Source organism: Chromobacterium aquaticum (assembly GCF_021129195.1).
GTDB classification, from domain to species: domain Bacteria; phylum Pseudomonadota; class Gammaproteobacteria; order Burkholderiales; family Chromobacteriaceae; genus Chromobacterium; species Chromobacterium aquaticum.
This window is the reverse complement of sequence record NZ_JAJOHW010000057.1, coordinates 1-42,447: the sequence shown is the minus strand read 5'-3', so window position 1 is coordinate 42,447 and position 42,447 is coordinate 1. Positions and strand designations below refer to the sequence as shown.

General features: G+C 64.1%; 41 protein-coding genes and 1 pseudogene. 13 read left to right on the top strand and 29 right to left on the bottom strand.

Annotation, left to right across the window (positions count from 1 at the left end; translation table 11 throughout):
- A partial coding sequence (locus LQT98_RS09400; RefSeq protein WP_231462098.1) for a hypothetical protein occupies positions 1-191 on the top strand: 191 nt, incomplete at its 5' end.
- 47 nt (positions 192-238) lie between these two features.
- Here LQT98_RS09400 and LQT98_RS09395 read toward each other — a convergent pair.
- The 5 genes from LQT98_RS09395 to LQT98_RS09375 form a co-directional block, all read right to left on the bottom strand.
- Positions 239-1,939 carry an ABC transporter ATP-binding protein gene (locus tag LQT98_RS09395; protein ID WP_048411277.1) on the bottom strand — a complete coding sequence of 567 codons (1,701 nt, stop codon included), beginning with the start codon at positions 1,937-1,939 and terminating at the stop codon, positions 239-241.
- A 17-nt stretch (positions 1,940-1,956) separates the two neighbouring features.
- Positions 1,957-3,021: an ABC transporter permease gene (locus LQT98_RS09390; protein ID WP_231462095.1), complete on the bottom strand. Its 1,065-nt coding sequence runs from the start codon at positions 3,019-3,021 to the stop codon at positions 1,957-1,959.
- A 16-nt stretch (positions 3,022-3,037) separates the two neighbouring features.
- Positions 3,038-3,979 carry an ABC transporter permease gene (locus LQT98_RS09385; RefSeq protein ID WP_231462093.1) on the bottom strand — a complete coding sequence of 314 codons (942 nt, stop codon included), beginning with the start codon at positions 3,977-3,979 and terminating at the stop codon, positions 3,038-3,040.
- A gap of 48 nt (positions 3,980-4,027) precedes the next feature.
- The gene (locus LQT98_RS09380; RefSeq protein ID WP_231462091.1) at positions 4,028-5,833 is read right to left on the bottom strand and encodes an ABC transporter substrate-binding protein; all 1,806 of its coding nucleotides are present in this window, start codon (positions 5,831-5,833) and stop codon (positions 4,028-4,030) included.
- Between the two features lie 211 nt (positions 5,834-6,044).
- The gene (locus tag LQT98_RS09375; protein ID WP_231462090.1) at positions 6,045-6,878 is read right to left on the bottom strand and encodes an SDR family NAD(P)-dependent oxidoreductase; all 834 of its coding nucleotides are present in this window, start codon (positions 6,876-6,878) and stop codon (positions 6,045-6,047) included.
- A 240-nt stretch (positions 6,879-7,118) separates the two neighbouring features.
- Between LQT98_RS09375 and LQT98_RS09370 the strand changes: the two are divergent.
- From LQT98_RS09370 to LQT98_RS09355, 4 genes and pseudogenes are all read left to right on the top strand, one after another.
- Positions 7,119-7,367, top strand: a pseudogene (locus LQT98_RS09370) (exodeoxyribonuclease VII small subunit); the annotation flags it as partial.
- Entirely contained in the window at positions 7,357-8,253 is an 897-nt protein-coding gene (locus LQT98_RS09365; RefSeq protein ID WP_048411271.1) for a polyprenyl synthetase family protein, read from the top strand. The pseudogene LQT98_RS09370 and the gene LQT98_RS09365, both read left to right, overlap by 11 nt.
- Positions 8,254-8,267: 14 nt before the next feature.
- The gene (gene dxs / locus LQT98_RS09360; protein ID WP_231462087.1) at positions 8,268-10,118 is read left to right on the top strand and encodes a 1-deoxy-D-xylulose-5-phosphate synthase; all 1,851 of its coding nucleotides are present in this window, start codon (positions 8,268-8,270) and stop codon (positions 10,116-10,118) included.
- Between the two features lie 213 nt (positions 10,119-10,331).
- Entirely contained in the window at positions 10,332-11,141 is an 810-nt protein-coding gene (locus tag LQT98_RS09355) for a hypothetical protein (protein WP_231462086.1), read from the top strand.
- 95 nt (positions 11,142-11,236) lie between these two features.
- Here the strand turns inward: LQT98_RS09355 and LQT98_RS09350 are convergent, their stop codons facing one another.
- Positions 11,237-12,019, bottom strand: coding sequence for an alpha/beta fold hydrolase (locus LQT98_RS09350; protein ID WP_231462084.1), 783 nt, complete (start codon positions 12,017-12,019; stop codon positions 11,237-11,239).
- A 209-nt stretch (positions 12,020-12,228) separates the two neighbouring features.
- On the opposite strand from LQT98_RS09350, the gene dsbD reads away from it, so the two are divergent.
- The 3 genes from dsbD to LQT98_RS09335 all read left to right on the top strand — a co-directional run bounded on the left by dsbD (position 12,229) and on the right by LQT98_RS09335 (position 15,922).
- The gene (gene dsbD, locus LQT98_RS09345) at positions 12,229-14,025 is read left to right on the top strand and encodes a protein-disulfide reductase DsbD (RefSeq protein WP_231462083.1); all 1,797 of its coding nucleotides are present in this window, start codon (positions 12,229-12,231) and stop codon (positions 14,023-14,025) included.
- Between the two features lie 89 nt (positions 14,026-14,114).
- The gene (locus LQT98_RS09340; RefSeq protein WP_231462081.1) at positions 14,115-15,221 is read left to right on the top strand and encodes an AI-2E family transporter; all 1,107 of its coding nucleotides are present in this window, start codon (positions 14,115-14,117) and stop codon (positions 15,219-15,221) included.
- Between the two features lie 77 nt (positions 15,222-15,298).
- Positions 15,299-15,922 (top strand): LysE family translocator, encoded by a 624-nt coding sequence (locus tag LQT98_RS09335; protein WP_231462079.1) that lies wholly within the window; start codon positions 15,299-15,301, stop codon positions 15,920-15,922.
- A gap of 50 nt (positions 15,923-15,972) precedes the next feature.
- Here LQT98_RS09335 and LQT98_RS09330 read toward each other — a convergent pair whose 3' ends face one another.
- From LQT98_RS09330 to LQT98_RS09230, 21 genes are all read right to left on the bottom strand, one after another.
- On the bottom strand, positions 15,973-16,308 hold the full coding sequence (locus tag LQT98_RS09330; protein ID WP_231462077.1) for a 2Fe-2S iron-sulfur cluster-binding protein: 336 nt from the start codon (positions 16,306-16,308) through the stop codon (positions 15,973-15,975).
- Positions 16,309-16,311: 3 nt separating this feature from the next.
- Complete coding sequence (locus LQT98_RS09325) at positions 16,312-17,505, bottom strand: molybdopterin molybdotransferase MoeA (protein ID WP_231462075.1); 1,194 nt, start codon at positions 17,503-17,505, stop codon at positions 16,312-16,314.
- A complete protein-coding gene (gene mobB, locus LQT98_RS09320) occupies positions 17,492-18,013 on the bottom strand; it encodes a molybdopterin-guanine dinucleotide biosynthesis protein B (RefSeq protein ID WP_231462073.1) in 522 nt (173 codons plus the stop codon). The genes LQT98_RS09325 and mobB overlap by 14 nt, the downstream gene beginning before the upstream one ends.
- A gap of 66 nt (positions 18,014-18,079) precedes the next feature.
- On the bottom strand, positions 18,080-18,292 hold the full coding sequence (locus tag LQT98_RS09315) for a hypothetical protein (protein ID WP_048411263.1): 213 nt from the start codon (positions 18,290-18,292) through the stop codon (positions 18,080-18,082).
- 55 nt (positions 18,293-18,347) lie between these two features.
- Positions 18,348-18,839 (bottom strand): DNA-deoxyinosine glycosylase, encoded by a 492-nt coding sequence (locus LQT98_RS09310; RefSeq protein ID WP_231462072.1) that lies wholly within the window; start codon positions 18,837-18,839, stop codon positions 18,348-18,350.
- A complete protein-coding gene (gene rnhB / locus LQT98_RS09305) occupies positions 18,836-19,438 on the bottom strand; it encodes a ribonuclease HII (RefSeq protein ID WP_231462070.1) in 603 nt (200 codons plus the stop codon). The genes LQT98_RS09310 and rnhB overlap by 4 nt, the downstream gene beginning before the upstream one ends.
- A complete protein-coding gene (gene lpxB, locus LQT98_RS09300) occupies positions 19,435-20,607 on the bottom strand; it encodes a lipid-A-disaccharide synthase (RefSeq protein WP_048411261.1) in 1,173 nt (390 codons plus the stop codon). The genes rnhB and lpxB overlap by 4 nt, the downstream gene beginning before the upstream one ends.
- A 5-nt stretch (positions 20,608-20,612) precedes the next feature.
- A complete protein-coding gene (lpxA, locus tag LQT98_RS09295) occupies positions 20,613-21,389 on the bottom strand; it encodes an acyl-ACP--UDP-N-acetylglucosamine O-acyltransferase (protein WP_048411260.1) in 777 nt (258 codons plus the stop codon).
- A 2-nt stretch (positions 21,390-21,391) separates the two neighbouring features.
- Positions 21,392-21,844 (bottom strand): 3-hydroxyacyl-ACP dehydratase FabZ, encoded by a 453-nt coding sequence (gene fabZ, locus LQT98_RS09290; RefSeq protein ID WP_043639907.1) that lies wholly within the window; start codon positions 21,842-21,844, stop codon positions 21,392-21,394.
- Entirely contained in the window at positions 21,837-22,901 is a 1,065-nt protein-coding gene (gene lpxD / locus LQT98_RS09285) for a UDP-3-O-(3-hydroxymyristoyl)glucosamine N-acyltransferase (protein WP_231462068.1), read from the bottom strand. Before lpxD ends, fabZ begins: the two co-directional genes overlap by 8 nt.
- 106 nt (positions 22,902-23,007) lie before the next feature.
- Positions 23,008-23,493 carry an OmpH family outer membrane protein gene (locus LQT98_RS09280; RefSeq protein ID WP_048411258.1) on the bottom strand — a complete coding sequence of 162 codons (486 nt, stop codon included), beginning with the start codon at positions 23,491-23,493 and terminating at the stop codon, positions 23,008-23,010.
- Positions 23,494-23,511: 18 nt separating this feature from the next.
- On the bottom strand, positions 23,512-25,800 hold the full coding sequence (gene bamA / locus LQT98_RS09275) for an outer membrane protein assembly factor BamA (protein WP_231462066.1): 2,289 nt from the start codon (positions 25,798-25,800) through the stop codon (positions 23,512-23,514).
- Between the two features lie 9 nt (positions 25,801-25,809).
- Entirely contained in the window at positions 25,810-27,153 is a 1,344-nt protein-coding gene (gene rseP / locus LQT98_RS09270) for an RIP metalloprotease RseP (protein ID WP_231462065.1), read from the bottom strand.
- Positions 27,147-28,331 (bottom strand): 1-deoxy-D-xylulose-5-phosphate reductoisomerase, encoded by a 1,185-nt coding sequence (ispC, locus tag LQT98_RS09265; protein ID WP_231462064.1) that lies wholly within the window; start codon positions 28,329-28,331, stop codon positions 27,147-27,149. Before ispC ends, rseP begins: the two co-directional genes overlap by 7 nt.
- Positions 28,332-28,346: 15 nt before the next feature.
- Entirely contained in the window at positions 28,347-29,153 is an 807-nt protein-coding gene (locus LQT98_RS09260) for a phosphatidate cytidylyltransferase (RefSeq protein WP_231462063.1), read from the bottom strand.
- Positions 29,154-29,156: 3 nt separating this feature from the next.
- The gene (locus LQT98_RS09255) at positions 29,157-29,912 is read right to left on the bottom strand and encodes an isoprenyl transferase (RefSeq protein WP_269325988.1); all 756 of its coding nucleotides are present in this window, start codon (positions 29,910-29,912) and stop codon (positions 29,157-29,159) included.
- 13 nt (positions 29,913-29,925) lie between these two features.
- Complete coding sequence (frr, locus tag LQT98_RS09250) at positions 29,926-30,483, bottom strand: ribosome recycling factor (RefSeq protein ID WP_048411252.1); 558 nt, start codon at positions 30,481-30,483, stop codon at positions 29,926-29,928.
- Positions 30,484-30,559: 76 nt separating this feature from the next.
- The gene (pyrH, locus tag LQT98_RS09245) at positions 30,560-31,279 is read right to left on the bottom strand and encodes a UMP kinase (protein WP_231462062.1); all 720 of its coding nucleotides are present in this window, start codon (positions 31,277-31,279) and stop codon (positions 30,560-30,562) included.
- A 93-nt stretch (positions 31,280-31,372) separates the two neighbouring features.
- Complete coding sequence (gene tsf, locus LQT98_RS09240) at positions 31,373-32,239, bottom strand: translation elongation factor Ts (protein ID WP_048411250.1); 867 nt, start codon at positions 32,237-32,239, stop codon at positions 31,373-31,375.
- A gap of 71 nt (positions 32,240-32,310) precedes the next feature.
- Positions 32,311-33,039, bottom strand: a complete 729-nt coding sequence (rpsB, locus tag LQT98_RS09235; protein WP_048411249.1) for a 30S ribosomal protein S2 — start codon at positions 33,037-33,039, stop codon at positions 32,311-32,313.
- Between the two features lie 145 nt (positions 33,040-33,184).
- A complete protein-coding gene (locus LQT98_RS09230) occupies positions 33,185-33,376 on the bottom strand; it encodes a hypothetical protein (RefSeq protein WP_053074513.1) in 192 nt (63 codons plus the stop codon).
- Positions 33,377-33,491: 115 nt separating this feature from the next.
- On the opposite strand from LQT98_RS09230, the gene LQT98_RS09225 reads away from it, so the two are divergent.
- Positions 33,492-34,529, top strand: a complete 1,038-nt coding sequence (locus LQT98_RS09225; protein ID WP_231462061.1) for an NAD(P)H-dependent flavin oxidoreductase — start codon at positions 33,492-33,494, stop codon at positions 34,527-34,529.
- 106 nt (positions 34,530-34,635) lie between these two features.
- Here the strand turns inward: LQT98_RS09225 and typA are convergent, their stop codons facing one another.
- Positions 34,636-36,456: a translational GTPase TypA gene (typA, locus tag LQT98_RS09220; RefSeq protein WP_231462060.1), complete on the bottom strand. Its 1,821-nt coding sequence runs from the start codon at positions 36,454-36,456 to the stop codon at positions 34,636-34,638.
- Between the two features lie 142 nt (positions 36,457-36,598).
- Here typA and LQT98_RS09215 point away from each other — a divergent pair, with 142 nt between their 5' ends.
- Both LQT98_RS09215 and LQT98_RS09210 read left to right on the top strand, forming a co-directional pair.
- A complete protein-coding gene (locus tag LQT98_RS09215) occupies positions 36,599-37,474 on the top strand; it encodes a hypothetical protein (RefSeq protein WP_048411246.1) in 876 nt (291 codons plus the stop codon).
- Positions 37,475-37,594: 120 nt separating this feature from the next.
- Positions 37,595-38,902, top strand: a complete 1,308-nt coding sequence (locus LQT98_RS09210) for an enoyl ACP reductase FabMG family protein (RefSeq protein WP_048411245.1) — start codon at positions 37,595-37,597, stop codon at positions 38,900-38,902.
- Between the two features lie 62 nt (positions 38,903-38,964).
- Here LQT98_RS09210 and LQT98_RS09205 read toward each other — a convergent pair whose 3' ends face one another.
- A complete protein-coding gene (locus LQT98_RS09205) occupies positions 38,965-39,951 on the bottom strand; it encodes an NAD(P)H-quinone oxidoreductase (protein ID WP_231462059.1) in 987 nt (328 codons plus the stop codon).
- A 166-nt stretch (positions 39,952-40,117) separates the two neighbouring features.
- Between LQT98_RS09205 and LQT98_RS09200 the strand changes: the two genes are divergently transcribed.
- Together LQT98_RS09200 and LQT98_RS09195 are read left to right on the top strand one after the other, a co-directional pair.
- A complete protein-coding gene (locus tag LQT98_RS09200; protein ID WP_048411243.1) occupies positions 40,118-40,783 on the top strand; it encodes a 7-cyano-7-deazaguanine/7-aminomethyl-7-deazaguanine transporter in 666 nt (221 codons plus the stop codon).
- A 108-nt stretch (positions 40,784-40,891) separates the two neighbouring features.
- A partial coding sequence (locus LQT98_RS09195) for a heavy metal translocating P-type ATPase (RefSeq protein WP_231462058.1) occupies positions 40,892-42,447 on the top strand: 1,556 nt, incomplete at its 3' end.

Below are 42,447 nucleotides of genomic sequence, written 5' to 3'. Positions count from 1 at the left end.
GGCCGTGGCTGAGCCCGGCGGCGGCCGGCCTGGGCTTTCTGGCGGCGCAGTGCTGGGACGGCTGCCTGCCCAGCAGCACGGACTTAAGCCACGCCGGACGCTCCGCGCTGGCTTACGGCGCGCTGCTCTGTGCGCTGTTTGGCGCTTACGCGCTGCTGCACTACGGTTTCCGCGCGCTGGTGGGGCAATAAAAAAACCGCCGGGAGACCGGCGGTTCTTAACGGAAGAAAACGCGGACTCAAGCCGGCGCCATCCCCATCCAGCCCTGCGGGATGGACTCCAACAGCTTGCGGGTATAGCTCTGCTGCGGTTCGCGGTAGATCTGGTCCGCGTCCGCCTGCTCCACCACTTCGCCCTTGTTCATCACCATCACCTGGTCGGAGATGTGTTTCACCACCGCCAGATCGTGCGAGATGAACAGATAGGACAGGCCGTATTCGTCCTGCAGGTCTTGCAGCAGGTTCAGCACTTGCGCTTGCACCGACACGTCCAGCGCCGACACCGATTCGTCGCAGATCAGCACTTCCGGCTTCAAGGTCAGGCAGCGCGCAATCGCGATGCGCTGACGCTGGCCGCCGGAAAATTCGTGCGGGTATTTCTGCAGCGCTCCGGCCGGCATCCCTACTTTGTCCAGCAGCTCCTGCGCCAGCTTGCGCCGCTCGCCGCCGTCGCGGCCGATGCCGTGTAGCTGCATCGGTTCGCTCAGGATCTGTTCCACGGTGAAGCGCGGGTTCAGCGAGGCATAGGGGTTCTGGAAGATGATCTGAATGCGGCGCTTGTAGGCGTGGAAGGCCTTGGCGTCCATGCCCAGCAGGTCCTGGCCGTGGAACAGCGCCTGACCGCCGCTGGCCTGGTGCAGCCGCACCAGGGTCAGCCCTACGGTGGTCTTGCCGGAGCCGGATTCGCCAACGATGCCCAGGGTTTTACCCTTGGCCAGCTTGAAGGACACGTCCTTGACCGCGTGAAACTGGCGCTTGCCGAACAAGCCTTCGCGCACGTCGAAGGATTTGCTGAGCCCGCGCACGTCCAGGATGATTTCGTCGTCGTCGCGGTAGCCGCGCTCGCGCTGCGGCGGCTCCACATAGCCGCCCGGCCGCAGGAAGTCGTCGATCACTGCCAGCCGCTGCGGCCGCCGGTCCAGGTGCGGGCGGCAGGCCAGCAGCGCCTTGGTGTAGGCGTCCTGCGGCGCGTCGAAGATTTGCTGCACGCTGCCCTGTTCGCGGATTTCACCGTGACGCATCACGATGACTTCGTCGGCGAACTCGCCCACCACGCCCAGGTCGTGGGTGATGAACAGCACCGCCATATCGTGCTTCTTCTGCAGATCGGCGATCAGTTGCAGGATCTGCTTCTGAATGGTCACGTCCAGCGCGGTGGTGGGTTCGTCGGCAATCAGCAGCTTGGGTTCGCAAGCGATGGCCATCGCGATCATCACCCGCTGCTGCTGGCCGCCGGACAGTTGGTGCGGGTAGCTGTCCACCTTGCTTTCCGGTTCCGGCAGGCCCACTTCGCGCAATAGTTCGATCGCGCGCCGGCGCGCGGCGCGGCGGCCCAGCTTGGCGTGCAGCATCAAGGCTTCCATGATCTGCTCGCCGACGCTGAACACCGGGTTCAGCGAGCTCATCGGCTCCTGGAAGATCATCGCGATGTCCTTGCCGCGCAGCGCGCGCATCTCGGCGCCGCTGGCGCGCAGCAGGTCGCGCCCGTGCAGCAGGATCTGGCTGTCCGGGTGGATTTGGGCGTGCTGCGGCGACAGCAGGCGCATGATGGCCATCGAGGTCACCGATTTGCCGGAGCCGGATTCGCCCACCAAGGCGACGGTGCGCTTGGCCGGGATGTCGAAGCTGACGCCCTTGAGCGCCTGGAATTCGCCGCCGTTCTCCTGGCGGAACGCCACTTTGAGATTGCGTACCGACAGCAGGGTCTGGTTCTGGGTCATGGTCTGTTCTCCCCCTCTCACTTCACGGCCGCGCGCGGGTCCAGCGCGTCGCGCAGCGCATCGGTCAACATGCTGAAAGCGGTGACCAGGGTGGACATGAACAGCACCACCATGGCCAGTTGCCACCAGAAGCCTTGCAGCAGTTCTTCCGGCACTTCCGCCAGCATCGAGCCCCAGCTCACCTGGCGCACATCCACGCCGAAGCCGAGGAAGGACAGGATCACTTCATACTTGATCAGGCCCACCATCAGCAGGGAGAACTGCACCAGCAGCAGATGGGAGATATTGGGCAGGATGTGGATGAACATGCGCCGGCTGTGGCTGGCGCCGATCGCATCCGCCGCCTGCACGTACTCGCGCGAGCGGTTCTTGATGAACTCGGCGCGCACCAGGCGGAAGGTGCCGGTCCAGCTGGTCAGCGACAGCACCAGGATGACGGTGGCGATGCCGCGGCCGGCCACGGCGGCGAAGGCGAGCAGCAGCAGCATGTCCGGCACCGAGGTGAACACACTGTAGAACCACATCAGGAAATCGTCCACCTTGCGGCCGAAATAGCCGGCCATCGCGCCCAGCGTGCTGCCGATCAGGATGGACAGCAAGGCGCCGAAGAAGCCGACCAGCAGCGAGGTGGCGGTACCCTTGATCACTTTGTCCAGAATGTTGCGGCCGCGCTGGTCCGCGCCGAAGGGCAGCGATTCCACTTTCTTCACTTCCGGCTGGGCATACTCGGCGGCATGCGGGCGCGCGGCTTCCATCCAGTCGTGGATGGGGTCTTCCGACGGTTTCAAGCGCTCGGTGGGCACGATGGCGGTGGAGGCCGCGCCGCCGGCAGCCGGGGTTTCCTGCTGGCGGTATTTCTCCAGCAGCAAGGTCGGCGGCGCGTAGGAGGCGGCGATTTCGTCGTTCCAGCCGCGGCCGGCCAGATTGAGCCAGCCGGCGGCGGCCAGCAGCATGAAAGCCACCACCACCCACAGCGAGACGAAGCCGATGCGATCGCGCTTCAGGCGTTGCCAGCCCAGCGCCCACAGGCTGCGCGAGGGGGCGGCCGGCGCGGCGCCGGCGGTATTTTGCAATGTCGTCATGTCTTGTGCTCCGCGCTCACTTGAGTTGCACGCGTGGATCGATCCACTTGTAGATGATGTCGGCCAGCAGGTTGAACACCATGGCGGCGCCGGCGATGGTCACGGTAATGGCCTTGATCACCGGAAAATCGCTCTTGTCCACCGCCATCAGCAGTTCATTGCCCATGCCGGGAATGCCGAAGAAGCGCTCCAGCAGCATCGAGCCCAGCACCAGGAAGGGCAAGGACATCATCACCGCGGTGACCACCGGGATCAGCGCGTTGCGCAGCACATGCTTGAACAGCACGGTTTTTTCCGACAGACCCTTGGCGCGCGCGGTGCGCACATAGTCGTGGCTAAGCTCCTCCACCACGAAGCTGCGGTAGAAACGCACATTGGGCGCCAGCGACACCAGCATGCCCAGGATCAGCGGCAGCGGCACGTAGATCAGCAGGCTGCACAGCAGGCTGTCGTCGTCCCAGCCCATCACCGGGAACCAGTCCAGTTTGAAGGCCAGCAGGTATTGGCCGACGATGATGTAGGCCAGCGAGCTGACGGACATCGCCACGGTGCAGATCAGCGTCACCATGCGGTCGGTCAGCGTGCCGCGGTAGTAAGCCACGGCGATGGCGATGGGCAGCGCGGTCAGCAGTTCGAACACCAGCAAGGTGCCGGTCAGCGTCAGCGAGGGACCGATGCGCGAGGCCAGCGTGGCGGTAACCGATTGCTGGGTGGACCAGGAGGTGCCGAAGTCGAAGGTGGCCACTTGCTTGACGAAGAGCCAGAACTGCTGCGGCAGGCTCAGGTCCAGGCCCAGCTGGGCGCGGATATTGGCCATGACTTCCGGCGTCAGGCGTTTGCCGGCCAGGATATAGGTGGGGTCTCCGCCCACCCAGTTGAATAGCACGAACACCAGCAGCATGACGCCGAACATCGTCGGCACCATCTGCCAGATCCGGCGGATGATGAAATTGAACATCTGCTTCTCCAGAATATAGCGGCGCGGCTGCGCCCCGGATCAAGATAGTTAGCGGCGCTTGCTCAGGTCGATGTCGACATAACGCCAGGACGCCCCTATCGTGGCCAGCGGATGCGGTTTGTAACCCTTGAGATAGTCGTGGCTGACGACGTTTTCGAAGCGGGTCACGCCCAGCACATAGGGCTGATAGGCGGCGGCCACCCGATTCATGCGGTCGAACAGCGCGTCGCGCTCAGGGCCGTTGGGCAGCACTTGCGATGCTTCATAAGCCTTGTCGAACTCCGGCCGGCTGAAGAACGGCAGGTTGGCGATGCCAATCTGCTTGCTCCACAAGCCGGTGACGAAGTCGTCGCCATCCGGAATGGCGGCGGAACCGCCCAAGGACCACATCTGCACCTTGCCGGCGTAGGCGGCCTTGAGGTTTTCATTCCACTTGGCCACTTTGAAGGTGACGCGCAGCTTGATGCTGTCGAAAGCCTTCTGCCAGATCTGGTTGAACTGCTTGTCGAATGCGCTGCCCTGGGTGGCCTGGGTGATCAGCAGCGGCTGGCCGTTGGGCTGGCGGCGGTAGCCGTCCGGACCGATCTTGTAGCCGGCCTGATCCAGCAAGGCATTGGCCAGCGCCGGATCGAAGTCCGGCGCGCCGTGAAAGCGCGGATCGTTGCCCACCATGTTCAGGGGCACCAGGTTCTGCAACTGGATGGCCTGGCCGCTGTACAGCAGCTTGATCACTTCCTGGCTGGGGTAAGCCATGGCGATGGCGCGGCGCAGCGCGATCTTTTGCTTGCTATAACCGCCCACCACAGGATCGCGCATATTGAAGAAGGCGTAAGTCAGGTCCATGCCCAGATTGTGGTGCAGGCGGATGCCGCGCTGCGCCAGCGTCGGGTTGAGGCTGGCCTGGAAGGGGTTGGCCTCGCTGCTGTGCACGGTGGACGGAATCGCGGACTTGGGCACGCCGATGTAGTCGATCTGCTTGTTGAGGAAGGACAGCCAGCGCGGCTGTTCTTCTTCTATCACCTTGATATCGATGCGGCCGATGACCGGCAGGGTCTTGCCGCGCAGCTGATCTGCAATTTCGCGGTCCAACGGCGGCGCGTCGGCGGCCGGCTCGTCGGCGAACACTTCCTTGCGGTAGCCGGGGTTGGCTTCCAGGATGATGCGGTTGCCCGGCTTCCATTCCTTCAGCACAAACGGCCCAGTGCCCACCGGGTGGGCGTTGGTGTTGCTGTCGTAGGTTTCAATCACCTCGCGCGCCACCGCGCCGCTGAATTTGGCGGCCACGGTGTAGAGGAAGTTGTAATTGGGCTTTTTCAGCGTCAGCTGCAGGGTGTAGCGGTCCAGCGCCTTGATGCCTTCGATGGGCTTGTCGTAATCGAAGCGGCCTTTCTTGCTGGCGGCGCTGCCCGCCTCCGCCAGCCCCAGCACGTAGTCGGTATAAGAGGTGGCGTTGGGCGAACTGACCTTGGGATCGGCGAAGCGCTTGATGCTGTAGGCGTAGTCCGCCGCGGTCAGCTCACGCTTCTTGCCCTTGAAGGCCGGATCGTCGGCAAAATAGATGCCGGGCCGGATTTTGAAAGTGAAGACCTTGCCGTCCGCCGATATTTCCGGCAGCGCCTGGGCGGTGCCGGGTTTGAGCTTGAGCGGCCGCGCCAGATAGTCGTACCTGAGCAGGTTGTCGAAGATGTTCTCGATCACGCCCAGCGAATAGATGTCACTCATCTTGGCCGGGTCGAAGCCGGTCTCGGGCGCCAGGAAGGACACCTTCAGCGTCTTGGTCATATCGGCCGCCTGCGCGGACGCGAACAGGCCCGCCCCCGCCAGCAGCAGGGGCAGCCATTTCCAGCGATTCATCTCGCTTACTCCTTTGTGTCACGGAGCCGGGAATCCCGGCATCTCAATATTTGTTATGCCTGCTCCGGCATGAGCAAATACCATGAGCAAGTGCCGTGACTGTAAAGCGAATCGCCAGACTAGATCAACAAGAAACTATCAAAATGTCATCTAAGAAAAAACATGACTATGCATAGAAAAACTCATGCTAAGCCAAAGACTTGGCCGTGCATCAGGTAGCCGCGCGCAAGGCCCAGTCAAAACAACGGGTTGGCAACAGACGCCGCAGCCACCAGTACAGCTTGGTGGGGAAAGTCACCCGATAGCGCGCCGCCGGCTTGGCCGCGGTGATGGCGCGGTATACCGCCTCCGCCACCGCGCTGGCCGGCAGGGTGAACGGCGCGGCGTGGCCCTCTTTCTTCAGCCGCGCCAGCTGCTGCTGATAGGCCTCGCGGTGACAGCTGGCGTCGATGTCCACGTTCTTCAGGAAACGCGCCAGCGCATTGGGGCGGAAGCGGCTTTCTATCGGCCCCGGCTCCACCAGCGACACATGGATGTCGCTGCCGTGCAATTCGTGGCGCAGGGTGTCGCACAAGCCTTCCATCGCGAACTTGCTGGCGTTGTAAGCGCCGCGCCAGCGCATGGCGGCGAAGCCGAGGATGGAGCTATTGAACACGATGCGGCCATGACCCTGGGCGCGCATCACCTTGAGCGCGGCGTTGCTCAGTTCCCAGGGGCCGAACAAATTGGTCTCGAACTGCTCGCGCATCGCGGCGCGGCTGATGTCCTCCACCGCGCCGGGCTGGCCGAAACCGGCATTATTGAACAAGGCGTCCAGGCGGCCGCCGGCCAGCTCCAGCGCCTGGGCCAAACCGGTGTGTATGGAACCGGTATCGTTCACATCCAGCTGGATGCAAGTCATGCCCTCGCTGCGCAGGCGCTCCACGTCAGCGGCGGCGCGGCAGCTGGCGATCACGCGCCAGCCGCGCTGGGCCAGGATGATGGCGGTGTGATAGCCGATGCCGCTGGAGCAGCCGGTGATGAGTATCGATGGTTGAGATTGCATGCTGGCCCCTGTCGTTTTCTATTGGCGACACCCTACCGCAAATGCGGACGACGGGGAATTGTCCGCTAGGCGCGTTCCCTTCCTGGACGATTACCATTCCAACCGCGTCCCGACTTGCCAAAAGCGCTCAATCGCCTCTGTCGCCACACCGGGAAATTGGACTAGAATGACGGCCTTAAAGAGCCGCCCGCGCCCACGCGACACCAATAGAAAACGCACGGCCCGGCCACCACAAAGCACAATAAGGAAAACGCCATGGCTAAAGCCAGCAAAGCGCCGGCCAGTTTCGAAACCGCACTGGCCCAACTGGAAGACATCATCCAGGCGATGGAAAGCGGCGACATGCCGCTGGAAACGGCGCTCGGCTCCTACAAGCAGGGCATAGAATTGATCAAGTTCTGCCAGGGCAAATTGGCCGACGCGGAACAGCAGCTGAAAATACTGGAAAACAACGAACTCAAAGCACTGGAATTGTCCAATGGCCAATAAACCGTTCATGGCCTGGATGACCGAGATCCAGCAGCAAGTGGAAGGCGCGCTGGAACGCCTGCTGCCCTCCGGCCAGCACACGCCGCAAAAGCTGCACGAGGCGATGCGCTATGTCAGCCTGGGCGGCGGCAAGCGGGTGCGGCCACTGCTAGCCTTCGCCGCCGGCGAACTGGTGGGCGCCAGCGCCGACAATCTGGCCCGCGTGGCCGCGGCGGTGGAAATGGTCCACGTCTATTCCCTGGTGCACGACGACATGCCCTGCATGGACGACGATGTGCTGCGCCGCGGCAAGCCCACCTGCCACGTGGCTTACGACGAGGCCACCGCGCTCCTGGTGGGCGACGCGTTGCAAACCCTGGCTTTCGACGTGCTCTCCACGCCGATGGCCGGGGTGGAAGCCCGCGCGCAGCTGGCGATGACGCACACGCTGGCGCGCGCCGCCGGCCACGCCGGCATGGCCGGCGGCCAGGCCATAGACCTGGCCAGCGTGGGCAAGGCGCTGAACCAGCCGGAACTGGAATACATGCATTTGCTGAAGACCGGCGCGCTGATACGCGCGTCGGTGCTGCTGGGCGCCATGGCCGGCCGGCCGCTGAGCGAGAACGAAACCGCCCGCCTGGACGTGTTCGCCAAGCGCATGGGCCTGGCCTTCCAGGTGGTGGACGATGTGCTGGACTGCGAGGCGGATACCGCCACGCTGGGCAAGACCGCCGGCAAGGACGCCGCCCACGACAAGCCCACCTATGTCAGCCTGATGGGGCTGGCCGAAGCCAAGCAGTTTGCCCGCGACTTGCGCGACGAGGCTTTTGCCGCGCTGGAAGGATTTGGCGATTCCGCCCAACGATTGAAAGAACTGGCCGACTACATCGTCGCGCGCTCGTTCTGAAGAAGCTGAAAACTATGTACCCCTTGCTCGAGACCATTCAAAGCCCTGCCGACCTGCGCAAGCTGTCGCGCCAGCAGCTCACGCCGCTGGCCACGGAACTGCGCGACTTCCTGGTGGAAAGCGTCAGCAAGACCGGCGGCCACTTCGCCTCCAACCTGGGCAGCATCGAGCTGACCATCGCGCTGCACTATGTGTTCAACACCCCGGACGACCGCCTGGTGTGGGACGTGGGCCACCAGACCTACCCGCACAAAATCCTGACCGGCCGCCGCGAGCGCATGGGCAGCATGCGCCAGAAAGGCGGCCTGGCCGGCTTTCCCAAGCGCGACGAATCGGAATACGACACCTTCGGCGTCGGCCATTCCTCCACCTCCATAGGCGCGGCGCTGGGCATGGCGGTGGCGGCCAAGACCCAGGGCATAGAGCGCAAATGCGTGGCCATCATCGGCGACGGTTCGATGACCGCCGGTCAGGCCTTCGAGGCGCTCAACAACGCCGGCGCGATGGACACCGATCTATTGGTGGTGCTCAACGACAACGAGATGTCGATCTCCCCCAATGTCGGCGCGCTGAACAACTACCTGGCCAAGCTGATGTCCGGCCGCTTCTACGCGGCGATGCGCGAAGGCTCCAGCAAGGTGCTGGGCATCGCCCCGCCGTTGAAGGAGATCGCCAGCAAGGTGGAAGAGCACGTCAAGGGCTTCTTCACCCCGGGCACCTTGTTCGAGGAATTCGGCTTCAACTACATCGGCCCGATCGACGGCCACGATGTGGACGTGCTGGTGGACACCCTGAGCAATATCCGCAGCCTCAAGGGCCCGCAGTTCCTGCACATCGTCACCAAGAAGGGCCACGGCTACAAGCTGGCGGAAAGCGACCCGGTCAAATACCACGGCGTCACCAAGTTCGACCCCAGCAACGGCCTGGCCAGCGGCAAGGGCGGCGGCAAGCCGCAATACACCCAGGTGTTCGGCGACTGGATCTGCGACATGGCCAAGCGCGACCCGCGCCTGATCGGCATCACCCCGGCGATGCGCGAGGGCTCCGGCCTGGTGCGCTTCGAGCAGGAGCACCCGGACCGTTATCACGATGTGGCCATCGCCGAGCAGCACGCGGTCACCTTCGCCGCCGGCCTGGCCTGTGACGGCGCCAAACCGGTGGTGGCGATCTACTCCACCTTCCTGCAGCGCGCATACGATCAACTGATCCACGATGTGGCGCTGCAGAACCTGCCGGTGCTGTTCGCCATCGACCGCGCCGGCCTGGTGGGCGCGGACGGCCCCACCCACGCGGGCGCCTTCGATCTGTCCTTCCTGCGCTGCATCCCCAATCTGACGGTGATGGCGCCATCGGACGAGGACGAATGCCGCCAGATGCTGTACACCGGCTTCATGCTGAACAGCCCAGCCGCGGTGCGCTACCCTCGCGGCACCGGCCCCGGCGCCGAGATCCAGGCCGAGATGACGGCGTTGCCGCTGGGCAAGGGCCGGCTGCGCCGCGAAGGCGAAAAGGTGGCCATCCTCGCCTTCGGCAGCATGGTGACCCCGGCCCTGGCCGCCGCCGAGGCGCTGAACGCCACCGTGGCCGACATGCGCTTCGTCAAGCCGCTGGACGCGGAACTGGTATGCCGGCTGGCGGAAAGCCACGATCTGATCATCACCGTGGAGGAAAACGTGGTGATGGGCGGCGCCGGCTCGGCTTGCCTGGAAGCAATGCAGGCGATGGGCATCCTCAAGCCGGTATTGCAGCTGGGCCTGCCGGATGATTACGTCGAGCACGGCGATCCGGCCGGCATGCTGGCCGATTGCGGCCTGGACGCCGCCGGCATCGAGCGTAGCGTGCGCCAGCGGCTGGCGATGCTGTAAGAAGGTTTGTCGTCCAACTTCAACGCCCGGCTCCGCCGGGCGTTTTGCTTTGACGACGCGAGCCCACCCACCTAACGCCACGAACGGCCTGCCGCCCCCCCCCTGCCCTACACGACATGCTCAGCATTTGTCAGCTGCGCCAATTTGCCAATGACATAGAATTGATTCGGTGCGCGACACCGCCGCGTCATTCAACTTCCATGGAGTCATTCAATGTCAAATAATTGGGATTATATTGCCGAGTTTAAGCATGATATCGATGAACTGCTGGAGAAGATCAGACAGCGCACCGATGAATTATCGCGGGCCAATCATCACATCATCGCCGCCGTAGCCGACGAGAGAGAAAATCCGGCCAAGGGCGTGGTGTTTTATGCGCCGGCCAACCAGGGCAATATCCAGAAGAACAATGCCGGCTGGCAAAAATTCTATATCGAGGCCAAGCCCAAAGGCGACGATCAGGCCGCCTACAACGCAGAACTATTCGACAAGATTCGCAACAAACTGAACAACTTGTCGCCGTCCGAGGCTTTCGGCGCCAAGCTCTTGCTGTCGGATAGCAAGGAGGGCAAGGCCACCATCACCCTGTTCTATCCCACCACCTACATCAAACCACTCATTTCGCGGACTCCCTGGCTATACACCTGCGACTTCGAGCGCTATATCGAAAACGTGGCCGACAAGCTGAACTTCGCCCTGAATCACATCGACCCCAGCTTCTCCCTGCTCGCTTACTCCGACGAGGATGGCTCCGACGCCAAAGGCGTCATTTATCACAAACTGGGACTAGCCAACCCCGAGCTAGCTCATGTCGGCCATGCTTGGGCACTGAAAACCTACTCCACCGAGGCCGACGGCAAGTCCCAAGCCACCTACAAGGCCGAGCTGTTCGACAAGATCAAGACCGACCTGAACTCCCTGCCGGAACAGCATCTGCTGTTGGCACAGCTGTTCTTGACCGACCGCTCCGGAGGCAGGGCCCATATCGCCCTGCTTTACCCGCAAGAGATCCGTCCCATCTAGCCTGCCTGGAAGCAGCGCTTCGCCGCTCAAACGCAAGCAGCAGTCAAAACGGAAGCCCGCGGGCTTCCGTTTATTTTTGACCGTCAGGTCCCGGCTCAGGCCTCCAGCAGGTCCAGTATCCTCCGCGCCGTTTCCACCGGCCGTTCCAGCGGAAACAGATGGCTGCCCTGCTGCATCTGCACCTCGATATTGAAGTGCTTGCGCATGAAGCGCAGATCCGCCGGCTTCAATACATCCGAACCGGTGCCGGCGATAAAAGTCGCCGGCACTTTCAATTGACCGCGATAACGCGGAAAATCATGCGGCAGCGCGCAGTAGATTTCATGCTCGATCTGCGGACGGAACTTGAGCTTGCGTCCGCCCTGGCCGTCGTCCACCGTGCCATGCTCGGCGTAGTCGGCCAGGCAGTCCGGGTCGAAGCGGGCGAACATGGACTTGCGGGCGAAGTAGTCGTGAACCATGGCCACCGACGCCCAGTTGTCGCGCCGCTTCAGGGTATTGCCGCCCGGGGTGACGCGATCAATGAAGCCCAGCTTCTTGGCCAGCCAGATGCCGCGCGAGCGGAACGGCCCCATCAGCGGCGAATCCAGGATCACGATGCGTTTGAACAGCTCCGGCCGGCGCAAGGCGGCGTAGAACATCAGGAAGCCGCCCAGCGAATGGCCGACGCCAACCACCGGCCCCTGGCTGTGGGCTTCGATATGGGCGATGGTTTCCTCCACCAGGTGCGGCCAGCAATCGGTGACCGGATAGCGGGGATCGTGGCCGATGGCGTCGAGGAAACCCACCTGGTGGCGTTCGCCCAGCGTGGCCAGGAACTTGCGGTAAACCGAGGCTGGAAAACTGTTGGCATGAGCAAAGTGAATCGTTTCTCGCATGATGTCTGGTGTCGCACCCTAGTTTTTATATAAATATTCTATCTTACCGTTTGCCCGTGAATTGAATTTAATGCATATTGTTTTCGCATAGCAAGATGCGGTCGCGACCAAAACCGCCGCCTTCCGCGCCCCGCCCGGCCGCCACGGAACCAATGCCTGTGCGCGCCGGTCATTCAAACGCTAACGACCATAAACCATAGAGTCATCCCGTGCCAATCAACTTATCGCTACTCTCATCCCGAATCGTGGGCTTGCTCGCGATCTCGCTGGCCTGCCTGGGCTTGAGCCTGCCCGCGCACGCCATCAACCAGGACGACCTGCTGCCGGCCGAGCAAGCCTTCGCCGCCAAGGTGGAACGCGTCGGCGACCAGCTCAAGCTGACGCTGGACGTGGCCCCCGGCTACTACCTGTACCGCGACCGCACCCAGATCAGCAGCCAGCCGGCCAATCTGGTGGGCGCGCCGCAATTCCCGGCCGGCAAGGAAAAGAACGACCAGTACTTCGGCAAGCAGACCGTGTTTCTCGGCAAGAACGTGGTGACCGTGCCCCTGCAGCCCAACGCGCCGGCCGAGTTCGAGCTGCAGGTCAAGCTGCAGGGCTGCGCCGACGCCGGCGTCTGCTACCCGCCCTACACCCACAAGCTCAAGGTGGGCGGCACGCCGGCCGCCGGCGGCAAGCTGGGCGAATGGCTGTCGGAGGCCTCCCCGCAGGGAAAGTCCCCGGCCGGCAACAATGAGCTGGCAGCCCAGGGTTGGCTGACCACATTGGGCACCTTTCTGCTGGCGGGCATAGGCATGGCCTTCACCGCCTGCATGTATCCGCTGCTGCCCATCGTTTCCTCATTGATTGCCGGCCAGGGCGCAACACTGACCCGCCGCCGCGGTTTCCTGCTGTCCTTCACCTATGTGCAAGGCCTGGCGCTGACTTACACCGTGGTCGGCGTCATCGCCGGCCTCACCGGCTCGCTGCTGACGGTATGGCTGCAACAGCCGGCGGTGGTGCTGAGCGCCAGCGCGCTGATGGTGGTGTTCGCGCTGTCCATGTTCGATCTGTTCACCATCCAGCTGCCGTCGGCGCTGCAATCTCGGCTGGCCGACACCTCCAATCATCTGTCCGGCGGCAAGTTCGCCACCGTATTCGCGATGGGCGCGCTGTCCGCGCTGATCATCGGCCCCTGTGTCGCGCCGCCGCTGGCGCTGGCGCTGGGCTATATCGGCAGCACCGGCGACGCCGCGCTGGGCGGCGCGGCGCTGTACGCGATGGCGCTGGGCCTGGGCCTGCCGCTGATCCTGATCGGCACTTTCGGCGGCCATGTATTGCCGCGCGCCGGCGGCTGGATGAAAACCGTCAAGGCCGGCTTCGGCGTGGTGATGCTGGGCCTGGCCATCTGGCTGGCCGCGCCCTTCCTGCCGGGCGCGCTGGTGATGCTGCTGTGGGCCTTGCTGCTGATCGGCAGCGCGGTGTCGCTGGGCGCGCTGGAAGCGCTGCCTGGCAACGCCGGCGCGCCGCGACGGCTGGGCAAGGCCGCCGGCGTGGCGCTGCTGTTGATAGGCGCGGCGCAATTGGCCGGCCTGCTGGCCGGCGCCGACAATCCGCGCTATCCGCTGCGCTGGCTGGGTCAAGGCCAGGCGGAGGCCCGCGCCGAGGCCGTGTTCCAGCCCGCCGCCAACAACGCGCAGCTGGACGCCTTGCTGGCCAAGGCCAAGACCGAGGGCAAGCCGCTGCTGCTGGACTTCTACGCGGACTGGTGCGTGTCCTGCAAGGAGATGGAGGCGGAAACCTTCCCGGACCCGGCGGTCAGCCGCCAGATGCAGGGCTATGTGCTGGTCAAGGCCGATGTCACCGCCAATAACGCCGAGCACCAGGCGCTGCTCAAGCGCTTCGGTCTGTTCGGCCCGCCCGGCATCATCCTGTTCGACAAGCTGGGCCAGGAGGCGGACCGCGTGGTCGGCTTCACTCCGCCCGCCGCCTTCGCCAAGACCCTGGCCGCGGCGAACCCGCAATAGCCGCAAGCGCCAATTGCATTCAGCTCCATTGCATTGCAGAATCAGCGGGCCGATCCAGATCGGCCCGTTTTTCATTTTCCGAGAGCCCCATGGCCATCAATAAAGCATTCCCCAATGTCAGCATTCTGGCGGTGTTCCAGATCGCCATCATCGCCCTGCTGGTGATGTCCTGCCTGCGCGTGATCCAACCGTTCCTGGGCGCCCTGACCTGGGCCTCCATCATCGCCATTTCCGCCTGGCCGCTGCATTGCCGGCTGCGGCAAAAACTGGGGGAACGCCACAAGCTGGCCGCCCTGCTCATCGTACTGGCGCTGGCCCTGGCGCTGGCGATTCCCATCGGCCTGATGGCGCTGACCCTGGCGGACACCCTGCCCCATCTGTCCGGCCTCACTCACGACCTGACCCAGCTGACCCTGCCCAACGCGCCGGCCTGGCTGGCCAATATCCCGGTGGTGGGTGAAAGCCTGCAAAAGCTGTGGGGCAGCGTGCAGGCCGACCTGCCCGGCTTCTTCGAAAAAATCCGCCCGGCGGTGAACCAGGGCGCGCTGTGGCTATTGTCCGGCGGCGCCAATCTCAGCCTGAGCCTGCTGGAAATCGTCTTGGCCATCATCGTGTCCGGCCTGCTGCTGATCAACGGCGACCGGCTGTGGGACATGGTGGAGCTGGTCGTGATCAAGCTGGGCGGCGCGCCGGCCGGCGAGCTGCCGGACGTGATCGCCCGCACCATACGCAGCGTCACCACCGGGGTGGTGGGCACCGCGCTGGCGCAGACCATTCTGTGCGTGATCGGCCTCTTGATCGCCGGCGTGCCCGGCGCGCTGGTGCTGGGTTTCCTCTGCTTCATCGTCGCGGTGGCGCAGATGCCGACGCTGATCGTCTGGCTGCCGGCCGCCGCCTGGGTGTTTTACACCGGTAACACCGGCCTGGGCATCTTTCTGCTGGTCTGGGGCTTTTTGCTGATCAACACCATAGACAACATCCTGAAGCCCTTGCTGATCAGCCAGGGCGCGCAGATGCCGCTGTCGCTGATCTTCCTCGGCGTGATCGGCGGCCTGATCGCCTGGGGGGTGATAGGCCTGTTCATCGGCCCCACCCTGCTGGCGGTGGCGCTGACCATGCTGCGCCACTGGCTGCGGCCGGAGTGCCCGGAGCCCAAGAACGCAGATGAAGACTGCGCGGAACAGACCGCCGATTAAGCCCGTGCTTACCATCCCGCGAGCAAGAGCGAGACCTTGAACAGGCTCAAAGCCACTGCAATAGGAGAATCCCGACCATGACCCTCGCCACCCTGCTCGCCTTCGCCTTCATCATGGCCGTGGGCATTCTCACGCCGGGGCCCACGGTCTTGCTGGCGCTGAGCAATGGTTCCCGCTTCGGCCTGCGCTATGCGCTGTACGGCATGCTGGGCGCGGTCTTGGCCGACTTGCTGCTGGTGCTGTTGGTAGGCCTGGGTTTCGGCGCGCTGCTGGCGGCGTCCGAAACGCTATTTCTGATCGTCAAATGGCTGGGCGTGGCCTTTCTCGCCTATGTCGGCCTGCAGATGCTGCGCGCCAAAGGCGGGCTAGCCTCGGTTGATGATGCCGCGCGCCAGCCTTCGCGCTGGGCCGCCGTCGCCAAGAGCTTCTCCGTGGCCATGGGCAACCCCAAGTATTATTTCTTCATGTCCGCGCTGCTGCCGCAGTTCGTCGCGCCAGCCGAGGCCCAACTGCCCCAGTACCTGGCGCTGGCCGCGGTGATCGTGGCGATAGACGTGCTGGCGATGAGCGGCTACGCGCTGCTGGGCGCGAAATCGCTGCAACTGTGGCGGGAGAACGGCGTGAAGTGGCTGAACCGCGTCAGCGGCGGCGCCTTGCTGGCCTTGGCGGGGTCGATCGCGCTGTACCGCAGAAGCGCTTGAGCGCCTAATGCAATAGAACAAGGGCCCCTACGGGCCCTTTTTGTTGGCGCTCAAAACGCCGGACACTCCACTTCCCAGTCGTCATCGCTCAGATGCAGGTGGCAGGCCAGCCGCCACGGCCGCGCCTCGGTCCAGCATTCGCTGGCGGCCTGGGCGGCGTCGATGGCGCCGGCGCGCAGCAGCACATTGCGCTCCTTGCGGCTGGGCCGCTGCTCCGCCTCCGGCGTCGCCAGCCTCACCTTGCAAGTACCGCAAGTGCCCTGGCCGCAACGCCAGTGCAAGGGCACGTCCGCCAGCCGCGCCAGGTCCAGCAGATTGTCGCCGGGCGCCGCCTGCTGTTCGCCGAGCAGCGCGCCGTTTTCATCGACGAAGCGGATGGTGGGCACGGCTCACTGCACCAGCGGCAGATAGGCCAGCATGTCGCCGCGCGCCACCGCCTGACCCGGCTCCAAGCGCACCAGGCCGTCGGCCCAGGCGCAGGACATCAATACCCCTGAGCCTTGCTGCGGGTACAGTTCCAACTGCCAGCGGCCGTCGACGCACACGCGACGCACGCGGATGAATTCGCTGCGGCGCGCATCCGGCCGGGTCCAGTCAAAAGCCGCCGGGTACGGACCTTCCGGCGCCAGCGCCGATACCGGCAGGCCGGCGCGCCGTTCCAGGAAGGCGCGCGCCAGCACCTGGAAAGTGACGAAGCCGGATACCGGATTGCCCGGCAGGCCGATGAAGTCCGCCAGCCCGATCTTGCCGTAAGCCAGCGGCTTGCCCGGCTTGATCGCCAGTTTCCACAGGTCCAGCGAGCCCTCGGCCTCGACCGCGGCCTTGACGTGGTCTTCCTCGCCCACCGACACCCCGCCGCAGGTCATGATCACGTCGGCGGCGTCGGCGGCGTCGCGCAGCGCCTCGCGGGTGGCGCCCAGGGAATCGCGGACGATGCCCAGGTCTATCACCTCGCAGCCCAGACGCATCAGCGCCGGCGCCAGCCAGTAGCGGTTGGAGTTGTAGATCTGACCGGCGGCCAGCGGCCGGCCCGGCTCCACCAGCTCGTCGCCAGTGAAGAACACCGCCACTCGCAGCGGGCGGCGCACCGTCAGCGTTTCCACACCAATGGACGCGGCCAGGCCGATGTCGGCCGGGTTCAGCACTTTGCCGGCCGGCAGGATTTCCTGGCCAACGCGGATGTCTTCGCCGCGACGGCGGATGTTCTGGCCGGCGCTGGCCGGCTGGCTGAAGCTGACCGTGCCGTCGGCGGCGGTTTCCGCCTGTTCCTGCATGATGACGGCGTCGGCGCCGGGCGGGATCGGCGCGCCGGTGAAGATGCGCGCCACGCTGCCGGCGATCAATGCCTGCGGCACGCTGCCGGCCGGCACCCGCTGCGACACCGGCATCGCCGCCGCTTGTTCGGCGGCGCGCAGCGCGTAGCCGTCCATCGCGCTATTGTCGTGCGGCGGCACGTCCAGCGTGGCCAGCACCGGTTCGGCCAGCACGCGGCCGGCGGCGGCCAGCAGTTCGACTTGTTCGGTGGCGCTCAGCGGCTGGGCGCGCTGCAGCAGCCAGTCGCGGGCTTGTTCAAAGCTCAGCATGGGGCAGATCCAATCGTGTAATCAGGAAGGCGGCGACGGCGTCGGCGTCGTCGCGGTGAAACCAGGGAAGGTCCAGCGTTTGCGGCAGATCGCCGACCACGGCCAGCACTTGGCCGTCGTGCGGATGCAACGCCGGTGCGGCCAGCGCGCTATTGACCACTTCTATCTTGGGAATCGCTTCGTGTTTGAAGCCTTCGGCCAATACCAGATCGCAAGGACCCAGCATCGCCAAGTGGGCGGCCAGCGGCAAATCATTGCTGTCCGCCAGTTCCTCCACCAGCATGCGGCGGCGGGCCGAGGCCAGCAGCACTTGGGTGGCTCCGGCCTGACGATGGCGCCAGCTGTCCTTGCCCGGCGTGTCCCAGTCCACATCGTGGTGGGTGTGCTTGACCACGGCGACGTGCAGGCCGCGCGCGGTCAGACGGGGAATCAGTTTTTCCAGCAAGGTGGTCTTGCCGCTGCCGGAATAGCCGGCGAAACCCAACACGCGCATGACGCCGACCCCCATAAAGATTCAGGCGGCCATGATAGCATGGCCGCCTGCGGGCTTGACTCCTACCAAAGAGCTAGCCGTCTAAGCCGCGTGAGCGAGCTTACCGGCCTGCTCCGGCGTCTCAAAACGCTTCCAGTCCACGATCATCACCTGGGTCAGGCCGCAGTCCACCGCCAGCTGCGCCTCGATTTCCTCCAGCACCTGATGGCAATGGATCACGCCGTTGATCACCACTTCGGCCCGGCGCATCACGCTGTCGTCCGGCGTGACAAACCATATGCAGTAATGGCCCATATTCGCTCCCCCAGGTGGTTTCATCGCGACGACGAGCGCGTTTGGCCATCGTCAACTACAAATATCGTCCCAGTTGCCGCCAAACTTCAAGTTTTCTGTCAAACGCCAGCGTATGCGCCGGGCTGGAAGAAGGCAAGGCCAGAATATCCAGCCCCAGGCCATCCAGCTGTCCGGCCGCGCGCGCGGCGGTGGCGCCGTTGAAGGCGACCGCGCGCAACCGCGGCAGGCTCTGCGCCAGCTCGCGCAGATCGTTGGCGCGCTGATCGCGGATGGCGGTATCCAGGCTGCCGCGCCGCCGCGCGCTGGCGATCACGTCCCACAAGGCCACGCCGGCTCCTTGCAGCGCGTCCAGGCGTTCGGCGTAGGCCAGTTCGACCAGCGGCCGGCCGGTGATCGCCTGCAGCAGCGGCCAGAATTGATTGCGGGGGTGGGCATAGTACTGGCCGGCCTGCAGCGAGGCGTCGCCGGGCAAGGAGCCCAGCACCAAGACGCGGGCATCGGCGCGCGCCACCGGCGGGAAACAGGATTTGGCGGCCTCGCCGCTCAAAACAATTGCCCCTGCTGCCGCGCCAGCCAGGCCTTGACCGGGCCGAAGCTCTTGCGATGCGCCGGCAAGGCGCCGTGCTGCTCCAGCGCGGCCAGGTGTTCCGCGGTGGGATAGCCTTTGTGGCGGGCGAAACCGTATTGCGGATGCAGCGCGTCCAAGGCCACCAGTTCGGCGTCGCGCGCGGTCTTGGCCAGGATGGACGCGGCGGAAATGGCCGCCACCTTGGCGTCGCCCTTGACGATGGCTTCGCCCGGCACCGGCAGGCCCTTGGGCACGCGGTTGCCGTCGATCAGCGCGCGCGTCGCCTGCGGCTGCAGGCCTTGCACCGCCCGCGTCATCGCCAGCATGGTGGCGTGCAGGATATTGAGCTTGTCGATTTCCTCGACGCTGGCGCTGGCGATGCACCAGGCCAGCGCGTCGCGCTTGATCAACAGCGCCAGCTCGTCGCGGCGGGCCTCGCTCAGCACCTTGGAATCGGCCAGGCCGGCGATGGGCTTGGCCGGGTCCAGAATCACCGCGGCGGCGAACACCGCGCCGGCCAGCGGGCCGCGGCCGGCTTCGTCCACTCCGGCGATCCGTTCCGGATCAAGCCCGCTCATTGCCGCCCCACCACGTGCAGCACCGCTTCCGCCGCCAATGCGGCGGTGTCCTGGCGCAAGGACTGATGCAGTTCGGTGAAGGCGTCCACCATCTCGCGGCGCGCGTCCTGATCCTCGTACAGTCTTTGCATTTCCGCCGCCAGCTTGGCCGGCGTCGCTTGCTTCTGTAGCAGCTCCGGCACCACGAAGCGGCCGCACAGGATATTGGGCAGGCCGACGTAAGGCAGGCGGATCTTGCGCTTGACCAGGCGGTAAGTCAGCGCGGACAGCTTGTAGCTGATCACCATCGGTTTCTTGGTCAACGCCACTTCCAGCGTGGCGGTGCCGCTGGTGACCAACACCGCGTCGCTGGCGATCATCGCCATCTGCGCATGGCCGAACAGCTTGCGCAGCGGCAGGTCCCAGCCCTTGTGGCGGCTCAGCATGCGGTCGAACAGCGCCATGGTGGGACGGGTGGCCAAGGGCACCAGGAACTGGGCGTCCGGATAGGTTTTCAGCAGCAGTTTGGCGGTTTCGATATACAGCGGCGCCATGTGTTCCAATTCACTGACGCGGCTGCCCGGCATCAGGGTGAACACCGGCGCGCGCTGCGGCAGGCCCAGCTGCTCGCGCATCGCGCCCTGGTCCGGCCGCAGCGGAATCTCGCTGGCCAGCGGGTGGCCGACATAGGTGACCGGCACCCCGGCCTGGCGGTACAGCGGCGGCTCCATCGGAAACAGGCACAGCATGTGGCTGACGCTGCGGCCTATCTGCTGCACCCGCTCCGGCCGCCAGGCCCAGACCGAGGGGCTGACGTAATGGATGGTGGGAATGCCGGCGCGCTTGAGCGTGGCTTCCAGGTCCAGGTTGAAGTCCGGCGCGTCGATGCCGATGAAGACGTCCGGCTTTTCGGCCAGCAATCTATCGCGCAGGGTGCGGCGGATGCGCAGCAGCTCCGGCAGGCGCTTGAGCACTTCGGCATAGCCCATCACCGCCAGCCGGCTTTGCGGCGCGTGGCTGACGAAACCCCGCGCTTCCATGCGCGGGCCGCCGATGCCGGCGAACTCGATGTCGGGATGGCGCGCCATCAGCGCGTCCATCAGGTGGGCGGCAAGAAGGTCGCCCGAGGCTTCCCCAGCCACCATGGCGACCTTCAGTGCCCGCTTGCTTTTGAACAAAGTGTCGGGCATGGATCTCAGCGAATGATGCCTCTGGCGGACTGGCCAAAGAAGCGGGTGAACGGCGCCAGCTCATCGTGGCCGGCGGCGGCGTCCGCCAGGATGGCGGCCTTGGCGTCCTCGAAGGACAGGCCCTGGCGGTACAAGGTCTTGTAGGCGCCCCGCACGCGGCGGATCTGCTCGGCGCTGAAGCCGCGGCGCTTCATGCCTTCGGCGTTGATGCCGGAGGGCACCGCGCGGTTGCCGTGCGCCATCACGAACGGCGGCACGTCCTGGGCCACGGCGCTGGCGAAGGCGGTCATCGCGTGCTCGCCGATGATGGCGAACTGATGCACGCTGGTGAAGCCGCCCAGGATCACCCAGTCGCCCAACTGCACGTGGCCCGCCAGGGTGGCGTTATTGGCCAGGATCACGTTATTGCCCACCTGGCAGTCATGCGCGACGTGCACATAGGCCATCACCCAGTTGTCATTGCCGACACGGGTCACACCCACATCCTGGGCGGTGCCGGTGTTGAAGGTGCAGAATTCGCGAATGGTGTTGTTGTCGCCGATTTCCAGGCGGGTCGGCTCGCCGGCGTACTTCTTGTCCTGCGGCTGGGCGCCCAGCGAGCAGAACTGGAAGATACGGTTGTTCTTGCCGATGGAGGTGTGACCCTCGATCACCACATGAGGGCCCACCCAGCTGCCGCTGCCGATGCTGACATTGGGGCCAATGATGGTGTAAGGGCCGATTTCCACGTCGGCGGCGATCTGGGCCTTGGGGTCGACGATGGCGGTTGGATGGATGGCCATGATCACACCTCGCGCTTGGCGCACATGATTTCGGCTTCACAAGCCAGCTGGCCATCCACCAACGCGCGCGCGGAGTACTTGCCGATGCCGCGCTTGCTGGTGATCAGTTCCACTTCGAAGGTCAGCTGGTCGCCCGGCACCACCTGGCGCTTGAAGCGGGCGTTGTCGATGCCGACGAAGAAGTACAGCTCGTTCTCGGCGCGCTCGCCCTGGCTGCGGATGGCCAGGATGCCGGCGGCCTGGGCCATCGCCTCGATGATCAGCACGCCCGGCATCACCGGGTATTGCTCGAAATGGCCAACGAAGAACGGCTCATTGATGGTCACGTTCTTCAGCGCCTTGATGCGCTTGTTTTCCTCGAACTCGGTGACACGGTCCACCAGCAGGAAAGGATAGCGATGCGGCAGGTAGCGCATGATCTCGCGGACATCGATGGTGATGGCGTGTTCAGACATTGGGGGATTCCTCCTGATTCTTCATTTCTTTGAGCTCGCGTTCGAGCTGTTTGAGCCGCTTGGCCATATCGTCCAGATGACGGACGTGCACCGCGTTGGCCAGCCACTCTTTCATAGGTTGCAAGGGGTAGGACGAGGCATAGGTGCCCGGCGTCTTGATCGACTTCGACACCAGGGTACCGCCGCCGATATGGGTTTTATCGCAGATTTCAATGTGGCCGACGAACATCGCCGCGCCGCCCACGGTGCAGTAAGCGCCAATCTTGGCGCTGCCGGCGATGCCGACGCAGCCGGCGATGGCGGAATGCTCGCCGATCTGCACGTTGTGGGCGACCTGCACCAGATTGTCGATCTTGGCGCCACGCTTGACGATGGTATCCGCCATCGCGCCGCGGTCCACCGTGGTATTGGCGCCGATTTCCACGTCGTCCTCGATGATGACGCGGCCGGTTTGCGGAATTTTGAACCAGTGGTCCTTGTCCCAGGCCAGGCCGAAACCGTCCGCGCCGATCACGCTGCCGGAATGCACGCCGACGCGATGACCCAGCACGCAACCATGGTAAAGCGTGACGTTGGGATACAAGACCACGTCGTCGCCCAGCACGCAGTCGTCGCCCACCACCACGCCCGGCAGCAGCCGGCAGCGCTCGCCGATGACCACGTTGCGGCCGATGCTGACGTGTTCACGCAGCTCGGCGCTGGCCGCCACCCGAGCGCCCTCGCCCAGCACCGCGCTGGGGTGAATGCCGGCATGCGCCGTCGGCTGCGGATGGAACAGCGCGGCCAGGCGCGCGAAGTAAAGATAGGGGTCGGCGGCGACAATCCAGGAACGCTGATTCCAAGCCGCGCTTTGCGCCAGCTCTTCCGCCATTTTGGGCGCGACGATCACCGCGCTGGCGCCGCTGTCGTCCAGTTGCTTGCGATACTTGGGGTTGGCCAGAAAGGCGATGTCGCCGGACTCGGCCGCTTCCAGCGGCGCCAGCCGGTTGACGCTCAGGTCCGGACCCGCCAGTTCTCCGCCCAGCTGCCCGGTAATGAATGAGAGGGTATAAGCCATCAAAAACGAAAGCCGACCTGGGGTCGGCTTGCTCCCATAATGTGAGTTGGCGCGCGGCCATGGCCGCGCGCATCCGGGACGGCCATTACGCCGCCCCACCCTGCCTTCAGCGCTCCAATTCCTTCAGAACCTTGGGCGTCAGGTCATACTTGGGGTTCACATACACCACATCCTGCAGGATCAGGTCGTACTGCTCGCGCTCGGCGATCTGCTTGAGCGCGCGGTTGGCGCGCTCCTGCACCGAGGCGAACTCCTCGTTGCGCCGCTGGTTGAAGTCCTCGGACAGCTCACGGCCCTTGGCCCGGTAGTCCCGGTCCAAAGCCGCGTATTCACGCTCGTAACGCTTGCGGTCGTCGGAATTCAAGCTGCTCTTGGCCAGCTGGGACTCCAGCTCCTTGGCGCGCGCCTCCATCTTCTTCAACTCGTTGCGACGCTCGGCGAACTCTTTGTCCAGGCGTTTCTGGATGGCGATCGCCGGCGCCGCCTCGCGATAGATGCGCTCGGTGTTGACATAACCCATCTTGAGCTCGGCCGCCTGGGCCGACAAAGCAGCCATCGACAAGAGCACGGCCGCCCATTGCAATGTTTTCATATAACAACCCCGTCAATTTTAGAACACGGTACCCAGCTGGAATTGGAAGCGCTGGACTTTGTCGGTGTCCTTCTTCTTCAGCGGGTTGGCGATACTGAATTTCATCGGGCCGATCGGAGACAGCCAGGTCAGCGCCACGCCTGCGGAATAGCGCAAACCATCGCCGGCGGAGCTGCCCGCCACCGACGGATCCCACAGAGTACCGGCATCCATGAACATGCTGGCGCGCACCGACTTATTGTCCTTCATTCCCGGGAAGGGGAACAAGATCTCGGCATTGGCCACCGCCTTGCGGGTACCGCCCAGATAGTCGCCATTGGTGTCGCGCGGACCGATACTGCTGGTGTCGTAGCCGCGCACCGAGCCCAGGCCGCCCAAGTAGAAGTTCTGGAAGAACGGCAGGCGCGAGGTCTTGCCGTAACCATCGGCATAGCCCAGCTCGCCATTCAGCATCAGCGTGAAGGTCTTGGTCATCGGGAAGAACCAAGTCTGCTGATGGGTCAGGCGGTAGTATTGCAGATCGCCGCCCGGCAGGCCGGCGTCGGCGCCCACCTTGATCACCGCGCCGCGAGTCGGCCACAGCGCGCTGTCACGGGTATCGCGACCCCAGCTGATGGTACCCAGCAGCGTGTTGTTGCTGGCGCCGTACTGGTTGACGAAGTCGATATAGCGCTGCGGGCTGTTCGAATAGGTGGTGATCTTGGTGTTTTCCGCGCCAATGCTGAAGTTGATGCGGTCGTACTCGGTCACCGGCACGCCGAAACGCACCGCGCCGCCTATGGTGCTGGTCTTGTACGCGGAAATATTGGTGGCGTCCGGGTTGTAGACGCGGTTGTACAAGTCATAGCCCAGGCTGACACCGTCCGGCGTGAAGTACGGATCGGTGAAGGACAGCGAGATATTCTTGTTGACCTTGCCGGTGGACAGACCCAGCGACATATACTTGCCGGAGCCGAAGATATTGCTCTGCGACAGGCTGGCGGACAGCTGCACGCCCTCGCCCTGCACAAAACCGATACCCGCGGACACGCTGCCGGTGGAGCGCTCTTTCAGGCTGATGTTCATGTCCACCTGATCGGCGGCGTCCGGCACCGCCGGCGTTTCGATGTTCACGTCCTCGAAATAGCCCAGCAGTTCCACGCGCTCCTTGCTGCGCTTGATCTTGTCGGCGCCGTAGGGGGCGCCTTCCAGCTGGCGCAATTCGCGGCGGATCACTTCGTCGCGGGTCTTGGTGTTGCCGGCGATGTTGACGCGGCGCACATAGGTCTTGCGACCCGGATCCACGAAGAAGGTGAAGGCCACGGTCTGTTTGTCGTGGTCGATGTCCGGCAGCACGTTGACGTTGGCGAAAGCGTAGCCGGCCTGGCCCAGGCGGTCGCTCAGCGATTTAACCGATTCGGTGATGCGCTCGTTGTTGAAGGTATCCCCGGCCTTGGCCTGGATCAGTTTGCGCAGATCCGCTTCCGGCACTTTCAGGTCGCCGGCCAGCTTGATGTCGGAGATGGTGAACTTCTTGCCTTCGTGAATATTCACCGTCAGGAACATGTCCTGCTTGTCGGCGCTGATCGATACCTGGGTGGAATCGATGTTGAACTCCAGATAGCCCTGGTTCTGGTAGAAAGCCTTGAGCTTTTCCAGGTCGCCGGTCAGCTTCTGCTTGGAATACTGGTCGTCCTTGGTGATCCAGGACAGCCAGCCGCCGGTGGTCAGGCTGAACAGGTCTATCAGTTCGGACTGCTTGAAGGCGCTGACGCCGACAAGGCGGATATCCTTGATGCGCGCGGTCACGCCCTCGTTGATGTCCAGCGTCACCGCCACGCGGTTTCGTTCCAGCTTGGTCACCGACGGCGTCACTTCCACCGAATACTTGCCGCGGCTGTAATACTGGCGCTTGAGCTCCTGCACCGCGCCGTCCAGCAACGCCTGGTCGAAGATCAGCGATTCGGCGAAGCCATTGTCCTTCAACGCCTTCTTCAGCTGGTCCTTGCTGAATTCCTTGGCGCCGTTGATATTGAGCTGGCTGACCACCGGGCGCTCGGCCACGGCCACGATCACCACATTATCGCGCGACTCGATGCGCACATCATTGAAGAAGCCGGTGGCGAACAAGGCCTTGATCGCCTCGTTGGCCTTCTGGTCATTGAAGGTGTCGCCCACCTTGACCGGCAGATAATTGAACACGGTGCCGGGCTCGGTGCGCTGCAGGCCCTCGACACGGATGTCTTTGATGACAAAAGGATCAGCAGCCCAGACCAAGGAGGCCGAGGTCAGGCCCAGTACGGCTGCTGCAAGCAATTTCAATTTCATAGATCGGTTTTAACCCCCAAATAGGCGGCTGAAATCATTCAGCAAGGCAAACGCCATCAAAGACGCCAGCAAGATGAAGCCAATTTTTTGTCCGAACAATTGCGCCCGCTCACTGACGGGGCGGCCTCTGATCAACTCCGCGACATAATACATTAAGTGCCCGCCATCCAGAACTGGAATCGGCAGCAGATTCAGCACGCCGATGCTTATGCTGATCAAGGCCAGGAACTCAAGATAAGGCGTCAGGCCTTCGCGCGCGGTCTGGCCGGCGACATTGGCGATGGTCAGCGGGCCGGACAGATTATCCAGCGAGGCCTGGCCCATCAGCATGCGTCCCATGAACTTGACGCTCATCCAGCTGGTGTCCCAGGTCTTGGCCAAGGCGGCCAGCGCCGCCTGCGGCACCGAGTAATGCTCGGTGTACAGCAGCTGGCGTCCCCAGTCGGCATCGGCCTGCGGCGCGGCGCCGATGCGCCCCACCACTTCGCCGTCCTGCTGATGCGCCTGCGGCCGCACCTTGATGTTCAGCGTTTCCGCGCCGCGCAGGACTTTCACGTCCAGATCGCGCCCCGGGCTGTTGCGCACCTGGGTCACCCAGCCTTCCCAGCTATTCAAGGCCTGGCCGTTGAGCGCCAGCAGCTTGTCGCCCGCCTTGAGGCCGGCGCTCTGCGCGGCGCCGCCGTCTTCCAGCGCGCCTATCACCGGCAAGAAACGGCCCGGCGTCAGGCCGGTGCTGCCCTGCTGCATCGCGGTGACCGCCTTGTCGCCGAAGCGGGCGGGGTCGATGCGGCGTTCGGCCTTGGCGCCGGCGGCGGTTTCCACCCGCACCACGGTGGCGTCCGGCGACATCGCCGCCTCGACGAAGGCGAGGCGGATCTGCTGCCAGTTGGCCACCGGCTGGCCGGCTATGCTCAGGATGCGGTCGCCAGGCGCGAAGCCGGCGGCTGCGGCCGGGGTCTGCGCCACCACGGTGCCGACCAAGGGCTTGACCTGGCTCACGCCCTGCCCCAGCACCACCCAGTACAGCAACACCGCCAGCAAGAGATTGGCCAGCGGCCCAGCGGCGACGATGGCGATGCGCTTCAACACATGCTGATTATTGAAGGCCTGCGGACGCAGTTCCTCCGTCACCGGGCCCTCGCGCTCGTCCAGCATGCGCACATAGCCTCCCAGCGGGATCGGACAAATCACCCACTCGGTGCCCTTGCGCCAATACGTCCACAGCGGCTTGCCGAAGCCGATGGAGAAGCGCAACACCTTGACGCCGCACAGCCGAGCCACCCAGTAGTGGCCCAGTTCGTGAAAGGTCACCAGCAAGCCGATGGCCGCCAGGAAGGCGAGCAAGGTCAGCATGCGGCCACCCTTTGCAGCGCGAAGGCGCGCGCCTCCTCATCCTTGGCCAGCAAACCCTCGACCGAGTCGCTGCCGGCCAGGCTGACACCCTCAAGTGCGGCGGATACCACGGCGGGAATGTCGAGGAAGCGCATGCGCCCCTGCAGGAACGCCTCCACCGCGACTTCGTTGGCGGCGTTCAACACCGCCGGCGCGTCGCCGCCCAGGCGCAACACCTCGAAAGCCAGTTTGAGACAGGGGAAACGCTCCAGGTCCGGCGCAGCGAAAGTCAGATTGGACATGGAGAAGAAGTCCAGCGAGCCCACGCCGGCCTCGATGCGCTCCGGCCAGGCCAGCGCGCAAGCGATGGGCGTGCGCATGTCCGGCGAGCCCAACTGGGCCATCACCGAACCGTCGCGGTACTGCACCATGGAATGGATCACGCTTTGCGGATGCACCACCACTTCGATGCGTTCCGGCGGCGCGGAGAACAGCCAGTGCGCCTCGATCACTTCCAGGCCCTTGTTCATCAGCGATGCCGAGTCGACGGAAATCTTGCGCCCCATCACCCAGTTGGGATGGCGGCAGGCGTCGTCGGGCGTGACATGCGCCAGCGCCGCCAGCGGCGTCTGACGGAAAGGCCCGCCGGAAGCGGTGAGAATGATTTTGCGGATGCCAGCGGCGTCCAGATTGCCGGCGTAATCGTGCGGCAAGGACTGGAAAATGGCGCTGTGCTCGCTATCCACCGGCAGCAGGGTAGCGCCGTGGCGGCGCACCGCGTCCATGAACAGACGGCCGGCCACCACCAAGGATTCCTTATTGGCCAGCAAGATGCGCTTGCCGGCGCGCGCCGCCGCCATTGCTGACGGCAGGCCGGCGGCGCCGACGATGGCTGCCATCACCACGTCGGCCTCCGGCAGCGCCGCCACCTGGACCAGAGCGGCCGGGCCGTGCAGCACCTCGGTCTCCACGCCGGCCTCGGCCAGCCGGCCGCGCAGTACATCGGCGGACGCGGCGTCGCCGGTCACCACGTAAGCCGGCCGGAATTGCAGCGCCTGCTCGAACAGGCGCTGCACCTGGAGGTTGCCGCTCAGCGCCACCACCCGGTAACGCTCGGGGTGGCGCGCCACCACATCCAGCGTATTGACGCCCACGCTGCCGGTGGCGCCGAGAACGACAATCCCTTGCGGTTTCGTCATTTGAATTTCCTGCGGTTACATGCCGCCCAAAACGCGCAGCGCGTTGCTGACGGCGAGGACGGCGATAAGACTGTCGATACGGTCGTACACGCCGCCGTGACCGGGCAGCAAGCTGCTGCTGTCCTTGATGCCCGCCGCGCGCTTGAACCAGGATTCCAGCAGGTCGCCCATCACGCTGACCGCCGTCAGCGGCAAGGCCAGCAGCAATAGCGCCCATGTCGGCAGGCTGATGTCTATCCAGCCCAAGTGGTCGACCAGCGCCACGTACAAGGCCACGCAGATCACGCCGCCGTACACGCCTTCCCAGCTTTTACCCGGGCTGATGGACGGCGCCAGCTTGCGCCGGCCAAAGGCCTTGCCGGAAAAATAAGCGGCGATGTCCGCCACCCACACCAGGCCCATCACCGCCAGCAGCGCGAAAGCGTCGGCGGCGCCAGGCTGCGGCCGCCATTCCAGGAAGGCGAACCAGGCCGGCAGCATCAGCAGCCAGCCCAGCAGCCAGGCCATCGGCCCTTGGCGGATGCGCCAGCGCTTGGCCAGCCAGCACGGCACCAGCAGCAGCCAGAACGCCAGCGTCAGCGCATGCTCGACCGGGCCCAGCCGATAATGGCTAAACCAGGCCGCAGCGGCCAGGCAGCTGCTGACGGCCAGATACAGCCATTTACCGGCGCCGGCCATACCGGCCATGCGGCTGAACTCCCACAAGGCCAGGACGATGATCAGCCAGGAGAAGCCGGCCCAGGCCTCGGCCGGAAACAGGAACAGCGCCGCCAGCATCAAGGGCAGCAAGACCAGAGCGGTCAGTACGCGTGTCAGCAGCATGGCTTAGCGCCCATCCCGGCGCAGATGCTCCGGCAATTGTTCGCTGGTGCGGCCAAAGCGGCGTTCGCGGCATTGATAGGAATCGATCGCCGTTTCCAGCGCCGCGCGGTCGAAATCCGGCCACAAGGTCTCGGTGAAGTAGAGCTCGGAATAAGCCAGCTGCCACAACAGGAAGTTGCTGATGCGCTGTTCGCCGCCGGTGCGGATGAACAGGTCCGGCTCCGGCGCCCACGGCATCGACAGACGCTGGCTCAGCGCCTCTTCGTCGATCTCGGTGACGCCCTCGGCGATCAGGCCGTTGACCGCGTTGAGAATGTCCCAGCGGCCGCCGTAGTCGGCAGCGATGTTCAAGGCCAGGCCGTCGTTGCTGGCGGTCTTGTCCTCGGCGCGGCGGATGCGCTCCTGCAAATCGGCGCTGAAGCGCTCGCGCGAGCCCAATACCCGCAAGCGGATATTATTGCTGTGCAGCTTGCTGACCTCGTGTTCCAGCGCGCGGATGAACAGGTCCATCAAAAAGCTGACCTCGTCCTGCGGGCGCCGCCAGTTCTCGGTGGAAAATGCGAACAGGGTCAGGCATTCGACGCCCAGCTCCTTGCAGGCTCCAACGATCTCGCGCACGGTGTCCAGACCACGCTTGTGGCCTGCCACGCGCGGCAGAAAGCGCTTTTTGGCCCAACGGCCGTTGCCATCCATGATGATGGCGATGTGCCGCGGCACGGAGCGCACCTCCGGCACATCCTTGGTAGAGCTTGCAAACAAGGTACGGCGCTCCTTAGACGGCCATCAGGTCGGCTTCCTTGGCGGCCAGGGCCTTGTCGATTTCGACGGTGTATTTGTCGGTCAGCTTCTGGATCTCATCCTGGCCGCGACGCTCGTCGTCCTCGGTGATGGCCTTGTCTTTGAGCAGGTTCTTGAATTCGTTGTTGGCGTCGCGGCGGATATTGCGCACGGCCACGCGCGCGCCCTCGGCCTCGCCACGCACCACTTTGATCAGATCCTTGCGGCGCTCTTCGGTCAGCATCGGCATCGGCACGCGGATGATTTCGCCCATGGAGGCCGGGTTCAGGCCCAGGTCGGAATCACGGATCGCTTTTTCGATCTTGGCCAGCATCGGCTTTTCCCAAGGCTGCACGCCAATGGTGCGCGCGTCCACCAGGGTAACGTTGGCCACTTGGCTTACCGGCACGTCGCTGCCATAGTAGTCCACCATGACATGATCAAGAATGCCGGTATGGGCGCGGCCGGTGCGCACTTTGCTCAGGTCGGTCTTGAATGCTTCCAGCGACTTCTGCATTTTCTGCTCGGCCGATTTCTTGATGTCGTTAATCATGTCCACTCCAAATCGAAACTTAAAAAGACAAGGCGAAAACGGCCATTGCCGCTTTCGCCTTCAGCAATTTTCAAACTCAGCAGTGTACCAGCGTGCCTTCGTCTTCGCCAAGCACGACCCGAGTCAGCGCGCCACTCTTGAAGATGCTGAACACCTTGATGTTCAGGTTCTGGTCGCGGCACAAGGCGAAGGCGGTGGCGTCCATCACCTTCAGATTGCGCGAGATCGCCTCGTCGAAGGTCAGGGTCTGGTAGCGCACCGCGTCCGGGTTCTTCTTCGGATCATCGGTGTACACGCCGTCCACCTTGGTGGCTTTCAGCATGATGTCCACGTTCATTTCCATGCCGCGCAGCGCCGCGGCGGTGTCGGTGGTAAAGAAGGGATTGCCGGTGCCGGCGGCGAAGATCACCACCTTGCCCTCTTCCAGATATTGCATCGCCTTGCCGCGCACATAGGGTTCGGCGATCTGCTGCATGGTCAGAGCCGACTGCACGCGAGCGATCAACCCAGCCTTGGTCATCGCGTCTTTCAGCGCCAGCGCGTTCATCACCGTCGCCATCATGCCCATGTAGTCCGCGGTGGCGCGGTCCATGCCCGCGGCCGCCGGCGCGACGCCGCGGAAGATGTTGCCGCCGCCGATCACCACGCCCACTTCCACGCCAAGCTCCACGACTTCCTTGATCTGACCGACGATCTGCTCGATCGTGGTACGGTTGATGCCGTAGCTGTCATCGCCCATCAGGGCCTCGCCGGAAAGTTTCAGCAGGATGCGTTTATAGGCAGGAACTTGGCTCATGGTAACCTCTGGTTTGGCTGGATATTCGGTTTTCAGTTTGCAAAACGGCACCCTGCAGGCAGGGTGCCGTCAATACGTCTCGCGACTGGGTGCTTACAGCTTGGCGGCTGCGGCCACTTCAGCGGCGTAGTCTACTACTTTCTTCTCAATGCCTTCGCCCACTACGAACATGGCGAACGCCTTGACCGAGGCTTTCTTCTCGGCCAGCAGTTTTTCCACGGTCAGGTCCGGGTTCTTGACGAAAGGTTGGCCCATCAGGGTCACTTCGGCCAGGAATTTGTTCACGCGGCCTTCAACCATCTTGGCGACGATATCGGCCGGCTTGCCGGATTCGGCGGCCTGAGCGGTGTAGATCTTGCGCTCTTGTTCCAGGATGTCGGCGGAAACCTGATCCTTGGACACGCAGATCGGCTTGGAAGCGGCGATGTGCATGGCCACGTCCTTGCCCACTTGCTCTTCGCCGGCGAAATCGACGATCACGCCGATCTTGGCGCCGTGCAGGTAGGTGGCGATCGCGCCTTCGGTCTGGTAGCGAACGAAGCGACGGATGGTCATGTTCTCGCCCAGCTTGGCGATGGCGGCCTTGCGGATGTCTTCAACGGACTGACCGTCGATTTCCACGGCGGACAGGGCTTCCACGTCGGCCGGGTTGGCTACGACCACAGCCTTGGCGGCGGCGGCGGCCAGGGCCAGGAAGGTCGGGTCCTTGGCAACGAAGTCGGTTTCGCAGTTCACTTCCACCAGGGCGCCAACGCCGCCTTCAACGAAGGAACCGATGATGCCTTCGGCAGCCACGCGGCCAGCCATTTTGGAAGCCTTGTTGCCGGACTTGATGCGCAGGATTTCTTCAGCCTTGGCGGCGTCGCCTTCGGCTTCCACCAGGGCTTTCTTGCACTCCATCATGCCGAGGCCGGTAGCCGCGCGCAGATCCGAAACCATTTTTGCGGTAATGTCCGCCATACTTCTCACTCCTGAATGATTTTGATTACGTGGGTCTAAAAAAAGGGGCTTGCGCCCCCTTTTTCGTCTGCTTACTCAGCTTGAGCCGATTCAGCAGCCACGATCTCTTGCAGAGACTGGGCGCGGCCTTCCAGCACCGCGTCGGCCATGCCGCGAGCGTACAGGCGGATGGCGCGGCTGGAGTCGTCGTTGCCCGGGATCACGTAATCGATGCCGTCCGGGGTGTTGTTGGTATCAACAACGCCGATAACCGGGATACCCAGTTTCTTGGCTTCGACGATGGTACCTTTCTGGTAGCCAGTGTCGATAACGAAGATGGCGTCCGGCAGGCCCTTCATATCCTTGATGCCGCCCAGCGAACGCTCCAGCTTGTCGACTTCGCGTTGCAGGTCCAGCAGTTCTTTCTTGTTGTAACCGGTATCGCCGGCGGATTCCAGGATGGCGCGCTTTTCTTCAAGACGCTTGATCGACTGCTTCACGGTCTTGTAGTTGGTCAGCATGCCGCCCAGCCAGCGGTGGTCAACAAACGGCATGCCGCAACGGGCAGCTTCTTCACGTACGATCTCACGAGCCTGACGCTTGGTGCCCACGAACATGATGGAACCTTTGTTGGCAGCCAGACGACGCACATATTCCTGAGCTTCCACGAACAGCGGCAGAGTCTTTTCCAGGTTGATGATGTGAATCTTGTTGCGGCTGCCGAAGATGTACTTGGCCATCTTCGGGTTCCAGAAGCGGGTTTGGTGGCCGAAGTGAACGCCGGCCTCAAGCATTTGACGCATGGTAACGTTGGTGGACATGCAAAAACTCCTTAAAGGGTTAAGCCTCCATCTGCGCAGACAACCTCGAAGCGAGGCACCCTTTGGCGCGGATGTGCGTAATAGATGATTTTCCCCCGCCAGTATGGCAAGGGACGCGGGATTCTAGCACCGGACGCCGATTCGCTCAAGCCTCCTCGCGCGCGGCGCGGGCTTTTTCACGCTGCAGGCGCAGTTTGCGCCGCGTCATCCGCGCAACAAAAAAGGTGGGCAACACCCCCAGGAAAAACAAGGTGGACAGCGAAGCCAGCACGCTGTGCTGCGCCACCGCCAGCATCAGCACCACGTAGAGCCAGCCCAGCAACACGATCAGCAGCATATTTAAACAATCGTTTGAATTTTCCGGCAAAGCCGACAACAATGACAGCGCCGGGTCAAACCCATTGCGCCCGCCAACCTCAGACCGACTGACATTGTAAAGCGAGCCTCGCCCCATGCAAACCGCCATCACCCGCCTGCTCGGCATCCAGCGCCCGCTGATCTGCCCCGGCATGAGCTATATCGCCACCCCGGAACTGGTCGCCGCCGTCGGCAACGCCGGCGGCCTCGGCATACTCGCCACTGGACCGCTGACGCCGGAGCAGACGCGACAAGCGATACGCCGCGTGCGCGAGCTGAGCGACACCCCCTTCGGCGTCGGCTGCACGCTGATGATGCCGGGCGCCAAGGAAAACGCCATGGTCGCGCTGGAAGAGCGCGTGCCGGTAATCAACTTTTCCCTGGGCAAGGGCGATTGGCTGATTGAGCGCGCCCACGCCTACGGCGGCAAGGTCATCGCCACCGTGGTGACGGAGAAGCACGCGCGCTCGGCGCAGGCGTCCGGCGCCGACGCCCTTCTGGTCACCGGCCACGAGGCCGCCGCCCACGGCGGCGCCGTCACCTCCCTGACACTCATCCCAGCCATCCGCAAGGCTTGCGAGCTACCCATCATCGCCGCCGGCGGTTTCGCCGACGGCCGAGGCCTGATCGCCGCGCTGGCGCTGGGCGCCGATGCGGTGGCCATGGGCACGCGGCTGGCGATGAGCCGGGAAAGCCCAGTGCATCAGCGCACCAAGGAGATGATTCGCCAGCGCGGCGTGGCCGACACCTTGTATTCCAAGAATTTCGACGGCCTGTGGTGCAGGGTGATGGACACCCCGGCCGCACGCCAGGCCACGCGCAAGCCACTGGGCCTGCTCGCCGCCGCCTGGCGCGCCAGCGCCGCCGCGCGCAAGCTGGGCATGCCCATCGCCAAAGTGGTGTTGGGCGGCCTGCTGAGCCAGCCGCAGGCCTTGCGCCAGCTGGCGCAATTCGGCGCCGCCACCGAGTCCATCCGCCTGGCGATAGAGGACGGCGACCTCGACAAGGGCGTGCAGCTGATCGGCCAGGCTCAGGGCCTGATCGACGACGCGCCCAGCGTGGCCGAGCTGTTCGAACGCATCCTGACCGAGGCGGACGCCTGCCGGCGACGGCTGAACGCCTTAAACAACTAAGACCCCGCTCACCTCATGAAGCGCAGCAAGGCGAGCACAAGCTCCAAGACATAAAAAAACCGCCGCCCCATCAAGGGTACGGCGGTTTTTGCCAGGCCTGCGTCGATCAGGACGCGGCGTTGGCCTTGGCCATCTTGCGGCGATCCGATTCGTTCAGGTAACGCTTGCGGATGCGGATGGACTTCGGCGTGATTTCCACCAGCTCGTCATCATCGATGAATTCAACGGCGGATTCCAGCGTCAGCTTGATCGGCGTGGTCAGACGCACTGCTTCGTCGGTGCCGGAGGCGCGCACGTTGGTCAGCTGCTTGCCCTTGACCGGGTTCACCACCAGGTCGTTGTCGCGGCTGTGAATGCCGATGATCATGCCTTCGTACAGCTTCTCGCCCGGAGCCACGAACATGCGGCCGCGGTCTTCCAGCTTCCACAGCGCGTAAGCCACCGCTTCGCCGTTCTCCTGCGAGATCAGCACGCCGTTGTGACGGCCCGGCATGTCCGGCTTGACCGGAGCGTAGTCGTCGAACACATGGCTCATCAGGCCGGTGCCGCGGGTCATGGTCATGAAGTCGGACTGGAAGCCGATCAGGCCGCGCGCCGGAATATGGTATTCCAGGCGGGTGCGGCCATTGCCGTCGGATTCCATATTGGTCAGCTCGCCACGGCGACGACCGATTTCTTCCATCACGCCACCCTGGTGATCATCTTCCAGGTCGATGGTCAGGTTCTCGTACGGCTCGCACTTCTGACCGTCGATTTCCTTGAACACCACGCGCGGCTTGGCCACGGCCATTTCAAAGCCTTCGCGACGCATGTTTTCCAGCAGAATGGTCAGGTGCAATTCACCACGACCGGACACGCGGAACACGTCGGAGTCGCCGGTGTCTTCCACGCGCAGCGCCACATTGGTCAGCAGTTCCTTGGTCAGACGGTCGCGGATTTGACGCGAGGTCACGAACTTGCCTTCGGTGCCGGCCAGCGGCGAGGAGTTCACCATGAAGTCCATGGTCAGCGTCGGCTCGTCCACGGACAGCATGGGCAGGCCTACCGGCTGCTCCTTGTCGCAGATGGTCACGCCGATGCCGATGTCTTCCAGGCCGGAGATGATGATGATGTCGCCTGCTTCGGCTTCTTCAACCGGCACGCGGTCCAGACCCTGGTAACCCAGCACCTGGTTGATGCGGCCGGTGGCCACTTGATCGTCGTGGTTCATCACCACCACTTGCTGACCCGGCTTGATGCGGCCGTTCAGCACGCGACCCACGCCCAGGCGGCCAGTATAGGTGGAGTAGTCCAGAGCGGAAATCTGCAGCTGTAGCGGCGCGTCGGTGCTGCCCGGCGGGGTCGGCACGTGCTTGAGCACGGTGTCGAACAGCGGGCGCATATTGTCGGAAACCTCTTCCAGCTCCAGCTTGGCGAAGCCGTTCAGGCCGGAAGCGTAGATGATGGGGAAGTCCAGCTGTTCGTCAGTCGCGCCCAGCTTGTCGAACAGGTCGAAAGTCTGATCCACCACCCAGTCCGGACGCGCGCCCGGACGGTCCACCTTGTTGATCACCACGATCGGGCGCAGACCCAGCGCCAGCGCTTTCTTGGTAACGAAACGGGTTTGCGGCATCGGGCCTTCTACGGCGTCCACCAGCAGCAGCACGCCATCCACCATGCCCAACACGCGCTCAACTTCGCCACCGAAGTCGGCGTGTCCCGGAGTGTCGACGATATTGATGTGCACGCCTTCGTATTCGATGGCGGTGTTCTTGGCCAGAATGGTAATGCCGCGTTCTTTTTCAAGATCGTTGCTGTCCATTACACGCTCGTCCACTTGCTGGTTCTCGCGGAAGGTGCCGGATTGGCGCAGCAATTGGTCTACAAGCGTGGTCTTGCCATGGTCGACGTGGGCGATGATGGCGATATTGCGAATTTGTCGGGTCATTTTAGGAAGGAGGATGGATACAGAAAAATCGCTGGATAATAGCACAAAAAACTGTCCATACCAAAAATTCCAGCGGGCGACAAGCGCTGGGCTTTTGCGTACACTGCGCGACAAACTGATTTTCGACTGAAGGAAATGCGCGATGTACGACTGGAACGCCTTATGGCATGAACACGAGGCCTATCGCACCGGCTACGCCGTTCAGCACAACGATGCCAACCAACTGGCCGACGCGCTGTCCGCCCAGCTGATCAAGCCGGCCGCGGACATCGACGACGTGGCCGTCTACGACAGCGGCGACCGCTACCTGCTGGCCGGCCACCAGGACGGCTTGCAATTGCTGGAGATCGCCAAGCACAGCCTGTTCGACATCACGCTGCGCTTCGTCACCGATGACGAAGACCAGGACATCGCCCCGCCCTATGTCGAGATCCACGTCGACAACCTGGCCACCGAGGAACAGGCGGTCTGGCGCGCCGCGGTCAGCCGCGACGAGGAAGGCCGGATCTGGGTGGGCAAACGCTCGCTGGACGAGAACGTGATTCCGGCCATGCCCTTCGACGAGCTGTCCTTCACCGACAACGCCCGCTTCCGCGAAGAACTGGCCCGGGTCTGGCATGAAGACCTGCCGCAATTGAAGCCGGCACTGGAAGCCTGGTTCCAGCACGGCGCGCTAAGCGCCCCGGACGAGGAGCCGGCCCATTACGGCGACGCCGCGCGGGTACAGCAGATCTGCGACCGCTACGCCGAGATCGTGCGCCGCGAGCAGGCGCTGCTGTCGCGCCAGTTCAGCGATCCGGAACTGCACCTGATCGCCCAGGTACTAAAAGGCGTGCGCTTCGACGATGCCGCCGCCTGCCGCGGTGTGTGGCTGGCGGTGGAGGCGCGCATCATCGAGGAAGAACTGGACCAGCAATGGAAAGTGGACGGCGAAAAACTCCTGGCCAAGATGAAGGCGCTCAGCTACGCGCAGGAAGTGGCCTTGATAGAAGCGCTGTCGCCGCTGGCGTCCAACTGAACACCTAGAACCGGATCGCGGGTAGAATGCCCCCGAATTCGAGCAATCACTCCAACGCATTCAAGTGGCCGGCCCCGCCATCACGCGCCGCGCCGGCCCACATCGAGAAAGAGTAAAGACATGGCTCAAACCAGCGCCCTGAGACAGCTTCCGCAAAGCACCCTGTTCCGCCCCGGCGACGTCTTCGTCCTGTTCGGCGAACTGTTCGGCCGCGGCTACGCCAACGGCCTGATCAATGAAGCGCGCAAGGCCGGCATGGACATCATCGGCATGACCGTGGGCCGCCGCGACGAGAACAACCAGCTGCGCCCGCTGAACCAGGAAGAACTGGCCGCGGCCGAAGCCAACCTTGGCGGCCGCGTGATCAATGTGCCGCTGATGGCCGGCTTCGACCAGGACGGCGCGCCGACGCCGACCGAGCTGCTGGCCTCCCTGACGCTGAAAAGCTGGCAGGACGACAAGCTGGACTGGGAACACATCGAACAATGCCGCCGCATCGGCGTGCAGCGCTTCAAGGACGGCGTCGCCCAGGCGATGGCGCAGCTGGACGGCATGATAGCCGACGGCCGCAATGTGTTCTTCGCCCACACCATGGCCGGCGGCATTCCCAAGGCCAAGGTGTTCCTGGCCATCGCCAACCGCGTCTACAAGGGCCGCGGCGAGCGCTTCCTGTCCACCCAGGCGCTGCTGGACAGCGATCTGGGCAAGCTGATCCTGCAGAACTTCGACGAAGTCACCGCCAACACCTTCCAGCATCTGATCGACGGCAGCGCCGCGCTGCGCGGCCGGCTGGAAGCCGCCGGCGGCCAGGTGCGCTACACCGCCTACGGCTACCACGGCACCGAGATCCTGATCGACGGCGATTACCAGTGGCAAACCTACACCAACTACACCCAGGGCTACGCCAAGATGCGGCTGGAAAATGTCGCCCGCGCCGCCTGGGAGCAAGGCGTCAAGGCCACGGTGTTCAACTGCCCGGAAATCCGCACCAATTCCTCGGACATCTTCGTTGGCGTGGAGCTGCCGCTGCTGGCGCTGCTGCGCGCGCTGAAGCGCGAGGACGGCGGCGCCTGGGCCGATGCGCAATGGCAGGCCTGCGCCGCGCTGCTGCAGGACGGCCACACGCTGGAAGAGGTGCTGGAGAAGATAGACGCGCTCAATAGCGGCGAGGTGATGCGCGGCTTCCGCAATTTCGAAGCCTGGCCAATGCCGAACAGTCCGGAGCTAGCCGAAGTGATGATAGGCACCTCCGACGCCATCGTGGACCTGCATCAGGACAAGAAGGCCTTGATCACCGACCATCTGAGCAGCCTGGTGATCGACGCCACCGGCCCGCTGATGTTCCACGAAGCCGCCGCTCCGGCCGGCCCGGTGCTGTGGCTAAACCATGACATCATCGCGCGCCAGCTGAACCGAATGCATGCTTAAAACCACCTCGGCCGATGGCTGACAAAGCGGCGCGCCCATTCGGGCGCGCTTTTTTTAAGGTGTCACCCAGCCAGCACCGGAAACAGCGTCAACACCACCTTGCCCAGATTGCGATTGGCCTCGACATAGGCGTGCGCGTCGCCCACCTGAGCCAAGGGGTAGCTGGAATCCAGCGTCACGCGTAAGCGGCCCTGCTCCAGCGCCAGCAAGATCCGGGTTTCCAAAGCCCGCGCCAAGCGCGCCTTCACTTCCAGCGGCTGCGGCCGCAACGTGGAGCCGATCAGCGTGATACGCTTCATCAGCAGCGCGCCCAGGTTCAGTTCCGCCTTGGCGCCGCCAAGCAGGCCGATATTGACCAGCCGCCCATCCGGCTTCAAGGCCGCCAGATTGTCGCCCAGATAGCAGGCGCCCACCGGGTCCAGCACCACGTCGGCGCCCCCCCAGTCCTTGACCATGGGACCAAAGGCCGGCGTCTGCCGATAGTTGAACACCTGGGTCGCGCCCAGCTCGCGGCAAAACGCCGCCTTTTCCTCGCTGCCCACGCTGGCGAAAGCCTGAGCGCCCAACAGACCGGCCAGTTGGATCGCCGCCGCGCCGACGCCGCTGGCGCCGGCATGCACCAACACGGTCTCTCCGGCCTGCAAGCCGGCTTTTTCCACCAGATTGAACCAGGCCGTCATCCAGGCCTCGGGCAGGCTGGCCGCCTCCACCCAGGACAGCCAGTCCGGCTTGGCGATGGCCAAGGCCTCGTCCAGCAGCGCGTATTCGGCGTAAGCTCCACCGCCGATCAGGCCGAACACCGCGTCGCCGGGTCTAAAGCGCGAATCCGCGTCCGCCTCCTCCACCACGCCCGCCACTTCCAGGCCCAGAATCGGGCTGGCGCCCGGCGGCGGCGGATACTGCCCGGCGCGCTGCGCCAGGTCGGCGCGGTTGATGCCCGCCGCCATCACCCGCAACAGCAATTGCCCGGCGCCGCGAGCCGGCGGCGCGATCTCGTCCAAACTCAAAGTATCGACTCCGCCCGGAGCCGATTGCACGACTGCCAACATATCCCCTCCTTTCGCTCTCAAGCGACTGATTAGCAATACGAAAGCCCTTTGCCAAGGCGGACAAGGACGAGTATCATTTCCGCCCTCGCCTTGATCCGCAACGCCGGACCGGGCAAACCGATCAGCACTGGGTTCCCTCACCCCCATTCAACAAAAAGGCCGACATATGTTTAGCTTTACCCGCCAGCAGCGGCTGTCCGCGCTGCTGTGGCTGTCCTTGTTCCACATCGCCATCATCGCGTCCAGCAATTACCTGGTGCAATTGCCCATCACCGTGTTCGGCTTCCACACCACCTGGGGCGCGTTCACCTTTCCCTTTATTTTCCTGGCCACCGATCTGACCGTGCGCGTGTTCGGCGCGCCGCTGGCCCGCCGCATCATTTTCGCGGCGATGCTGCCGGCGCTGGCGATCTCCTACCTGGTCTCCACCCTGTTCTACCAGGGCGCCTGGCAAGGCGCGTCGGCCCTGACCAGCTTCAATCTCTTCGTCGCCCGCATCGCCGTCGCCAGCTTCGCCGCCTATGCGCTGGGCCAGATTCTGGACGTGCAGGTGTTCAACCGCCTGCGCCAGCTGAAAACCTGGTGGATCGCCCCCGCTTCGGCGATGCTGTTCGGCAATATCAGCGACACGCTGGCCTTCTTCTTCATCGCCTTCTACCAGAGCAGCGATCCCTTCATGGCCGCCAACTGGGTGGAGATCGCGCTGGTGGACTACAGCTTCAAGCTGCTGATCTGCCTGCTGTTCTTCCTGCCCATGTACGGCGTGATCCTGAACCGCATCCTCAAGCAACTGAGCTTGCGCGGCGTGGAACCTCGATTGCATGCCGCTTAAACGACTCCAACCCCGGACCGGACGCCCCCAATAAATGGGGGCTGGTGCCGCCTATTCCAACAAGCTAGCGCAAGCCAAACGCGGCCGGATTGATTACAATCGGCCATCATGAGTGAAAACTGCTTCCACTGCGGCCTGCCGGTGCCGCCCGACGTCCAGTTCCCGGTCAAATACCGCGAAGTCGACCAGCCCACCTGTTGCGCCGGCTGCCAAGCGGTGGCGGCCACCATCATCCAGTCCGGCCTGTCCGATTACTACCAGCACCGCACCGAGGGCGCGCGCCAGGCCGAACCGGTGCCGCTCGAGCTGCTGGAGCAGATCAAACTCTACGATTCCGACGAGCTGCAACGCAGCTTCGTGCGCTTCGAGGCGGAAAACCTGCGCGAGGCCTCGCTGATGCTGGAAGGCATCACCTGCGCCGCCTGCGTCTGGCTCAACGAGCAGCACATCCGCCAATTGCCCGGCATCGTCAGCGTCGACATCAACTACAGCAATCACCGCGCCCGCGTGCGCTGGGACAATAGCCGGATCCAGCTGTCCGCCATCCTGGAAGCGGTCAGCGCCATCGGCTATCGCGCCCACCCTTACGACGCCGAACGCCAGGAAGCGCTGAACCAGAAAGAGCGCAAGCAGGCGATCAACCGCCTGTGGGCGGCCGGCCTGTCCATGATGCAGGTGATGATGTACGCGGTGCCCATCTATCTGGCGCCGGACGGCGAGATTTCACCGGACTTCCTGTGGCTGCTGCACTGGTCCAGCTTCATCCTGACGCTGCCGGTGGTGCTCTACTCCGCCGTGCCCTTCTACCGCGCCACCTGGCGCGACCTCAAGACCCGGCGCGTGGGCATGGACACCCCGGTGACCATAGGCATTCTCACCGCCTTCTTGTCCAGTTTCTGGGCGCTGATCAACAAAGTGGAGCACGGCGTCTATTTCGACTCGGTGTCGATGTTCGTGTTCCTGCTGCTGGGCGGCCGCTACCTGGAAGGCATCGCCCGCCGCAAGGCCGGCGAAGCCACCGAAAGCCTGGTCAAGCTGATCCCGGCCTTCGCCCACCGCCTGGCCGGCTGGCCGGCCAGCCGTCAAAGCGAGGAAACCACGGTGGCGCAGCTGCGCCCCGGCGACGTGATCCTGATCAAGCCCGGCGAGACCATTCCCGCCGACGGCGTGGTGCTCGACGGCCACAGCGCCAGCAATGAGGCGCTGCTGACCGGCGAGAGCCGTCCGGTCAGCAAGGAGGTCGGCGCCGCGGTGATCGCCGGCAGCGTCAACGCCGCCAGCCCGCTGGTGGTGCGGGTGGACCAGACCGGCCAGGACACCCGGCTGGCCGGCATCGTGCGGCTGCTGGACCAGGCGCTGGCGGAGAAACCCCGGCTGGCGGTGATCGCCGACCGCTTCGCCAGCTGGTTCGTCGCCCTGCTGCTGCTGGCCGCCGCCGGCACTTACATCGGCTGGCATTACATCGAACCGGACCGCGCGCTGTGGATCATGGTGGCGGTGCTGGTGATTTCCTGTCCCTGCGCGCTGTCGCTGGCCACTCCGGCGGCCTTGACCGCCGCCTCCGGCCACCTGGCGGCGCTGGGCGTGCTGACCACCCGCGGTCACGCGCTGGAAACCCTGCCCAAGATCAGCGATGTGGTGTTCGACAAGACCGGCACCCTGAC

Excerpts from the sequence above, each read along its gene's own strand:
- LQT98_RS09395 (WP_048411277.1), bottom strand. The coding sequence starts at position 1,939 with ATGACCCAGAACCAGACCCTGCTGTCGGTACGCAATCTCAAAGTGGCG.
- LQT98_RS09390 (WP_231462095.1), bottom strand. The coding sequence starts at position 3,021 with ATGACGACATTGCAAAATACCGCCGGCGCCGCGCCGGCCGCCCCCTCG.
- LQT98_RS09385 (WP_231462093.1), bottom strand. The coding sequence starts at position 3,979 with ATGTTCAATTTCATCATCCGCCGGATCTGGCAGATGGTGCCGACGATG.
- LQT98_RS09380 (WP_231462091.1), bottom strand. The coding sequence starts at position 5,833 with ATGAATCGCTGGAAATGGCTGCCCCTGCTGCTGGCGGGGGCGGGCCTG.
- LQT98_RS09375 (WP_231462090.1), bottom strand. The coding sequence starts at position 6,878 with ATGCAATCTCAACCATCGATACTCATCACCGGCTGCTCCAGCGGCATC.
- LQT98_RS09365 (WP_048411271.1), top strand. The coding sequence starts at position 7,357 with ATGGCCAATAAACCGTTCATGGCCTGGATGACCGAGATCCAGCAGCAA.
- dxs (WP_231462087.1), top strand. The coding sequence starts at position 8,268 with ATGTACCCCTTGCTCGAGACCATTCAAAGCCCTGCCGACCTGCGCAAG.
- LQT98_RS09355 (WP_231462086.1), top strand. The coding sequence starts at position 10,332 with ATGTCAAATAATTGGGATTATATTGCCGAGTTTAAGCATGATATCGAT.
- LQT98_RS09350 (WP_231462084.1), bottom strand. The coding sequence starts at position 12,019 with ATGCGAGAAACGATTCACTTTGCTCATGCCAACAGTTTTCCAGCCTCG.
- LQT98_RS09340 (WP_231462081.1), top strand. The coding sequence starts at position 14,115 with ATGGCCATCAATAAAGCATTCCCCAATGTCAGCATTCTGGCGGTGTTC.
- LQT98_RS09335 (WP_231462079.1), top strand. The coding sequence starts at position 15,299 with ATGACCCTCGCCACCCTGCTCGCCTTCGCCTTCATCATGGCCGTGGGC.
- LQT98_RS09325 (WP_231462075.1), bottom strand. The coding sequence starts at position 17,505 with ATGCTGAGCTTTGAACAAGCCCGCGACTGGCTGCTGCAGCGCGCCCAG.
- mobB (WP_231462073.1), bottom strand. The coding sequence starts at position 18,013 with ATGGGGGTCGGCGTCATGCGCGTGTTGGGTTTCGCCGGCTATTCCGGC.
- LQT98_RS09315 (WP_048411263.1), bottom strand. The coding sequence starts at position 18,292 with ATGGGCCATTACTGCATATGGTTTGTCACGCCGGACGACAGCGTGATG.
- rnhB (WP_231462070.1), bottom strand. The coding sequence starts at position 19,438 with ATGAGCGGGCTTGATCCGGAACGGATCGCCGGAGTGGACGAAGCCGGC.
- lpxB (WP_048411261.1), bottom strand. The coding sequence starts at position 20,607 with ATGCCCGACACTTTGTTCAAAAGCAAGCGGGCACTGAAGGTCGCCATG.
- lpxA (WP_048411260.1), bottom strand. The coding sequence starts at position 21,389 with ATGGCCATCCATCCAACCGCCATCGTCGACCCCAAGGCCCAGATCGCC.
- fabZ (WP_043639907.1), bottom strand. The coding sequence starts at position 21,844 with ATGTCTGAACACGCCATCACCATCGATGTCCGCGAGATCATGCGCTAC.
- lpxD (WP_231462068.1), bottom strand. The coding sequence starts at position 22,901 with ATGGCTTATACCCTCTCATTCATTACCGGGCAGCTGGGCGGAGAACTG.
- LQT98_RS09280 (WP_048411258.1), bottom strand. The coding sequence starts at position 23,493 with ATGAAAACATTGCAATGGGCGGCCGTGCTCTTGTCGATGGCTGCTTTG.
- bamA (WP_231462066.1), bottom strand. The coding sequence starts at position 25,800 with ATGAAATTGAAATTGCTTGCAGCAGCCGTACTGGGCCTGACCTCGGCC.
- rseP (WP_231462065.1), bottom strand. The coding sequence starts at position 27,153 with ATGCTGACCTTGCTCGCCTTCCTGGCGGCCATCGGCTTGCTGGTGACC.
- ispC (WP_231462064.1), bottom strand. The coding sequence starts at position 28,331 with ATGACGAAACCGCAAGGGATTGTCGTTCTCGGCGCCACCGGCAGCGTG.
- LQT98_RS09260 (WP_231462063.1), bottom strand. The coding sequence starts at position 29,153 with ATGCTGCTGACACGCGTACTGACCGCTCTGGTCTTGCTGCCCTTGATG.
- frr (WP_048411252.1), bottom strand. The coding sequence starts at position 30,483 with ATGATTAACGACATCAAGAAATCGGCCGAGCAGAAAATGCAGAAGTCG.
- pyrH (WP_231462062.1), bottom strand. The coding sequence starts at position 31,279 with ATGAGCCAAGTTCCTGCCTATAAACGCATCCTGCTGAAACTTTCCGGC.
- tsf (WP_048411250.1), bottom strand. The coding sequence starts at position 32,239 with ATGGCGGACATTACCGCAAAAATGGTTTCGGATCTGCGCGCGGCTACC.
- rpsB (WP_048411249.1), bottom strand. The coding sequence starts at position 33,039 with ATGTCCACCAACGTTACCATGCGTCAAATGCTTGAGGCCGGCGTTCAC.
- LQT98_RS09230 (WP_053074513.1), bottom strand. The coding sequence starts at position 33,376 with ATGCTGCTGATCGTGTTGCTGGGCTGGCTCTACGTGGTGCTGATGCTG.
- LQT98_RS09225 (WP_231462061.1), top strand. The coding sequence starts at position 33,492 with ATGCAAACCGCCATCACCCGCCTGCTCGGCATCCAGCGCCCGCTGATC.
- typA (WP_231462060.1), bottom strand. The coding sequence starts at position 36,456 with ATGACCCGACAAATTCGCAATATCGCCATCATCGCCCACGTCGACCAT.
- LQT98_RS09215 (WP_048411246.1), top strand. The coding sequence starts at position 36,599 with ATGTACGACTGGAACGCCTTATGGCATGAACACGAGGCCTATCGCACC.
- LQT98_RS09210 (WP_048411245.1), top strand. The coding sequence starts at position 37,595 with ATGGCTCAAACCAGCGCCCTGAGACAGCTTCCGCAAAGCACCCTGTTC.
- LQT98_RS09205 (WP_231462059.1), bottom strand. The coding sequence starts at position 39,951 with ATGTTGGCAGTCGTGCAATCGGCTCCGGGCGGAGTCGATACTTTGAGT.
- LQT98_RS09200 (WP_048411243.1), top strand. The coding sequence starts at position 40,118 with ATGTTTAGCTTTACCCGCCAGCAGCGGCTGTCCGCGCTGCTGTGGCTG.